At 64.7% G+C, this 55432-nt stretch carries 48 protein-coding genes (1 of these 48 running past the window's edge); 28 read left to right on the top strand and 20 right to left on the bottom strand.

Annotation, left to right across the window (positions count from 1 at the left end; translation table 11 throughout):
* Positions 1-39: the start of a DoxX family protein gene (locus AC0L3C_RS02915; RefSeq protein WP_473277956.1), read on the bottom strand. It extends 414 nt beyond the left edge of the window; the window shows 39 of its 453 coding nt (coding positions 1-39); its start codon is at positions 37-39; its stop codon lies beyond the left edge, outside the window.
* 183 nt (positions 40-222) lie between these two features.
* Positions 223-2532 (bottom strand): NADP-dependent malic enzyme, encoded by a 2310-nt coding sequence (locus tag AC0L3C_RS02920; RefSeq protein ID WP_007609425.1) that lies wholly within the window; start codon positions 2530-2532, stop codon positions 223-225.
* A 245-nt stretch (positions 2533-2777) separates the two neighbouring features.
* On the opposite strand from AC0L3C_RS02920, the gene AC0L3C_RS02925 reads away from it, so the two are divergent.
* Entirely contained in the window at positions 2778-4745 is a 1968-nt protein-coding gene (locus AC0L3C_RS02925; RefSeq protein WP_473407079.1) for a hypothetical protein, read from the top strand.
* Between the two features lie 156 nt (positions 4746-4901).
* Here AC0L3C_RS02925 and aspS read toward each other — a convergent pair whose 3' ends face one another.
* Positions 4902-6674 (bottom strand): aspartate--tRNA ligase, encoded by a 1773-nt coding sequence (aspS, locus tag AC0L3C_RS02930; protein ID WP_473407080.1) that lies wholly within the window; start codon positions 6672-6674, stop codon positions 4902-4904.
* Positions 6675-6868: 194 nt separating this feature from the next.
* Between aspS and AC0L3C_RS02935 the strand changes: the two genes are divergently transcribed.
* The 6 genes from AC0L3C_RS02935 (at position 6869) to rnd (ending at position 14089) form a co-directional block, all read left to right on the top strand.
* Positions 6869-8344, top strand: a complete 1476-nt coding sequence (locus tag AC0L3C_RS02935; protein WP_473257116.1) for a protein adenylyltransferase SelO — start codon at positions 6869-6871, stop codon at positions 8342-8344.
* A 169-nt stretch (positions 8345-8513) separates the two neighbouring features.
* Positions 8514-9365 carry a phosphodiesterase gene (locus AC0L3C_RS02940; protein WP_473407081.1) on the top strand — a complete coding sequence of 284 codons (852 nt, stop codon included), beginning with the start codon at positions 8514-8516 and terminating at the stop codon, positions 9363-9365.
* A gap of 1 nt (position 9366) precedes the next feature.
* A complete protein-coding gene (locus tag AC0L3C_RS02945) occupies positions 9367-10317 on the top strand; it encodes a carbohydrate ABC transporter permease (RefSeq protein ID WP_473407082.1) in 951 nt (316 codons plus the stop codon).
* Complete coding sequence (locus AC0L3C_RS02950; RefSeq protein WP_473257122.1) at positions 10314-11183, top strand: carbohydrate ABC transporter permease; 870 nt, start codon at positions 10314-10316, stop codon at positions 11181-11183. The genes AC0L3C_RS02945 and AC0L3C_RS02950 overlap by 4 nt, the downstream gene beginning before the upstream one ends.
* An 11-nt stretch (positions 11184-11194) precedes the next feature.
* On the top strand, positions 11195-12526 hold the full coding sequence (locus AC0L3C_RS02955) for an ABC transporter substrate-binding protein (protein ID WP_473407083.1): 1332 nt from the start codon (positions 11195-11197) through the stop codon (positions 12524-12526).
* 411 nt (positions 12527-12937) lie between these two features.
* Positions 12938-14089, top strand: coding sequence for a ribonuclease D (rnd, locus tag AC0L3C_RS02960; protein WP_473257126.1), 1152 nt, complete (start codon positions 12938-12940; stop codon positions 14087-14089).
* A 187-nt stretch (positions 14090-14276) separates the two neighbouring features.
* Here the strand turns inward: rnd and AC0L3C_RS02965 are convergent, their stop codons facing one another.
* From AC0L3C_RS02965 to AC0L3C_RS02985, 5 genes are all read right to left on the bottom strand, one after another.
* Positions 14277-15659, bottom strand: coding sequence for an aspartate aminotransferase family protein (locus AC0L3C_RS02965; protein ID WP_473257128.1), 1383 nt, complete (start codon positions 15657-15659; stop codon positions 14277-14279).
* 158 nt (positions 15660-15817) lie between these two features.
* A complete protein-coding gene (locus AC0L3C_RS02970; protein ID WP_473257130.1) occupies positions 15818-15988 on the bottom strand; it encodes a hypothetical protein in 171 nt (56 codons plus the stop codon).
* A gap of 30 nt (positions 15989-16018) precedes the next feature.
* Positions 16019-16582 (bottom strand): isochorismatase family protein, encoded by a 564-nt coding sequence (locus AC0L3C_RS02975; protein ID WP_473257133.1) that lies wholly within the window; start codon positions 16580-16582, stop codon positions 16019-16021.
* Between the two features lie 25 nt (positions 16583-16607).
* Positions 16608-17228 (bottom strand): GNAT family N-acetyltransferase, encoded by a 621-nt coding sequence (locus tag AC0L3C_RS02980; protein ID WP_473257135.1) that lies wholly within the window; start codon positions 17226-17228, stop codon positions 16608-16610.
* A complete protein-coding gene (locus tag AC0L3C_RS02985) occupies positions 17215-17832 on the bottom strand; it encodes a hypothetical protein (RefSeq protein WP_473277949.1) in 618 nt (205 codons plus the stop codon). Before AC0L3C_RS02985 ends, AC0L3C_RS02980 begins: the two co-directional genes overlap by 14 nt.
* A 71-nt stretch (positions 17833-17903) precedes the next feature.
* Between AC0L3C_RS02985 and AC0L3C_RS02990 the strand changes: the two genes are divergently transcribed.
* Complete coding sequence (locus tag AC0L3C_RS02990) at positions 17904-18944, top strand: LysR family transcriptional regulator (protein WP_473277948.1); 1041 nt, start codon at positions 17904-17906, stop codon at positions 18942-18944.
* 79 nt (positions 18945-19023) lie between these two features.
* Here AC0L3C_RS02990 and AC0L3C_RS02995 read toward each other — a convergent pair whose 3' ends face one another.
* Positions 19024-20172 (bottom strand): autotransporter outer membrane beta-barrel domain-containing protein, encoded by a 1149-nt coding sequence (locus tag AC0L3C_RS02995; RefSeq protein WP_473407084.1) that lies wholly within the window; start codon positions 20170-20172, stop codon positions 19024-19026.
* Between the two features lie 378 nt (positions 20173-20550).
* Between AC0L3C_RS02995 and AC0L3C_RS03000 the strand changes: the two genes are divergently transcribed.
* Positions 20551-20757, top strand: a complete 207-nt coding sequence (locus AC0L3C_RS03000; protein ID WP_007591938.1) for a cold-shock protein — start codon at positions 20551-20553, stop codon at positions 20755-20757.
* A 94-nt stretch (positions 20758-20851) separates the two neighbouring features.
* On the opposite strand, the gene purN is transcribed toward AC0L3C_RS03000, so the two are convergent.
* Entirely contained in the window at positions 20852-21505 is a 654-nt protein-coding gene (gene purN / locus AC0L3C_RS03005) for a phosphoribosylglycinamide formyltransferase (RefSeq protein ID WP_473407085.1), read from the bottom strand.
* A 14-nt stretch (positions 21506-21519) separates the two neighbouring features.
* On the bottom strand, positions 21520-22593 hold the full coding sequence (purM, locus tag AC0L3C_RS03010) for a phosphoribosylformylglycinamidine cyclo-ligase (protein ID WP_473257148.1): 1074 nt from the start codon (positions 22591-22593) through the stop codon (positions 21520-21522).
* Between the two features lie 155 nt (positions 22594-22748).
* Between purM and AC0L3C_RS03015 the strand changes: the two genes are divergently transcribed.
* The 4 genes from AC0L3C_RS03015 to ppx all read left to right on the top strand — a co-directional run bounded on the left by AC0L3C_RS03015 (position 22749) and on the right by ppx (position 27901).
* Positions 22749-23291, top strand: a complete 543-nt coding sequence (locus AC0L3C_RS03015) for a CDP-alcohol phosphatidyltransferase family protein (protein WP_027569696.1) — start codon at positions 22749-22751, stop codon at positions 23289-23291.
* 93 nt (positions 23292-23384) lie between these two features.
* Entirely contained in the window at positions 23385-24062 is a 678-nt protein-coding gene (locus AC0L3C_RS03020; RefSeq protein WP_473407086.1) for a P-loop NTPase family protein, read from the top strand.
* A 128-nt stretch (positions 24063-24190) separates the two neighbouring features.
* Positions 24191-26383 (top strand): RNA degradosome polyphosphate kinase, encoded by a 2193-nt coding sequence (locus AC0L3C_RS03025; RefSeq protein ID WP_473257152.1) that lies wholly within the window; start codon positions 24191-24193, stop codon positions 26381-26383.
* 15 nt (positions 26384-26398) lie between these two features.
* Complete coding sequence (ppx, locus tag AC0L3C_RS03030) at positions 26399-27901, top strand: exopolyphosphatase (RefSeq protein ID WP_473277943.1); 1503 nt, start codon at positions 26399-26401, stop codon at positions 27899-27901.
* Positions 27902-27959: 58 nt separating this feature from the next.
* Here ppx and AC0L3C_RS03035 read toward each other — a convergent pair whose 3' ends face one another.
* Positions 27960-28820 carry a TerC family protein gene (locus AC0L3C_RS03035; RefSeq protein ID WP_473257156.1) on the bottom strand — a complete coding sequence of 287 codons (861 nt, stop codon included), beginning with the start codon at positions 28818-28820 and terminating at the stop codon, positions 27960-27962.
* A gap of 44 nt (positions 28821-28864) precedes the next feature.
* Entirely contained in the window at positions 28865-29287 is a 423-nt protein-coding gene (ndk, locus tag AC0L3C_RS03040; RefSeq protein WP_007591953.1) for a nucleoside-diphosphate kinase, read from the bottom strand.
* Positions 29288-29598: 311 nt separating this feature from the next.
* Here ndk and AC0L3C_RS03045 point away from each other — a divergent pair, with 311 nt between their 5' ends.
* The 3 genes from AC0L3C_RS03045 (at position 29599) to AC0L3C_RS03055 (ending at position 32185) form a co-directional block, all read left to right on the top strand.
* Positions 29599-29859 carry a hypothetical protein gene (locus AC0L3C_RS03045; protein ID WP_027517545.1) on the top strand — a complete coding sequence of 87 codons (261 nt, stop codon included), beginning with the start codon at positions 29599-29601 and terminating at the stop codon, positions 29857-29859.
* A 218-nt stretch (positions 29860-30077) separates the two neighbouring features.
* Complete coding sequence (locus AC0L3C_RS03050) at positions 30078-30251, top strand: hypothetical protein (protein WP_473257161.1); 174 nt, start codon at positions 30078-30080, stop codon at positions 30249-30251.
* 71 nt (positions 30252-30322) lie between these two features.
* The gene (locus AC0L3C_RS03055; protein ID WP_473407087.1) at positions 30323-32185 is read left to right on the top strand and encodes an ABC-F family ATP-binding cassette domain-containing protein; all 1863 of its coding nucleotides are present in this window, start codon (positions 30323-30325) and stop codon (positions 32183-32185) included.
* Between the two features lie 154 nt (positions 32186-32339).
* Here AC0L3C_RS03055 and AC0L3C_RS03060 read toward each other — a convergent pair whose 3' ends face one another.
* The 6 genes from AC0L3C_RS03060 to AC0L3C_RS03085 form a co-directional block, all read right to left on the bottom strand.
* The gene (locus AC0L3C_RS03060) at positions 32340-33794 is read right to left on the bottom strand and encodes an HlyD family type I secretion periplasmic adaptor subunit (protein ID WP_473407088.1); all 1455 of its coding nucleotides are present in this window, start codon (positions 33792-33794) and stop codon (positions 32340-32342) included.
* Positions 33781-35913, bottom strand: a complete 2133-nt coding sequence (locus AC0L3C_RS03065) for a type I secretion system permease/ATPase (protein ID WP_473407089.1) — start codon at positions 35911-35913, stop codon at positions 33781-33783. Before AC0L3C_RS03065 ends, AC0L3C_RS03060 begins: the two co-directional genes overlap by 14 nt.
* Before the next feature lie 280 nt (positions 35914-36193).
* Positions 36194-39040 (bottom strand): beta strand repeat-containing protein, encoded by a 2847-nt coding sequence (locus tag AC0L3C_RS03070; RefSeq protein ID WP_473407090.1) that lies wholly within the window; start codon positions 39038-39040, stop codon positions 36194-36196.
* Between the two features lie 419 nt (positions 39041-39459).
* Positions 39460-39954, bottom strand: coding sequence for a hypothetical protein (locus AC0L3C_RS03075; protein WP_473250758.1), 495 nt, complete (start codon positions 39952-39954; stop codon positions 39460-39462).
* 166 nt (positions 39955-40120) lie between these two features.
* Positions 40121-40573 (bottom strand): DNA polymerase III subunit chi, encoded by a 453-nt coding sequence (locus AC0L3C_RS03080; RefSeq protein WP_473407091.1) that lies wholly within the window; start codon positions 40571-40573, stop codon positions 40121-40123.
* 6 nt (positions 40574-40579) lie between these two features.
* Positions 40580-42079 carry a leucyl aminopeptidase gene (locus tag AC0L3C_RS03085; RefSeq protein WP_473407092.1) on the bottom strand — a complete coding sequence of 500 codons (1500 nt, stop codon included), beginning with the start codon at positions 42077-42079 and terminating at the stop codon, positions 40580-40582.
* A gap of 339 nt (positions 42080-42418) precedes the next feature.
* Here AC0L3C_RS03085 and lptF point away from each other — a divergent pair, with 339 nt between their 5' ends.
* From lptF to AC0L3C_RS03135, 10 genes are all read left to right on the top strand, one after another.
* Positions 42419-43588, top strand: a complete 1170-nt coding sequence (gene lptF, locus AC0L3C_RS03090; protein ID WP_007609351.1) for an LPS export ABC transporter permease LptF — start codon at positions 42419-42421, stop codon at positions 43586-43588.
* Positions 43585-44682 carry an LPS export ABC transporter permease LptG gene (gene lptG / locus AC0L3C_RS03095; RefSeq protein WP_027569681.1) on the top strand — a complete coding sequence of 366 codons (1098 nt, stop codon included), beginning with the start codon at positions 43585-43587 and terminating at the stop codon, positions 44680-44682. The genes lptF and lptG overlap by 4 nt, the downstream gene beginning before the upstream one ends.
* The gene (locus AC0L3C_RS03100) at positions 44682-47171 is read left to right on the top strand and encodes an LPS-assembly protein LptD (protein ID WP_473257176.1); all 2490 of its coding nucleotides are present in this window, start codon (positions 44682-44684) and stop codon (positions 47169-47171) included. The genes lptG and AC0L3C_RS03100 overlap by 1 nt, the downstream gene beginning before the upstream one ends.
* 69 nt (positions 47172-47240) lie before the next feature.
* Positions 47241-48167: a peptidylprolyl isomerase gene (locus AC0L3C_RS03105; RefSeq protein WP_473257179.1), complete on the top strand. Its 927-nt coding sequence runs from the start codon at positions 47241-47243 to the stop codon at positions 48165-48167.
* Positions 48167-49183 (top strand): 4-hydroxythreonine-4-phosphate dehydrogenase PdxA, encoded by a 1017-nt coding sequence (gene pdxA, locus AC0L3C_RS03110; RefSeq protein ID WP_473407093.1) that lies wholly within the window; start codon positions 48167-48169, stop codon positions 49181-49183. The genes AC0L3C_RS03105 and pdxA overlap by 1 nt, the downstream gene beginning before the upstream one ends.
* On the top strand, positions 49180-50040 hold the full coding sequence (gene rsmA / locus AC0L3C_RS03115) for a 16S rRNA (adenine(1518)-N(6)/adenine(1519)-N(6))-dimethyltransferase RsmA (RefSeq protein ID WP_473407094.1): 861 nt from the start codon (positions 49180-49182) through the stop codon (positions 50038-50040). Before pdxA ends, rsmA begins: the two co-directional genes overlap by 4 nt.
* Positions 50041-50056: 16 nt before the next feature.
* Complete coding sequence (locus AC0L3C_RS03120; RefSeq protein WP_473407095.1) at positions 50057-51115, top strand: alcohol dehydrogenase; 1059 nt, start codon at positions 50057-50059, stop codon at positions 51113-51115.
* 152 nt (positions 51116-51267) lie between these two features.
* Positions 51268-51429 carry a Flp family type IVb pilin gene (locus tag AC0L3C_RS03125; RefSeq protein ID WP_007609340.1) on the top strand — a complete coding sequence of 54 codons (162 nt, stop codon included), beginning with the start codon at positions 51268-51270 and terminating at the stop codon, positions 51427-51429.
* A gap of 73 nt (positions 51430-51502) precedes the next feature.
* Positions 51503-51739 (top strand): hypothetical protein, encoded by a 237-nt coding sequence (locus tag AC0L3C_RS03130; protein WP_007609339.1) that lies wholly within the window; start codon positions 51503-51505, stop codon positions 51737-51739.
* 367 nt (positions 51740-52106) lie between these two features.
* Complete coding sequence (locus tag AC0L3C_RS03135) at positions 52107-52823, top strand: Crp/Fnr family transcriptional regulator (protein WP_473257187.1); 717 nt, start codon at positions 52107-52109, stop codon at positions 52821-52823.
* Between the two features lie 10 nt (positions 52824-52833).
* Here the strand turns inward: AC0L3C_RS03135 and AC0L3C_RS03140 are convergent, their stop codons facing one another.
* The gene (locus tag AC0L3C_RS03140) at positions 52834-53571 is read right to left on the bottom strand and encodes a Crp/Fnr family transcriptional regulator (RefSeq protein WP_473407096.1); all 738 of its coding nucleotides are present in this window, start codon (positions 53569-53571) and stop codon (positions 52834-52836) included.
* A gap of 171 nt (positions 53572-53742) precedes the next feature.
* On the opposite strand from AC0L3C_RS03140, the gene AC0L3C_RS03145 reads away from it, so the two are divergent.
* Together AC0L3C_RS03145 and AC0L3C_RS03150 are read left to right on the top strand one after the other, a co-directional pair.
* Positions 53743-53982 carry a hypothetical protein gene (locus tag AC0L3C_RS03145; RefSeq protein WP_473257192.1) on the top strand — a complete coding sequence of 80 codons (240 nt, stop codon included), beginning with the start codon at positions 53743-53745 and terminating at the stop codon, positions 53980-53982.
* A 17-nt stretch (positions 53983-53999) separates the two neighbouring features.
* A complete protein-coding gene (locus AC0L3C_RS03150) occupies positions 54000-54701 on the top strand; it encodes a Crp/Fnr family transcriptional regulator (protein WP_473257194.1) in 702 nt (233 codons plus the stop codon).
* Positions 54702-55432: the final 731 nt, after the last annotated feature.

Here is a 55432-nt window from a genome sequence, read left to right on the forward strand (position 1 = left end):
GGCGAACAGGATCCGCCCGAAAGTCACGAACGCTGGCATGATCGGCCTCTTTGCTCAGGCTTTTGAAACCGGATTTTTGCGAAAGCACTGAGGGATTATGGAGAGTCATTCGCCGGTTTACAAACGGGGAAATGGCGAAAGTCGTTTTGAAAGCATTGAAGCGCCGACGCGCGGCAAGTGCGCTCCCTCGCCCCACTGTGGGGCGAGGTGAAGAGCCCGCCCCTACGTAAACAACGTCGGCTGCTGCCGCGACGCGCGCTCCTGCGCTTCCACCACAGCCACTGCGGTCATGTTGAGGATGCCTCGCGCGGTCACCGACGGGGTGAGGATGTGGGCCGGGCGCGCCGGGCCGATCAGGATTGGGCCGACGGGAAGCGCGTCCGCCAGAGACTTGATCATCTGGTAGGCGACGTTGGCGGTGTCGAGGCTTGGCATGATCATGATGTTGGCCTCGCCCTCGAGGTTCGAGTGCGGCAGCACCATTTTGCGCGCGGCGGCCGAGAGCGCGGTGTCGCCCTGCATCTCGCCGTCGGCCTCGAGCTCCGGATGCTTCTCCTTCAGGAGCTGGGTCGCGCGGCGCATCTTGCGCGAGGATTCGGTGTCGTAGCTGCCGAAATCCGAATGCGAGACGAAGGCGATCTTCGGCTTGATGTTGAAGCGTTGGACGTGGACCGCCGCGAGCGAGGCGATCTCGGCGAGCTCTTCGGCGCTCGGATTGGGCCGCACCTGGGTGTCGGCGATGAAGAAGGCGCCCTTGCTCGTGATCAGCAGCGCAAGCGCCGCATAGTCGCTGATCCCCGGCGTGAACCCGACGATCTCGCGGACATGGCGCAGATGGCTCATGTAGCGGCCCTCGACGCCGCAGAGCATGGCGTCCGCCTCTCCGCGCACCACCGCGAGCGCCGCGATGACGGTGTTGTTGGTGCGCACCACCGTGCGCGCCGCATCCGGGGTCACGCCGCGGCGACCGGCGACCTCGACATAGGATTGCACGTAGGAGCGGTAGCGCGGATCGTCCTCGGGATTGACGAGGTCGAAGTCCTTGCCGGCCTTGATCGACAGGCCGAAGCGCTTGATGCGCGCCTCGACCACCGACGGACGTCCGACCAGGATCGGCGTCGCCAGCTTTTCTTCCAGCACCACCTGGGTCGCGCGCAGCACGCGCTCGTCCTCGCCTTCGGCGTAGATCACCCGCACCGGCTGGGTCTTGGCCTTGGCGAACATCGGCTTCATGACGAGGCCGGAGCGGAACGCGAAGCGCTCGAGCAGCGCGGTGTACTCGTCGAAATTGGTGATGGGCCGGGTCGCAACGCCCGATTCCATCGCGGCCTTCGCCACCGCCGGCGCGATGCGCAGGATCAACCTCGGATCAAAAGGACTCGGGATCAGCGAGCCCGGGCCAAACCCTTGCGTCTCGCCGGTATCGAAGCCTTGCGCGACCGCATCGGACGGCGCCTCGCGCGCGAGCTGCGCGATGGCCTCGACGGCGGCGTGCTTCATCTCCTCGTTGATGGCGCTGGCACCGACATCGAGCGCGCCGCGGAAGATGAAGGGAAAGCACAGGACGTTGTTGACTTGGTTCGGAAAATCGGAGCGGCCGGTGCAGATCATGGCGTCGGGACGCACCTTGCGCGCCTCCTCCGGCATGATTTCCGGCGTCGGATTCGCGAGCGCCATGATGAGCGGCTTGTCGCCCATCGCCTTGGCCATCTCGGGCTTGAGCACGCCCGGTGCGGAGAGGCCGATGAAGATGTCGGCGCCGCCGATCACGTCGGCGAGCGTGCGCTTGTCGGTCTTCTGCGCATAGACCGCCTTCCAACGGTCCATCGTGGTGTTGCGGCCTTCGTGAACAAGGCCGTCGATGTCGCAGACCCAGATATTCTTGCGCTGCGCGCCCATCGACACCAGCAGGTTCAGTGTCGCGAGCGCTGCGGCCCCTGCCCCCGATGCCACGATCTTGACGTCCGACAGATTCTTGCCGTTCAGGCGCAGGCCGTTGGTGATCGCGGCGGCGACGATGATCGCGGTGCCGTGCTGGTCGTCGTGGAAGACCGGGATCTTCATGCGCTCCTTGAGCTGCGCCTCGATCTCGAAGCATTCCGGTCCGCGGATGTCCTCGAGATTGATGCCGCCGAAGGTCGGCTCCAGCGCGGCCACCGTCTCGACCACGCGCTCGATGGTGTCGGCAGCGATCTCGATGTCGAACACGTCGATGCCGGCGAATTTCTTGAACAGGACCGCCTTGCCCTCCATCACCGGCTTCGAGGCCAGCGGGCCGATATTGCCGAGGCCGAGCACGGCGGTGCCGTTCGAAACCACGGCGACCAGATTGGAGCGGATCGTCAGCGTCGCCGCTTCCGCCGGGTTCTTGGCGATCTCCATGCAGGCGGCGGCGACGCCGGGAGAATACGCCAGCGCGAGGTCGCGCTGGTTGGCAAGCGGCTTGCTCGCCTGGATCTCGAGCTTTCCGGGGCGCGGCAGACGGTGATAGGCGAGCGCCGCCTGGTGGAGATCATCGGAATAAGACGACATGCGGTGTCTCGCCTCGCGTTACCGGCCTCAAACTACGTTGTCCTGACCGGCCCGCCTTCGGGTGGTATTTCCGGGTCATGGAAACGGGATGAAGCACGCCGGGCGCCCCGGTGGCAACATCCGATTGCGGCCCCATCAACAGGCCGCGCGGTCAAATATCTGATCGCGCTCGCTTTCCCTGGACCGCGCGTTGCTTTGCGAATATGGCAGGTTGCGTCCTGCAACGCGAGCAACTGGAGCTGGGAATGAAGCGAATCCTGATTGGCCTGATCGTCGTGGCCGTGGTCACCGCGGGCGGATGGTTCGGCTTCAGCTTCTACGCAAAGCATCGCGTCACCGCCGAGATCGACGCCGTCTTCGAGCAGATCCGCTCCGGCGGCGGCAAGGCAAGCCACGGCAAGGTGGCGTTCGATCTGACGAGTCGGACGTTGACGATCGAGGATATCGCGGTTGAGCCTACCAACCAGCCACAAGCGCGTGTCAAGATCGCCGTCATCAAGGGCGTGGGCATCCGCCAGGTCGAGGAGACACGCTTCGCGGCCGACAGCATCGATGTCTCGGGCTTCGAGGTCGCGCTCGACGAGGTCGGCCCCGGGAAGCTGAAAGTCTCCTACAAGGTCCCGCAGCTGACCATGCGGGATTACGTCGGTCCCCTTCATGCTCAGAACGCGCCAACGTCAGGCTCCCTGATCGACATGTACCGTTTCGTGCTCGACCAGTACGCAAACGTGACGGCTTCTTCCGTCATAGCGCCGACCCTCGCGGTCGCCTTCGATGCGGGCAAAAGCGCCGGGGGCAGTGGCGAAGTCGCCTATTCGGGTCTCGCGATCCAGAAGCTCGGCCAAGGCAAGATCGCCGCGATCAAGGCGGAGCGCGCCAGTTTCACGATCGACGTGCCGCAGCCGGGCAAGACGGACAAGCTGACCGGCGAGGTGTCCGACATCACCATCAATGATTTCGATTCGACCGCGATCGCCGCCGTGCTCGATCCCCAGAAGGCCAACGACGAAAGCTATCATCGTGTCTACGGGCAGATCTCCAGCGGCACCTATGTCGTTACCTCGACGCTCGGCATCCGGATGCAGGTCGACGGGATCGCCATCACCGACATCGCGGTGCAACCATCGAAATTCCGGCCGGCCGAGATCCTGGCACTGCTGCCGGCGGACAGCTCGGTCCCGCCGACGCCGGCGCAATCGCGCGAGATGATGGAAAAGCTCGCCGGGTTCTATGAGGGCCTTCGCGTCGGCAAGATCGAGATCGGCACCATGTCGATGACGACCCCGCAGGGGACGCCCCGGCTCAGGGCCATCAGATATCAAGAGGGCGAGTTCGCGCTCGAAGGCCTGGATGCGCCGACGCCACAAGGGCAAATCAAAATGGAGCGCTTTGCGCTCAAATCGCTCAGCATCGCGAAACTGATGCGGTGGGCGGCGAGCCTCACCCATCCCGGACAGCCCCCCTCGCCGGCTCAGATGCTGGGCCTGTTCGGCGTGCTCTCGGGCGCGGAGATCAAGGGCGTGTCGGCGCCTTACAAAAACACCAAGAAGCTGGTCACGATCGACACGCTGAGCGTGGACTGGGGGCAGATGATCGGCCCAATCCCGAGCAAGGCGCATGTGGTTGCCAAGATGGTCATGCCCACCGATCCATCCGATCCGAAGCAGCTTACATTGATCCTCAGCGGAATCGACAAGCTCGCGATCGACCTGGATCTCGGCGCGGCGTGGACAGAGTCGTCCAGCAGCTTCGCTCTGACGCCCGCGACGCTCGACATCGGGATCGCAAAAGTGCAATTGCGTGTCGCGCTCAGCAACGTACCACGCGAGGTGTTTTCGACGGATCCCGCCCAGCTGATGGGTCAGGCGGCCCGGATTGAGGCTGTCGCGCTCGAGTTCTCAGTGCGCGACAATGGTTTCGTCGATTCCACGGTGACGCAGAATGCTCGAGGGCGAAATGTCAGCCGCGACGTCGCACGCCAGACACTCGTCGATAGCGTCAAAGCCTACCGAGCAGATATCGCCGCCGCCAATCCGGAGGCAGGCACGGCGGTGGATGCGGTCGCAAGCTTCATCGAAACGCCGGGCCAGACGCTCGTCATCAAGGTAACGCCGCGCGCGAAAGTGCCGCTGATGCAATTGATGCAGCTCTTCAATGCCGACCCGGAGGGCACGCTGGCGCAGTTCAATATCGAGGCGTCGACGGGGCTGTAGTTGGATTCGTGTCCCGGACGCGCTGCAGCGTGTAACGCTACTGCGCAGAGCCGTGATCCAGAAGCCTGCTGCTCGCTTAGACGTGAGCCCCGGCTCAGCAGCGCACCACTGCGTGCTGCGCTGCGTCCGGGGCACGGACATCTTCCCGCGCAAACTTCACTTCTGCGGCAGACTCACCTTCACGTGCAACTCGCGGAGCTGCTTGGGGCTGGGCTCCGACGGTGCGCCCATCAGGAGGTCCATGGCCTGCTGGTTCATCGGGAACAGCGAGATCTCGCGCAGATTGTTGGTGCCGCACAAGAGCATGACGATGCGGTCGACACCGGCGGCCATGCCGCCATGCGGCGGGGCGCCGTACTGGAAGGCGCGGTACATGCCGCCGAAGCGATCGACGACTTCCTGCTCGCCATAGCCGGCGATCTCGAACGCCTTCACCATCGCTTCCGGCACGTGGTTGCGGATTCCGCCCGAGGCGATCTCGAAGCCGTTGCAGGTGATGTCGTACTGGAACGCCTTGATGGTCAGCGGGTCCTGGCCCTTCAAGGCATCGAGACCGCCCTGCGGCATCGAAAACGGGTTGTGCGAGAAGTCGACCTTCTTGTCTTCCTCGTTGTACTCGTACATCGGGAAGTCGACGATCCAGGCGAGTTCGAACCGCTCCTTGTCGGTGAGGTTCAGCTCCTCGCCGACCTTGTTGCGGGCCAAGCCTGAAAACTTCCAGAACTTGTCGGGATCGCCGGCGACGAAGAACGCGGCATCGCCTTCCTTCACGCCGATCTGCGCGCGGATCGCGGCCGTGCGCTCAGCACCGATGTTGTTGGCGAGCGGACCGGCACCTTCGCCGCCCTCCCGCCACATGATGTAGCCAAGGCCCGGCTGTCCCTCGCCCTGCGCCCATGAATTCATGCGGTCGCAGAAGGCGCGCGAGCCGCCGCCCGGCGCCGGGATCGCCCACACCTGGTTCTTGGGGTCCTCCAACATCCGCGCGAACACCTTGAAGCCGGAGCCGCGGAAGTGTTCGGAGACGTCCTGCATCTCGATCGGGTTGCGCAGGTCCGGCTTGTCGGAGCCGTATTTGCGCAAGGCTTCCGCGAACGGAATGCGGCGCCAGCCCTTGGTCACCGGCTTGCCCTTGGCAAACTCCTCGAACACGCCGGTGATGACAGGCTCCATCGCGGCGAAGACGTCTTCCTGCGTGACAAAGCTCATCTCGACGTCGAGCTGGTAGAACTCGCCCGGCAGACGATCTGCGCGCGGGTCCTCGTCGCGGAAGCAGGGCGCGATCTGGAAGTAGCGATCGAAGCCCGACATCATCAGGAGCTGCTTGTACTGCTGCGGCGCCTGCGGCAGCGCATAGAACTTGCCGGGATGAATGCGCGACGGCACCAGGAAGTCGCGCGCGCCCTCCGGCGAGGACGCGGTCAGGATCGGCGTGTTGAACTCGAAGAAGCCCTGCCCCTCCATGCGCCTGCGCATCGACTTGATGATGTCGACGCGCGTCATGATGTTCTGGTGCAGCTTCTCGCGGCGCAGGTCGAGGAAGCGGTACTTCAGGCGGATGTCTTCAGGATATTCCTGGTCGCCGAACACCGGCAGCGGCAGGTCGCCGGCCGGGCCCAGCACCTCGATCTCGCTGACATAGATCTCGATCTTGCCGGTCGGCAGATCGTCATTGTCGGTGCCTTCGGGGCGGCGGCGGACCTTGCCGTCCATCTTGACCACGAATTCCGAACGCAGCTTCTCGGCCTGCGAGAACGCCGGCGAGTCCGGATCGACCACGCACTGGGTCAGGCCGTAATGGTCGCGCAGGTCGATGAACAGCACGCCGCCATGGTCGCGAACGCGATGGACCCAGCCCGAAAGGCGGACCGTCTCGCCGATGTTGCTCTCGCGGAGCGCGCCGCATGTATGTGACCGGTAGCGATGCATAGTCGTCCCAAATTCAATGTCGGAGGATCGAATCGAACCGCCGAAACGGCAGGCCCAACGTTGCGGCAGGGTTTACCCGACGAGGCCGGGGGCGGCAACCAAGGGGACGGCCCGTTTTCGGCTGGAAGTGGCCATTTTTGCCCAATCTGGGCTCAAGCCTTTGCCATCAGGCGTTCCACGCCTATCTTGAGACCATGACAGTCCATTTCCCGTTCCAGAATTCCTATTCGGCGCTGCCGGACAGCTTTTTCGCCCGGGTCGCACCGACGCCGGTGGCGGCCCCCCGGCTGATCAAGCTGAACCGGCCGCTGGCGGTCCAGCTCGGGCTCGATCCTGACGTGCTGGAGACCCCTGAGGGCGCCGAAATCCTGGCGGGCAAGACGGTTCCCGCCGGCGCCGATCCGATCGCCATGGCCTATGCCGGCCACCAGTTCGGACAGTTCGTACCCCAGCTCGGCGACGGACGGGCGGTGCTGCTCGGCGAAGTCATCGACAAGGACGGCATCCGCCGCGACATCCAGCTCAAGGGCTCGGGACCCACCCCGTTCTCCCGCCGCGGCGACGGCCGTGCCGCGCTCGGGCCGGTGCTGCGCGAATATATCGTGAGCGAGGCGATGTTCGCACTGGGCATCCCGACCACGCGCTCACTCGCCGCCGTCGTCACCGGCGAGCACGTCATCCGCGAAACCGCGCTGCCCGGCGCGGTGCTGACCCGCGTCGCCTCGAGCCATATCCGCGTAGGTACCTTCCAGTTCTTCGCCGTCCGCCGCGACACCGACGCGATCCGCCGGCTCGCCGACCATGTCATCGCCAGGCACTATCCGGAGCTGCTCGGCGCCAAGCGGCCCTATCACGCGCTGCTCGGTGGCGTCGTTGCGCGCCAGGCCAATCTGGTCGCACGCTGGCTGCTGGTCGGCTTCATCCACGGCGTGATGAACACCGACAACAGCTCCATCTCCGGCGAGACCATCGATTACGGCCCCTGCGCCTTCATGGACACTTACAATCCGGCGCAGGTGTTTTCCTCGATCGACGAGATGGGCCGCTACGCTTATGCCAACCAGCCGCGCATCGCGCTGTGGAATCTGACCCGGCTGGCGGAATGCCTGTTGCCGCTGTTCTCCGACGATCAGGAAAAGGCGGTGGCCGAGGCCCAGGACATTCTCGCCGCCTTCTCCGACACGTTCAGCGACGCCTATCAGGCAGGCCTGCGCAAGAAGGTCGGCCTGTTCACGGAGCGCGACGGCGACGACGCGCTGATCCAGGACCTGCTGGATGCCATGGCCAAGAACCAGGCCGACTTCACCCTCACCTTCCGCAAGCTTGGTGACGCCGCCGGCGATCCGGCTGCCGACGATGCACGCGCCCAGTTCATGGACCCCGGGGCGTTCGACGAGTGGGCCAGCCGCTGGCGCGAGCGCACGGCGCTTGAGCCGCAGACCGCAGCCGAACGGCAGGCTGTCATGCACGCCGTCAACCCGATGTTCATCCCGCGCAACCACCGCGTCGAGGCCGTGATCCAGGCCGCGGTCAACGATGACAACTACGCGCCATTCGAGGAGCTGGTGAAGGTCTTGGCCAAACCGTTCGAGGACCAGCCGGACTACGCCGCCTACGCCGATCCCCCGCTGCCGGAGCAGCGGGTGCTGCAGACGTTCTGCGGGACGTGATGACAAACTCGGTGCGTAGGGTGGATTAGGCGAAGGCGTAGCGAGCCGAGCTTGTGGACGCCTCGCGCCACCGGAACCGCTGTCATCAAACTGAAACACTCCCACTCTAACGGCCTGTCAGGGTCGTCTTGCCGGAGGCGCCCACCCTCCAACGATCCTGACAAGCGCCATGCCCTTCAAGTTCATCCACATCACCGACACGCATCTCGCGAACCCCGGGCTCAAGCTGTATGGCCTCGATCCGCGCGCCCGACTGAACGCTGCGATTGCCGACGTCAACAAGCATCACGTCGACGCCGCCTTCGCGGTCGTGACCGGCGACCTCACCCATTGGGGCGAGGCTGAATCCTACGCCAATTTCGCCGACGCAATGGCGGCGTTGAAAATTCCCTACATCGCCATGGTCGGCAATCATGACCGCCGCGTCACCTGCCTCGATAGTCTGAAGGCGGCCCCGCGCGATCCGAACGGTTTCGTGCAGGGCACGCGCACCACCGAGCACGGCCTGTTCGTGTTTCTAGACACGCTGGACGAGACCAGCCATGCCGGCGAGATGTGCTCCAGGCGTCTCGGCTGGCTCGCGAGCACGCTCGCGGCCGCGCCGATGGACATGCCATTCGTGGTCTTCATGCATCATCCGCCATTCCCGGTCGGCGTCCACGCCATGGACGAAATCTCGCTGGCACAGAGCGCCGAGTTCGCTGAGGTAATTGCGCCCTACCGGTCGCGCATCCGTCACCTCTTCTTCGGCCACGTGCATCGGCCGATCTTCGGCAGCTACAGCAAGATCCCCTTCTCGACGCTCCGCGGCACCAATCACCAGGTCTGGTTCGAGCTCGACGCTGCCGCGGCCGAGCATCTCGCCAGCCATGAGCCGCCGGCTTACGGCGTGGTGCTGATCGACGGCGAGAACCTGGTCGTGCACAGCCACGACTTCCTCGACACCAGTCTGCGCTTTCCCTTCGAGCCACCGGCGGGAGTGGACGACCGCGACTATGCGCTCAATTTCCCGGCGCGGTGAGATGAGCTTCGCAGAACCCGCGGCTCTCCCGGTCGCGGCCTCGGCGGCGCCGCGCCTGCATGTCCTGAAGCGGTTCTCTCACCGCTTCAAGACCTCGCTGCCGGCCTATCTCCTGCTGCTGCCCTCGCTCGTCTTCCTCGCACTGTTCACCTATGGTGCGATGAGCCGCGTCCTCGTCGACGCGCTGTACCAGCGCGCCACGCCCAGGGCGCCGGTCCGTTTCGTCGGTCTCGACAACATCGCAGCGGTGCTTGCGGACCCCGCCTTCACTGGCGCGGTCGTCAACAATCTCGTCTATGCCGTCGGCACCGCGGTCCCGAGCATTGGCCTCGCGCTGCTGTTCGCGCTGGCGCTGGCGCGCACCAATGCCGTGACCAGCGCGCTGCGCGCCGCGCTGTTTTTGCCGGTGCTGATCCCCATGGTCGCGGCCTCCGCGCTGTTCCTGTTCATCTTCCTGCCCAATGTCGGGCTGCTCGACTATTACATCGGCCGCTTCCTGCCGGTGCTGCCGAACTGGCTAGGCGATTCCGACATCGCGCTTTACGCGATCATGGTCATCACGATCTGGAAGAACGCCGGCTACTACATGCTGTTCTTCCTGGCCGGCCTCCAGGCGGTGCCGGAAGATGTCATGGAAGCCGCCTATCTCGACGGCGCCGGGCCGTACCAGCGGCTGCGCCACATCATCCTGCCCGAGCTCAAGCCCACCTTCCTGTTCGTCACGGTCATCGCCACGCTCAACGCGGTCACGCAGGTCGACCACGTCTTCGTCATGACCAAGGGCGCGCCGTCCAACGCGACCAATCTCGTGCTGTTCTACATCTATCAGCAGGCGGTTGAGCACTACGACATCGGCAAGGCCTCGGCAGCTACACTGCTGACGCTTGCGGCGCTGATGGGCCTCACCGCGCTCTCATTCCGGACGATGGCAAACCGCGAGGGCGGGTCATGAGGCTGTTCGACCGTCTGTTCAGGGACGCCCCACTCGCCACCCGCCGGGAAATCACGCCAAAGCTCGGCTTTGCGCTGACCGTGCTGCTCGCGGTGGTCTGGCTGATCCCGTTCCTGTGGATGGGTGTGGCGACGCTGCGCCCGGCATCCGACGGCATCAACCTCATGGCCGAGCTGATGCCGAGCCTGAAGCCGACGCTCGACAACGTCAGGGACGCCTGGGAAATCGGCGATTTCCCGCGCTACACCCTCAACACCATCATCATCTGCACCGGCATCCTCCTGGTGCAGGTCGTCACGATCACGCTGGCGGGCTTTGCCTTTGCCCGGCTCGACTTCGCGGGCAAGACGCTGATCTTCTATCTGTTCCTGATGCAGCTGATGCTGGTGCCGGTGCTGCTGATCGTGCCCAATTTGAGCCTGGTGGCGCAGCTCGGCCTCTACGACACGCTCACCGGCGTGATGATGCCGTTCTTCGCTTCCGCCTTCGGCACCTTCCTGATGCGGCAAGCGTTTGAGGCTATACCGACCGAGCTGGAAGACGCTGCCCTGATCGACGGCGCCAGCCTGCTCCAGCGCATCCGCCACATCTATGTGCCGCTGTCGATGCCGAGCTTCTCAGCCTTTGCCATCATCTCCGTGACCAGCCATTGGAACGACTTCCTGTGGCCGCTGATGGTGATCAACTCGCCGGACAAGCGGCCGCTCACGGTCGGGCTCTCGGTCTTCACGGCGACCGCGGAAGGAACGCAGGCCTGGGGCACCATCGCCGCCGGCACGCTGATGGTGATCGCACCGCTGCTCATCACCTTCCTGATCTTCCAGAAACGCTTCATCAGCTCTTTCGTCACCTCAGGCATCAAATAGGAGATTTCTCGATGCTGTTTTCCCGCAGGCTCATGCTTGGCCTTGCCATCGCAGGCACTTTGGCAGGCGCCCTCACCTTCCCGGCGCTGGCCGAAGGCCCGACCGAGATCGACCTGTTCTTCCCGGTGCCCGTCGACGGCAAGCTCGCCCGCGACATGAGCACCCTGATAAAGGAATTCAACGAGACCCATCCCGCGATCAAGGCAACCGCGGTCTACACCGGCTCTTATGACGACACGCTGATCAAGACGCGCGCCTCTATCAAGGCCGGCAAGCCGCCGGCTGCGGTGATCATGTCGGCGAACTTTCTGCTCGATATGCAGATCGAGAACGAGCTCACAAACCTCGATCCCTTGATCGCCGCCGACGGCACCACCAAGGAGCAGTTTCTCGGCCAGTTCTTTCCGGCGCTGCAGCGCAACGCGGTGATCAACCGCTCGGTCTACGGCGTGCCATTCCATAATTCGACGCCGCTGCTCTACGTCAACGCCGACAAGGCGAAGGAAGCGGGCCTCGATCCGAACAAGCCGCCGCAGACTTGGGCCGAATTGACCGACTGGGCCAAGAAACTCACCAAGCGCGAGGGTGACAAGGTGACCCAATGGGGCATCGCGATCCCCTGCGCCTACGATTATTGCGGCTGGATGATGGAAACGCTCACCATGAGCAATGGCGGGCGCTACTACAACGAAGAGTTCGGCGGCGAGGTCTATTACGACACGCCCTCGATGCTCGGCGCGCTGACCTGGTGGAACGACCTCGTCACCAAGCACAAGGTTCACGCGCCCGGCGCCACGCCCGGTCCGGCCGTCAGCACCTCCTTCATCTCCGGCAACGCCGCGATGATGATGCTCTCGACGGGCTCGCTCACTTACGTGCGCGACAACGCCAAGTTCGCCTACAAGGTGGCCTTCATCCCGCGCAACGTCCGCAACGCCGTGCCGATCGGCGGCGCCTCGCTGATCGTTCCGGCGGGCCAGGGAGCCGACAAGCAGAAGGCCGCCTGGACGCTGATCAAGTGGATGACCTCGCCCGAGAAGAGCGGCTGGTGGAGCCGCGCCACCGGGTATTTCGCCCCCAACATGGCCGCCTACAAGACGCCGGACATGGTCGAATTCCTGAACAAGAACCCGGACGCCAAGACCGCCGTCGAGCAGCTCGACGTCGCAAAACCGTGGTTTGCGACCTACAAGACCGTGCCGGTGCGCAAGACGCTGGAGGACGAGGTCATGCTGGTCCTCAACGGCAAGAAGCAACCGAAGGAGGCCCTCGCCGCCGCCCAGAAGGCCGCCGACGAGACGCTGAAGCCGTATAACGCGGAGACCTCGCTGAAGCTGCCGTAAGGCCGGATGGAACGTCAAACGAACGTCGGCGCTCCGTCATGCGGGGCGCCGAATTCGTTTTGGACGGCCGCCCCCGTTAACCCCACGTCCACCATCCGGCCCGACCCGCCGCCGGTAACCACGAGAATTAACAGACCCTCAATTCGCCCTAGACAAGTTTAGCAATGTTTCCGAGGGGGTTTGCCGTGGATCTGTTGGTTTTCGAGTTCCTGGGGCTGGCGCTGGTCGCCATGTGCGTGGTCGTGGTGGCACTGCCTTGTGCGCGCAAACCCTCCCGGCGGGTCCGCTACGAATAGGATTCTCGTCGGAAAATGCGATTCCGGCCCAAATGCAAGGCTCGAATTCGCTTCGAGCCCCTTGACATCACAGCGCTTTCGGCAGAACGGCTGATGGACTTGTCATGGGCCGTTCATGGATTTGATTACCACCACCGCTGACCTTGCGGCTGCCTGCAGCCGGCTGGCCAAGCACCCCGTCATTACCGTCGATACCGAGTTCCTGCGCGAGACCACCTATTACCCGCTGCTGTGCGTGGTGCAGATGGCCAGCGCCGAGGAAGCGATCGTCATCGACACCCTGGCCGAGGGAATCGACCTCAAGCCGTTCTTCGAGCTGATGGGCAACGAGGGCGTGTTGAAGGTGTTCCACGCCGCCCGCCAGGACATCGAGATCATCTGGCATCAGGCCAATATCATTCCGCACCCGGTGTTCGACACCCAGGTCGCGGCGATGGTGCTCGGCTACGGCGACAGCATCGCCTACGACGCGCTGGTCGAGAAGGTCACTGGACACCGCCCGGACAAGACTCACCGCTTCACCGACTGGTCGCGCCGGCCGCTGACCAAGGAGCAGATGCACTACGCCGTGTCCGACGTCACGCATTTGCGCGACGTATTCGCAGCCCTCGATGCCGACCTCAAGAAGCGCCGGCGCAGCGAATGGGTCTCGATCGAGATGGAAGTCCTGACTTCGCCGAAGACCTACGACTTCCACCCCGAGCGTGCCTGGGAACGGCTCAAGACGCGGGTGCGCAAGCCCAAGGACCTCGCGGTCCTAATGGAGGTCGCCGCCTGGCGCGAGCAGGAGGCGCAGAGCCGCGACGTGCCGCGCGGCCGCGTGCTGCGCGACGAGGCCGTCAGCGACATCGCGACCCACGCGCCGAATACGATCGAGAAGCTCGCGAACCTGCGCTCGGTGCCGAAGGGTTTTGAGAAATCCAAATGGGGCGCCGACATCGTCGCCGCCGTGGAGCGCGGGCTGGCGCGGGATCACGCGACGCTGCCGAAGCTGGAAAAGCCGCGCAACAATAACAATGGCGCCGCGATCGTCGAGCTGTTGAAGGTGCTGCTGCGCATGACCGCGGAGCGCCATGCGGTCGCCAGCAAGGTGATTGCGACCGTCGACGACCTCGAGGAGATCGCGGCCGACGACGAGGCCGACGTGCCGGCGCTACGCGGCTGGCGCCGCGAGCTGTTCGGCGAGGCCGCCCTGAAACTGAAGCGCGGCGAGCTGGCGCTGGCGGTCGAGAAAGGCCGCGTGATCGGGGTTCAGCGGGCGGAATAGGCCCGATGCCTCCTTGTCGTCCCGGCGAAGGCCGGGACCCATTACCCAGGGAGCAGTTTGGCGAAGACTCGTCGTTCGGGACTGCTACCACCCTTCTCGATAGATCACGCGGTATGGGTCCTGGCCTTCGCCAGGACGACACCGGGGGTGTGATAGAGCGCTCCGCTCACGCGTAAAGCGACGCCCCCTACGCCGGTGTCAGCTTCGCCACTTCGCCCTTCATGTCGTCCAGCACACCTGAAATCGCCGCGACCAGCTCGTCGATCTGGGCCTTGGTGACGATCAACGGCGGGCAGATGGCGATGGCGTCGAGCATGTTGCGCGAGATCACGCCGCGCTCCTGCAGCATGCGGCTTGCCATGCCGCCGACGGCGCCCGGTGTTGCCGCTGCGGTCTTGCGCGCCTTGTCCAGCACCAGTTCGATCGCAGCGATCATGCCGACACCGCGGACCTCGCCGACCAGCGGATGGCCGGTGAGTTCACGCAGCTTGCCTTGCATGTAGCCACCGAGCTCGGCGGCATGCGCCACCAGGCCCCGCTCCTCGATGATTTTCAAGTTCTCCAGCGCAATCGCCGAGCCGACCGGATGGCCGCCCGCGGTGAAGCCGTGGCCGAGCACGCCGATCTTGTTGCTCTCATCGGCGATCGGCTCGAACATGCGATCGTTCATCATGATGGCCGATAGGGGGAAATAGCTCGAGGTGATCTGCTTGGAGACCACGATCGCGTCGGGCTTGATGCCGTAGGTTTCGCAGCCGAACATCTTGCCGGTGCGGCCGAAGCCGCAGATGACCTCGTCGGCGACCAACAAGATGTCGTACTTGTTCAGCACCTTCTGGATCTTGTCCCAATAGGTCGCCGGCGGCACGATGACACCGCCCGCGCCCATCACCGGCTCACCGAAGAAGGCTGCGATCGTGTCCGGCCCCTCCTTCTGGATCAGCGCGTCGAGTTCCTCGGCCCGCCGGGTCGCGAACGCCTCCTCACTCTCGCCCGGCGCGCCGTCCTTGTAGAAATGCGGCGAGCCCGTGTGCAGGATGTTCGGGAGCGGCAGGTCGAAAGAGCGGTGGTTGTTCGGCAGCCCGGTGAGGCTGGCGGACGCAATGGTGACGCCGTGATAGGCGCGCATCCGGCTGATCACCTTCTTGCGCTGTGGCTGGCCGAGCGCATTGGAGCGATAGGCAATCAACTTCAGAACGGTGTCGTTGGCCTCCGAGCCGGAGTTGGTGAAGAACACCTTGCTCATCGTAACAGGCGCGAGCGCGACCAGCTTCTCGGCAAGATCGATCGAAGGCCCGTGCGATTTGGCGGAGAACGTGTGATAGAATGGCAGCGCCTGCATCTGCTTGTGCGCGGCGTCGACCAGCCGCTTCTCGTTGAAGCCGAGCCCCACGCTCCATAGGCCTGCCATCGCCTCGAAATAGCGCTTCCCCGACGCGTCGAACACGTAAGGGCCCTCGCCGCGTTCGATCACCAGGGGACCGGCCTCCTGATGGGCGCGCGCGTTGGTGTAGGGATGGAGCTGGTAGGCCACATCCCGGGCCTCTTGCGAATTGGGCAACATGGACATTTGCGGGCATCCTTGAAAGCGTCACGTCGCCGGCGCGGCCAGCGTCATCACTCGATGATCCAGTTCCTTGGCTATTGCCACAGCGCAGAACTTGCAACGTCAATTCGTCGGCAGCAAGCGCTCAGCAGCGTTGCACAAAGCCGCACATCGGGCCGCTGTCACGCCGCGCCCTCGTCATTCCCATCGTTATCGGCAGCAGCGGCTTCCCGCACCTCCACCAGCGCCATCGAGAGCAGATACACCGTCGTGGGAAGACCAAGACGGCGCGCCGCCTCGGCGGCACGCGACAGGTCGCTTGCCAGCTCCTCGAGCTGATCTCCCCGTGACAATGTCCCACTCCGTCCGTCGATCGCGGCCGCCTACACCGCAACGGCGCCGCTGGTTCTGATCAGTTCGGCGCTGGACTGGATTGTAGCAAAATTTCCGATCACATTCACTACCGCATGCTTGTAGGCGGCAGCATCGGCAGTCCCCGGCTGCCGGCAAGCGACCGCGTCGGCCACCACCTGGAAGCGATGGCTGCGATGAAACCCGTCGACAGCGGTGGCCAGGACAGTTTCGTCCAGGGAAAAGCCCGCGAGCACGCAACGGACATTGCGGATATTGGACATGTAGTCCACAAAACGCGCCGAACTGTAGGCCGACGGCAGCGGGTGCTCGAAAGTCATTTCTCCCGGCCGCGGCTTCGCCTCCGCGATCCAATCGGTCAGCCTGGATGCCGGATTGAACCAGGCCGCCTGCGCGATGCGCTTCAGATGCATCACCGGCCAGAGATTGTCGCGCCACAGCGTCAGCAGTTCCACGCAGCGCGCCGTGGCGGCATCGCCGTCGAGGATGACGTGACGACGTCCGGGGGTCAGATATTCGACCTGGAGATCCGCGCAGACCAGGATCGGCGGATCGTCGGTGATGGAAACCAGCATGGTTTTGCGCGCAGCTGCACCAGTTTCAACGGCTAGCGAGCGCGACGTCCCGCAGCGGCGACGTCACGGCCCGTCCTGCCGAGGCGTCGAGCACGCCCGGCCGGTCCCAATCGCCCTCGGGGCGGATGATCACGTACGGATCGCTGTCCAGCGTAATGGCATCCGGGCCCGGCTCGATCTCCAGCAGCATTTCCGTGTAGGAGAAGTCGGAGAAAGTGATCTTGCGATTGTGGCCAAGCGGCTTGGCGCCGAAATGGGCCCAGAAATCGACCAGCCGGTCCTGCGCCTGGCCGTAGATCTTGCGAAAGCCCTTGCGCTTCACATAATCGACGCTCGCCTGTACCAGCTTGAACGAGACCCGCGACCGCCGATATTGGTGCCGCACCGCAAGCCGTTCCACCTTGGCGAAGTCGCCGAAGAACCGCACCCGCAGACAGCCCGCAGGCTCGTTGCCGACATAGCCGATGAAATGCGCGGCGACCATGTCGTTGCCGTCGAACTCCTCATCGAACGGGCAATCCTGCTCGGCGAGATAGACGGCTGAGCGGATCGAGGTGACCAGCATGAGATCGCTGAGATCGCGCGCGAGGCGAATGGTGATGGCGCGGGAATCGGGCTTCGCGAGAGGAATCCTAGTACCATGCATCTGCAAAACTCCTTGCTTGGATGATCGCGCCCGGCATGCGCATCGGCTGCCGATGCCATGGCCGCTCGTAGCACCAGAGGTCGGGCTGGAAGCTTGGAACAGGCTCGAATCCTGTCGCCTTCATGATATCGCGGCCGGCCACGGTTGACGGCTGCGCATAGCAATCCGCGTTGCGAAACCTTAGCTGTCTAAGATGAGCCGCGGCCTTGCCGAGACCAGCGACGCCGCGCCCCGTCGCCGCGATCGCCCAGATGTAGATAGCGGAAACGTCTTCCTTCGCGGACGCGAGATGGCGCGTCTCCGGCGCGGTGAGGCAGATCTCGTCGAGCAGCAGCGCATCATGCCCGCGATCGTTGAGAAACAGGAAGGCCATGCCGCCGACAAGGTTGCCCTTCCGGCTGAAAGTCAGGATGCTCTCGGGGTCGAAGGCGAAATATTTTGCAAGCTCGGCCGCCCCGATCCGAACGCCCGGCACCAGCCGGTGCGCCAACTGCGACAGCGCGGCGATTTCGGAAAGTTGGGCGCGACGGACGTCGACATCCGGACTGAGCGGCAGCGCGTCGAAATCATGCCTTGCGGCAAACGAGCCCCTTTCCATACCCATATCACCCCTCTATCGTTCGCGGCTTTCGTGCCCCGCTATGACCAAGAGCTTAGCGGCTGGGGATCAGGCGTATGCAGCAGTTATTGCACCGGGGTGCTGCGATGATGCAGCACCGTGAAGAAGCCCTGGATATGTCCTGGGACGATTTGAAACTATTTTTAGCTTGCGCAAAATATAAAAGTTTCCGCAACGCCGCCGAGGAGCTCGGGCTCACCTCCACCACCCTGATGCGCAGGATCGACCGGCTCGAAGAGAGCATCGACTGCAAGCTATTCCTGCGCGACCAGAGCGGGCTCACACTCAGTGACGAAGGCAGCGCGATGATCGCCGACGTCGCGCATATGGAGCGTCATGCCTTCAACGTGTTCCGGCGTGCCTCGCGATCGTCGAATGACATGTCAGGCACCGTGCGCGTCGCGGTGACGGAAGGCCCCGGCAATTTCTGGATCCTGCCGCGACTGATCGACTTCCAGAAGACTTATCGCAAGATCACCGTCGACCTGCGCTGCGCGATGGAACAGGCCGACGTCGCGAGGCTCGAATCCGATATTGCGATCCAGCTCGAGCCGCCGACCAATCCCGATCTGATCGTCGCCAAGCTCGGCCGGCTGCACATCTATCCCTTCGTCTCCAAGGAGTACGAAAACCTCTACGGCGTGCCCGCGAGCTTGGCCGAGCTGAAGAACCACCGCATCATCAAGCAGAGCGCCCCGCAGGTCGACGACGGCGCTTACGCCCGCGTGCTCGGACTTAAGTCCCTGGAGGGCATTGTCGGGATCAAGACCAATTCCTCGGTCGGCGTGCTCTATGCGGTGGAGCGCGGCGCCGGCATCGGGTTCCTGCCGACAGTCTCGATCGCGCTCGGTGCCCCGCTCGTTGCCGTCGATCTCGGCGTCAGCCACCACGCCGATCTCTGGCTCACCTACCACAAGGAGTTCCGCGCCTCCGAGCGCCACAAGATCGTGGTCGATTGGCTGAAGAAAATCTTCGACCCCAAGATCCATCCCTGCTTCCGCGACGAGTTCATCCACCCGAACGCGCTGGCCCCGATGATGACGGCCGCGCGCGAGGGTTTTGGATTGACGGGATATGTCGCGGCAATGCCGACCTAAAGCCTGAGCATGATCTTTTCGGAAAACCGCTTCACAGTTTTCCGGATCCTGCTTTGGGCGGACGTGGGCAGGCTTCGCCTCACCACCGATGTTCGAAGCCGACCGTGCCCTGATGCGACGTCAGCTCGTTGCGGAACTTGCCGTCGTAATTGACGTAGAGCCGCGCCGTGTTGGTCAGGCTGAGCGAGGCCGAGGCGCCGGCATCCATGCCGTAGCGGCTCTCGCCGATACCGGGCACGACGATGCTCTGGGTCCCGAGGCTGACCTGCACTGATCCCAGGTTCTGATGGAAATTGTCGACGAACTTGCCATAGGCGGACAGGTCCAGGATCTTCTGGTCGAAGATAAAGTAGCGCCCGACCTCGGCTCCGATCATGACGCGCCCGCGCGAGAGCGCCGTCGAGCCGACATTGAGTGGATCGAGGCCGCCAACCTCCTGGAACGCGACGCTGGTGGCGCGGACATATTCCAGTGCGCCTTTGGGCACGATGCGCATCTGGTCCTTGGTCCAGTAATAGCTGATCTCGGTCAGCGCACCGTCGACTGCGGCACGATAACCTGCGGTCGCAAGTCCCAGGCCGGTATCCCGGCTGGAGCGGACCTTGCCGAAGCCGTGCACCAAAGCGAACGCCCAGGTCCAGGGACCCTTGTCGACCGAGCCGCTGAAGCCGAGTTGCGTCAGGTCCAGCGTCGCGGATTCAAGTGCGAGCGGCACGTCGATGTCGGTGTGGCTCTGGTCGACGGAGAAGCCGAGATTGACACCCGGCGCGAGCCGCGCGCCAAAGCCTGCGACACCGCCAAACGTCTTGCGTTTGTCGCCGACAAAGTCTCCTTGCGCATCTGTCCGGACCGAGATGCCGTAGCCCTCGAACCAGGTGCGGTAGCGCGGATCTTCCGTGCTCGCCGATGCGCCGCCGCCGCCGGGATTGGTCCGAAACGCCCGGTTGACGCCGCCAGACGCCTGGTTGCCGAGCCGCTCCAGGAAATTCGAGCCGAGATTGAGCGCGCTGTTGCCGGCCGACTGGTCGTGATTGGTCGCTGTCGGCATCGGAATCGGCGTCGGTGACGGCGTGGGTGTCGGGGTCGGCGTGGGCGTCGGACTTTGCGCAAAGCCTGATGTTGTCGACAGCACCATGATGAGAGCAAACGCCACGGCAGCCGCGATCCAGCGGACGCGGTTCAGCCTGATCGCCTGCCGTGTCTCTGAGGGCTGCGAAATGCAGCACATGGCGACAAATCCCGAAGCAAAGGGCGGCGCGCAAAAATGCAACAGGAGCGGCGCACGCGTGCCGCGATTTGTGCCGAACTGTTACTGAGGGTCAACCGGCTGGCGCGTCCAGGCAAAGGCATTGCTTCCGATTGTGGTTCCGCGGCCACAGGTCGCAAATTGCGGTCGAGTACTCCGGTCGGGCTCTTGAAATTCGCGCGCGGCTTGCTAACGGGCGATTTTCATGTTGCAATATCGGACACAATCGGAATTGGCCGCTCGACTGTGCGTTTCGCGACATTGAGACTCAAGACTCGAACAGACTACCGGAAGCCCGTTTGTGGCGTGGCACGCGAAAAGCGGCCGCGTCGTTTTTGTATCTAGCGGAGGAGACTGAGGATGCCGCAAAAGGGCACCGTCAAATGGTTCAACCCGACCAAGGGCTATGGGTTCATCAAGCCGAACGGCAGTGACAAGGACGTCTTCGTCCACATCTCCGCCGTCGAGCGCGCCGGACTCTCGACCCTCAATGAAAATCAGGTGGTTGAATACGACCTCGTGGAGAACCGCGGCAAGGCATCCGCGGAGAACCTCAAGGTTTCCTGATTTCTCTCGCGGTCTGCGCAAGAGATCATGACGTTGCCCCCGGCTCTGCCGGGGGTTTTTGTTTGGGATGGGAAGTTCCGAGTGCGACGGCGCTTCACCGCACCAACGGCGCAACCAGAAAATTCTCCGACGGCCCGCTGCCCGCGGTCTTGCAGACATCGCCCTCGATCCGGACCTTGCCGGTCGCGAGCAGGCTCAGTGCTGCGGGATAGATGCGGTGCTCGACTTCGAGGATACGCTCCGACAGCGTGGCCGCGGTATCGTGATCGCTCACAGGCACCGCGCCCTGCATCACGATCGGGCCGGCGTCGGTCTCGGGGATCACGAAGTGCACTGTCGCGCCGGACAGCTTGACGCCGGCGCGCAACGCCTGGCCGTGCGGGTCGAGACCGGGGAAGGACGGCAGGAGCGAGGGATGGATGTTGAGCATCCGCCCGTACCACGCCTTGGTGAATTCGGCCGTGAACAGGCGCATGAAGCCGCCGAGGCAAATCAGCTCGATGCCGTGCTGATCGAGCGCTGCTTGCAGCACCTTCTCGAATCCGGCGCGGTCCTTGCCGAACGGCTTGCTTTCGATCACCAGCGTCTTCACGCCGCTCGCTTTGGCCCTTTCCAGCCCCTGCGCATCGGCCTTGTTCGAGATGACGAGCGAAATCTCCGCCGGAAAATCCGGCGCGGCCGCGCCCTTGATCAGCGCAGCCATGTTGGAGCCACGGCCGGAAATCAGGATGGCGACGCGGCGTTTCATCACAGCGCCGGTCACTACAGCGCCATATCGAGATGGCCGTTATAGACGACGCGGTGCTCGCCCTCGGCCGGGATCACAGTGCCGAGCTGTGCCACGGTCTCGCCGGCATCGGCGAAGACCTCGACGACCTCTTCGACCTTGTCCGGCTCGACGATCGCGATCATGCCGATCCCGCAATTGAAGGTCCGCAGCATTTCGAGCTCGGCGATGCCGGCCTGCGCGGCCAGCCATTTGAACACCGGCAGCACCGGCAGGCGCGCCAGATCGATACCGACTCCGAGATGCTTCGGCAGCACGCGCGGAATGTTGTCGGTGAAGCCGCCGCCGGTGATGTGGGCGAGCCCCTTCACCGCGCCGGTCTCGCGGATCGCGCGCAGGCAGGATTTGACGTAGAGACGTGTCGGCGTCAGCAGCGCGCCGCCGAGCGTCATGACGGGCGCAAACGGCGCCTGCGCTCCGAAGCCGAGGCCGGATTGTTCCACGATCTTGCGCACCAGCGAGAAACCGTTGGAGTGCACGCCCGACGAGGCGAGCCCGATCACGGCATCGCCGGCGGCGATGTCCTTGCGCGGCAAGAGCGTGCCCCGCTCCGCGGCGCCGACGGCAAAGCCACCGAGGTCGTAGTCGCCGTCCTTGTAGAGGCCGGGCATCTCGGCCGTCTCGCCGCCGATCAGGGCGCAGCCGGATTCGCGGCAGCCTTCGGCGACACCGGCGACGATCGACGCGGTCGCCTCCGGATCGAGCTTGCCGCAGGCAAAATAGTCCAGAAAGAACAGCGGCTCGGCGCCCTGCACCACGAGGTCGTTGACACTCATGGCGACGAGGTCGATGCCGATCCCGCCATGCAGGCCGGTCTCGATCGCGATCTTGACTTTGGTGCCGACGCCATCGGTCGCGGCCACCAGGATGGGATCCTTGAAACCGGCCGCCTTGAGATCGAACAGGCCGCCGAATCCGCCGATTTCGGCGTCGGCGCCGGGACGTGCGGTTGCGCGCACCATCGGCTTGATCAGGTCGACCAAGCGGTTGCCCGCGTCGATATCGACGCCTGAATCGGCGTAAGTGAGGCCGTTTTTGCGGTCGGTCATGCCCGATTTCCAGTGGGTTTGCGGCTGGTTACGTCGAATTCCGGGGACGCGCAATGGCTCGCATGGCGCGCCCCCGTATACTATGTAGAGATATCAACCGGTTCAGCCTCCAAAGGGCCGAATTCGAGGTCAGGCCGGGTGCCGGGAAGCGCCGTGTGAGTATACCGAACATCATTACTTTGGGCCGCATCATGCTGGTCCCGATCATCGTCTGGGCCATCGTGTCGAGCCAAATGGAGGTGGCGTTCGCCGTCTTCCTGATCGCCGGTATCAGCGACGCGGTCGACGGCTTCCTTGCCAAGCGCTTCAACATGACGAGCGAGCTCGGCGCTTTGCTCGACCCGCTCGCCGACAAGGCGCTGCTGGTCTCGATCTACATGGCGCTGGGCATCTGGGGCGCGATTCCGCGCTGGATCGTCATCCTGGTGGTCTCGCGCGACATCATGATCGTCGCTGCCGTGATCATATCGTGGCTGTTCGACCGGCCTGTGGAGATGAAGCCCTCGAAGGTATCCAAGCTCAACACTGTGGCCCAGGTGGCGTTCGCGGCGCTGGTGCTGGCCGCCCTCGCCTTCGGCTTCAAAGCCGGTCCTTATGATATCATCCTGATGGGCCTCGTCACGGTCTTCACGCTTTCCTCCGTGTCGCTCTATCTTGTCGAGTGGTTGCGGCACATGAGCACGATCGAGGCCAAATGAGTTGGGAAGCGGCCCCGCAAAAGGCCAACTCCCGCTCGATCAAGTCGCATCTCTTCAAACGAAGCCGGCACGCCGGCACGGAGCAAAGCAAGCGTGCCAGGCCGCGTTCATCCCCGACAGTTGGCGTTTTCGCTTCCGCATGCGGAGAGCCTGAGCCGGGACAATTTCCTTGAGGGCCCCGTCAACGCCGCCGGTCTTGCCCTCATCGACGCCTGGCCGGAATGGCCGAACCGGATCATGTGGCTGGCCGGCCCGGAAGGAAGCGGCAAGAGCCATCTCGCCGCGATCTGGGCCGAGGCTTCAGGCGCCCGCTCGACCACGGCCAATGGGCTGACCGCCGAGGCCGTCCCGGCTGCGCTCGCCACTGGCGCGCTGGTGGTCGAGGATCCCAAGGCCGGGCAATTCGACGAGCGCTCCCTGTTCCATCTGATGAATCTGGCCCGCGAGGACGGCGCCTACGTCCTCTTCACCGGACGCGAGGCGCCCGCTTCTCTCGAGATCGAACTCGCCGACCTGCGCTCGCGGCTCCGTGCCGTCCCCGTTGTCTCGCTGCTGCCGCCTGACGACCAGCTCTTCCGCGGCCTGATCGTCAAATTCTGCACCGACCGCCAGCTCGCGGTGGACGAGAGCGTGGTCAGCTACCTCGCCACTCGCCTGGAGCGGTCCTCGGCCGCCGCCCGACGGGCTGTGGACCTGCTGGACAGCGAGGCCCTGCGCCTCGGCCGCCCCGTCACAAGGGCGCTGGCGGCCGAGCTGCTCCGGGATGTCTGACCAAGGCGGCTTGACGCGGCCGGGCGGCGGAACATCAATGTCATCGAAACGTCATCGCTCTAACACATGCTCCCGCGGGTTTTGCGCGTAAGTCGCAAATTGGGGCGAACTGGATGGACCGACTTCTGATGGATTCTGCGCAAGCTATTGAAGTTAAAGAGAAAGCCCCGGAAGCCGAGGGCCCGCCTGCGATCGCATCGAACCCTGAGCGGTTCATCAATCGCGAGCTCTCCTGGCTGCACTTCAACCGCCGCGTCCTGGAGGAATCGGTCAATCCCAGCCATCCCATGCTGGAGCGGGTGCGATTCCTGTCGATTTCAGCGAACAACCTCGACGAGTTCTTCATGGTCCGCGTCGCCGGCATCAAGGCCCAGGTGCGCGAGGGCATTGCCGAGCGCAGCCCCGACGGTCTGACGCCGTCCGAGCAGCTCGCGCTGATCAACCGAACCGTCTCGCAGCTCGCCTCCGACCAGCAGGCAATCTGGCGCGACCTGCGCGGCACGCTCGCCGACGAGGGCATCGTGCTGGTCGAGGGCAAGGAAGTCACCAAGGCGGAACGAACCTGGGTCGAGGACTACTTCCTCAGCAACGTGTTCCCGCTGCTGACACCGCTTGCGATCGACCCGGCCCACCCCTTCCCGTTCATTCCGAGCCTCGGCTTCACCATCGCGCTCCAGCTCACGCGCGCCGCCGATGGCAAGCAGATGAACGCGCTGATCCGCATGCCCGGCAAGATCGACCGCTTCATCCGCCTGCCGGCCGAGGGCAAGGTGGTTCGGCTGATCTCGCTGGAGCAGGCCACCGCGCTGTTCATCAACCGCCTGTTCCCCGGCTACAATCTGCACGGCCAGGGCGCCTTCCGTGTCATCCGCGACTCCGAACTCGAAATCGAGGAAGAGGCCGAGGATCTCGTCCGCCTGTTCGAGACTGCGCTGAAGCGCCGCCGCCGCGGCTCGGTGATCCGGCTCGAGATCGATGCCAAGATGCCGGAGCAGTTGCGCAGCTTCGTACAGCACGCGCTGTCGACCGCCGACGACGAGGTGTTCCTGGTCGATGGCGTGCTCGCCATGAACGAGCTCTCGCAGCTCACCCGCCTCGACCGGCCCGATCTGGAATTCACCCCTTACGTGCCGCGCCATCCCGAGCGCGTGCGCGAGCAAGGCGGCGACATCTTCGCTGCGATCCGGCAGAAGGATCTCGTCGTCCATCACCCCTATGAATCCTTCGACGTGGTGGTGCAGTTCCTCCAGCAGGCGACGCGCGACCCCGACGTCGTCGCCATCAAGCAGACGCTCTACCGCACCTCCAGCAACTCGCCGATCGTGCGCGCGCTCGTGGAAGCCGCCGAAGCCGGCAAATCCGTGACCGCGCTGATCGAGCTGAAGGCGCGCTTCGACGAGGAGGCCAACATCCGCTGGGCGCGCGACCTCGAACGCGCCGGCGTGCAGGTCGTCTACGGCTTCCTCGAACTGAAGACGCACGCAAAGCTGTCGATGGTGGTGCGGCGCGAGGGCGGCAGCCTCACAACCTACGTCCATACCGGCACCGGCAATTACCACCCGGTGACCGCGCGCATCTACACCGACCTCTCCTACTTCACCTCGGATCCAACCATCGGCCGCGACGCTGCCCGCGTGTTCAACTTCATCACCGGCTATGCCGCGCCGAGCGACCTGGAAAAGATGGCGGTGTCGCCGCTGACCTTGCGCAAGCGCATCATCGAGCACATCCAGGGCGAGACCGCGCATGCACGGCACGGGCGGCCCGGTGCGGTCTGGATGAAAATGAACGCGCTGGTCGACCCCGACATCATCGATGCGCTCTACGAGGCTTCACAGGCCGGCGTGCAGGTCGAGCTCGTGGTGCGCGGCATCTGCTGCCTACGGCCCGGCATTCCCGGCCTGTCGGAGAACATCCGCGTCAAGTCGATCATCGGACGATTCCTCGAACACGGCCGAATTTACTGCTTCGGCATGGGCCAGGGCCTGCCGAGCGCGAAAGCGGCTGTGTATATCTCCTCGGCTGACATGATGCCGCGCAACCTCGACCGCCGCGTCGAGGTGCTGTGTCCGCTGCAAAATCCCACGGTGCATCAGCAGGTTCTCGAACAGATCATGGTCGCGAATCTCAAGGACAATGAACAGAGCTGGCAATTGTTGCCGGACGGGTCCTCAACGCGTATGAAGACCGCGAAGGGCGAGGAGCCTTTCAACGTCCACAACTACTTCATGACAAATCCGAGTCTGTCTGGCCGTGGTAAGTCGCTCAAGGAATCCTCGCCGCGCCGCCTCACGCGCCGTAATGAACGTCATCAATCCTGATCCGGGATCGTCGACGTGAAGCGGCCGCGCAAGCGCGGCTCGAGCGTCGCGGTCATCGACATCGGCTCCAACTCGGTCCGGCTCGTCGTCTACGAGGGGCTGACGCGGAGCCTCATTCCCATCTTCAACGAGAAGACGCTGTGCGGTCTCGGGCGCGAGGTGCAGAGCACGGGACTGCTTGCGCCCGACGCCGTCGACAAGGCGCTGACCTCGCTCAAGCGCTTCCGTGCGCTGTGCCGAGTGATGCAGGTCGGACGGGTGTTTGCGATTGCGACCGCCGCCTGCCGCGACGCCTCCAACGGCCCCGACTTCATCGCCAAAGCCGAGCGCATCTGCGCGGTGAAGATCGAGATCCTGTCGGGCCCGCGCGAGGCGCGGCTGTCGGCGCTCGGCGTGATCTCCGGCATCCACCATCCCGACGGCATCGTCGGCGATCTCGGCGGCGGCTCGCTCGAACTGATCGACGTGCGCAAAAACACCGTGCGCAGCGGCGTGACGCTGCCGCTCGGCGGCCTCGCGCTGCAGGACCTCGCGCATAAATCCCTGAAACGCGCCGACCGCATCGTGCGCGAAGCGCTCGACGGGGTGCCGCAGCTCACCGCGGGCCGCGGCCGCAGCTTCTACGCCGTCGGCGGCACCTGGCGCGCGCTTGCGCGCATCCACATCATCCAGAGCGGCTATCCGCTCCAGGTGATGCACGGCTATTCGATTTCGGCGGCCGAGGCGCTCGATTTTTCCCGCCGCCTGCGCCGGCTTGCGGCCGCCGGCATGCTCGCCGACATCGAGATCGTCGCCGATGCCCGGCGCCCGCTCCTCACCTATGCCGCACTGGTGCTCGAGCACATCATTCGGGTGGCGAAGCCGAAGACCATCGTGTTCTCGACCTTCGGCGTACGCGAGGGCCTGCTGCACGAGAAGCTGCCGGAGTCCGAACGCAACAAGGACGGACTGATCTGCGCGGCCGAGGAGCTGAACCAGCTGCTGTCGCGTTCGGCCAAGCACGCGCGCGAGCTGATCGCCTGGACCGACCGCCTCGCGCGCGTGGTGAAGTTGCGCGAGACCGAGGAGGACCGCCGTCTGCGCCATGCCGCGTGCCTGCTGTCCGACATCGGCTGGCGCGTGCATCCCGATCATCGCGGCGAGCAGACGCTGAGCCTCGTCGTCAACGGCAATTTCGGCGCAATCACCCACACCGAGCGCGCCTTCGTCGGCCTGTCCGTGTTCTATCGCTATGCGGGCCTCAGCGAGGAGAACCAGCCGCCGGTCGCCATGCAGGAGCTGCTGACGCCGGCGCAGCTCGAACGCGCCCGCCTGCTGGGCGCGGCCTTCCGCGTCGCGCATCTGATCTCGGCGGCACGTCCGGGCGTCTTGCCCGCGACGCATTTCCGCAGCATGGGCCGCAAGCTGTTGCTGGTGTTCGAGCACCGCCTCGGCGATCTCGTCGCGGATCGCGTCGGCAGCCGCTTCCGCGCGCTCGCCCGCCTGATCAACCGCGCCGGCTCGATCGTCCGGCGCTAGCGCATGCTCCGGAAAGCGTGAAGCGCTTTTCCGAAAACATCATGCTCAAAAGGTAAGTCTACTCCGCCGAGGCCTTGGCGTGGCGCTCGGAGGACTCCAGCGCGGCCGCGCTCATGCTGCGCCGGCGCCAGATGGAGCCGCCGACCAGAACGACGACGACGCCGAGAGCTGCGCAGAGATATTCGCCGCCTCCGCCGCCATGGGCGAATTGCGGCGGGATGCGGAAGGCGCCGAGCATGTTGTCCAGCGACGCGCCGAACGGACCGTCAAACAGCGTGTGCAGCCTCGGCGCGATGCCGGGATCGGTCGCAATCACCTCGCCCGCGATCCAGCCGAGCAGTGCCGCGCCGGCCCACACCAGAACCGGCAGCTTCGCGAGCAGCGCCATGATCAGCGCCGCGCCGGCGACGATCAAGGGCACGCTGATGGCAAGGCCGAGCACCAGCAAGGGCGCGCTGCCATTGGCGGCCGCGGCCACCGCAATGACGTTGTCCAGGCTCATGACGATGTCGGCGACGACGACGATCTGCACGGCCTGCCACAGATGCGAAGCCGACTCGACGCCGTCCTCGTCCTCCTGCTCCGGCACCAGCAGCTTTGCCGCAATCACGATCAGCGCAAGACCACCGACCAGCTTGAGGTACGGCAGCTCCATCAGGCTCGCGACGATGCCCGTGAAGATGATCCGCAGCAGCACCGCGGCGCCGGCACCGAGGATCATGCCCCACAGCCGATGCCGCGGCTTGAGGCCGCGGCAGGCGAGCGCAATCACCAGCGCATTGTCGCCGGACAAGAGGATGTTGATCCAGATGATCTTGCCGACCGCGACCCAGAAGGTCGGTTCGGCCATCTCAACGCGGAACTGGGTGAAGAATGCCCCGATCGTAGCGGGATCGAAGATCTGCCAGAGCCAGTTCACACTACGTCCTTTCGCCGCGTCTCGTTACCTGATCGGCTGACGGATCAGCCGACGATCTCGTTGCCCGAGAAGAACTGCGCGATCTCGATCGCGGCGGTCTCCGGCGCATCCGAACCGTGCGCGGAGTTCTCGCCGATCGACTTTGCGTAGAGCTTGCGGATGGTGCCGTCAGCCGCCTTGGACGGATCGGTCGCGCCCATCACGTCGCGATACTTGGAGACGGCACCCTCGCCTTCCAGCACCTGGACCACCACGGGGCCAGACGTCATGAAGTCCACGAGCTCACCGAAGAAGGGGCGCGCCTTGTGGACCGCATAGAAGGTCTCGGCCTGTTCCTTGGTCATGCGGATGCGCTTCTGCGCGACGATGCGCAGGCCCGCCTTCTCGATCACGGCGTTAACCGCCCCGGTAAGGTTACGCGCGGTGGCGTCGGGCTTAATGATCGAGAAGGTGCGTTCGATGGCCATGATGTTGTCCTTGAAGAGAAAACGGTGGTTCGGAGTTGCCGGGCTTATATCGGCGCCTTCGCCATACGGCAAGCGACCGCCAAAACCGGCTCGCGGGCGCTTCGCCGCAGGCCCGGGGGTTCGAATGCCAATATGGATTACGACGATTTCACCCAGATGAACCCAATCTGAAGGCCGCGTCAGGGTTTGGTTCAGCCTCGCCCGGATAATCTCAGGTCCATCGAAACCAAAGCCTCCTCGCGAGGCGGACCGTTTCGGCGGCCTTTCCATCGACGCGATAGCCCCGCGCCGACAGATTTGAGGAGATCACCATGTTGAGGAAACTTTCGCTCGCCGCCGTCGCCGCGGTCGCGCTTGGTGCCGCGCTGGCGCCGACCTCCGCGTCCGCTCATTGGCATGGCGGCGGCGGCTGGCACGGCGGCGGTGGCTGGCACCACGGCCACGGCTGGGGTGGACCGCGCTTTTATGCCCGCGGCCCCGTCGTCTCCTACGGCTATGGCGGCTGCTATGTGCGCCGGCTGGTCCCGACCCCCTGGGGACCCCGCTGGCGGATGATCAACCGCTGCTACTGAGCCCGACAGCACCTTTCCAAAGGTACCTGAGCCCCCAAGGTACCTTCCAAGCGAAGCCCCGGCGTCCCCCAGCGCCGGGGCTTTGTATTCGGAGCGGGATATCAAACGGCTTCACACAATTTTTGCTAGAAGGCCGCGCAATCGCCGCGAGCGGCGAAACCATTTGGGGGCCAAGGACTTGGTACCGTGTCGCTTCTTTGAGAACACGGAACCCTGCGATGCCTGCCCTTTTCGCCGATGACAGCGAACAAATCGACCGGCGCACCAGCCGCTCGATCCGCGATGCGGTGGGCGAACGGCTTCAGCAGAGCCTGCGGCCCGAAGCCAGGCTGCCGACGCACCTCGAGCAACTCCTCAATGAGCTGAAGCAGCGCGAGCGCGAATCGCACTGAGTCGACGAGCACCGGCTTGCAGACACGGAAAAACGGGTTGCGTTTGATCGCGGGTGCGGTGACAACGCCGCATGCTCTCCATCACCGATCTCTCGATCCGCCTCGCCGGACGCCTTCTGATTGACCAGAGTTCCGTGCAGATCACGCCCGGATCCCGCGTTGGCATGGTCGGTCGCAACGGCACCGGCAAATCGACCCTGTTCAAGGTGATCCGCGGCGAGCTCGCCGCCGAGCACGGCACGGTGACCCTGCCGCCCCGCTGGCGCGTCGGCAGCCTCGCGCAGGAAGCGCCGAACGGCCCCGAGAGCCTGATTTCGGTCGTGCTCAAAGCCGACCTCGAACGCGACGCGCTGCTCACCGAGGCCGAGAGCGCGACCGATCCACACCGGATCGCCGAGATCCAGACCCGGCTGGTCGACATCGACGCGCATTCGGCGCCGAGCCGCGCCGCCGCGATCCTCTCCGGCCTCGGCTTCTCGGCCACCGACCAGCTCCGCCCCTGCGCCGAATTCTCCGGCGGCTGGCGCATGCGTGTCGCGCTCGCCGCGACGCTGTTCGCCGCTCCCGACCTGTTGCTGCTCGACGAGCCCACCAACTATCTCGACCTCGAAGGCACGCTGTGGCTGGAGGATCACCTCGCGCATTATCCGCGCACCGTGATCGTGATCAGCCATGACCGCGACCTGCTGGAAAGCTCGGTCGACCAGATCCTGCATCTGGATCGCAGCAAGCTCACGCTTTACAAAGGCACCTACTCCTCCTTCGAGGAGCAGCGCGCCATGCGCGAGATGCTCGACGCCAAAGCGGTCAAGCGCCAGGAAGCCGAACGCGCCCGCTTGCAGGCCTTCGTCGACCGCTTCAAGGCCAAGGCCTCGAAAGCCCGACAGGCGCAGTCCCGTGTGAAAATGCTGGAGCGGCTGAAGCCGATCACGGCGCTGGTCACCCAGGACGTACGCGAGATCAGCTTTCCCGCGCCGGAGAAAATCCTGTCGCCGCCGATCATCGCCGCCGACAACGTCGTGGTCGGCTACGATCCGAACACGCCCGTACTTAACCGCGTCACCTTGCGCGTCGACAATGACGACCGCATCGCGCTGCTTGGTTCCAACGGCAACGGCAAGTCGACGCTGGTGAAACTGCTCGCGGGCCGCCTCGCGCCGTTCTCGGGCAAGGTGACCCGCGCCGACAAGCTCTCGATTGCCTATTTCGCCCAGCACCAGCTCGACGAATTGAACGAGGATGCCTCGACCTACGACCACGTCCGCAAGCTGATGGGCGAGGCGCCCGAAGCGAAAGTACGCGCCCGCGCCGGCGCCATCGGCTTTTCCGGCAAGGCGGCCGACACCAAGGTCGGAAAATTGTCCGGCGGCGAGAAGGCGCGGCTCCTGCTGGGACTTGCGACCTTCTTCGGCCCCAACATGATCATCCTGGACGAGCCGACCAACCATCTCGACATCGACAGCCGCGCCGCGCTCGCAGAAGCCATCAACGAATTCCCCGGCGCCGTCATCATGGTTTCGCACGACCGCTATCTGATCGAGTCCTGCGCCGATCAACTCTGGATCGTCGCCGACCGCACCGTGACCAATTACGACGGCGACCTCGACGAATATCGCCGTCTGGTGCTGTCCGCGCGCAATGGCGAGCCCGTCCCGCGCGAGCGCAACGCGGCGAGCGAGAAGCCGCAGCGTCCGAGATCGGACAATCGCGGCTCGCTGAAAAAACGCATCGCGGAAGCCGAAACCGAGATCGCCCGCGTCAGCGCGATCATCAGCAAGATCGACACTGCGCTGGCCCTGCCCGACATCTTCAGCCGCGACCCCAAGCAGGCCGCGCAACTGTCGAAAGCGCGCGCCAATGCGGCCGACGCGCTGGCGCGCGCCGAGGAGCAGTGGCTCGAGGCGAGCACGCAGTTCGACGAGGCGGCGGGTTGACGCCCCTACAAGGGCCGACATTAAAATCCGAAAAACAACCCCATGCACAGTACCGGTATTTTGCTACCCGGTAATTAGTCGTTGAATAACCTGTTCTTTGCCGCACCGACCGAGCCGGCCCGCATGGCGAAGCTTCGTCGGCATTATGCGGGAACTAGCGCTCCCGCATGATCTCGTGCCGGTAGCGCTGCAGCGGCGATAGCAGGTAGCTCAGGATGGTGCGCGAACCGGTCCTGATCTCGACGGTCACCGCCATTCCCGGCGACAGGTTGACGAGGCGGTCGTCCACCTGCATCTGGCTGCGATCGAGCGAGATGCGGGCGCTGTAGCTCAACTCCTGCCCGCTGGGCTCGCTGCTGTCGCGTTGCGTCCCAAGCGCACGGTCGCTCCCGCGCTCCTGAGGCCGGTCGCGAATGATGGCGTCCTGCGAGACGCTCAGGACCCGGCCTGCGAGAAGCCCGTAGCGGGTGAAATTGAAAGTGTCGATCTTGATGGCGGCGCCCTGCCCGACCTCGACAAATCCGATATCGCGGTTGGAGATCATCGCCTCGATCTCGAGCCGCGTATCGGTCGGCACGATCACCAGCAGCGACTGTGCGGGCGTGACCACGCCGCCCACAGTGTGGACCGCGAGCTGCTGCACGACGCCGTCGACCGGCGACGTCAGTTGCTGAAGCCTCGTCCTCTGCTGCGCCTTGATCAGATCGCGTGCGACGCCATTGGCTTTCTGTTCGCTCTTGGCAAGCTCGTCGGAGAGACTTTTCCTGTACTCGGCCAAGGCCTGAATGCGGGTCTCCCGGATCGCGGCGACGGCCGAATCGGCCTCCTTCAAGCGGCTGCTCTGGACGCGAAGCTCCTCTTGTTGCTCGATCTGGAGCTGGAGGGTCTCATAGTAGGTCAGCTTCGAGCCGATCTCCTTCTCCATCAGCGTCTTGCGAATCTCGACACGCTGCTGGGTGACCGGCAGCAACGCATCAAGCTTGTGAATCGTCGCCGCAATGGTCTGATGTTCGGCCTCCTTCTGCGCTTCCTGACGTGCCAGCGCCGCGAGCTTGGCCCTGTTCTCGCTGACCTGATTGGCGAGGAGCTGCCGTTGCGTCGCGACCAGCATGGGATCGGCGTCCTCTGGTACGACAAGATCGACGGACACATCTTCGCTGCCCGCCAATGCGGCGCGGAGGCGCGCGACGTTGAGCCGCTCGGCCATGAGATCGTCGTGCAGACGATCGCGCTCCGCGGCGTTCACGGTCGGATCGAGCTCGATCAGCAGGTCGCCCGATTTGACCGATTGCCCGTCCTGCACGTGAATGGCGCGCACCACGCCGGTCTCGAACGGCTGGACCACCTTGCTTCGCCCGCTCGACACGACCTTGCCGGTTGCGGACGCCACGATGTCGATCGTGCCCCAGGCCGACCAGGCCAGCGCCGCGCAGACGAGAAGCATCAGGGCCATTGCGATGGCGCGGCCGATCGGCGACGGCGGGGTTTCCGTGATTTCCAGCGCCGCCGGCAGGAAGGCGACTTCCTCGGCGCGCCGACCCTTTCCATTCCGGAACGGGATCACGGTCTGCTCCGGCCGCGGGGCCGGCACAGTGCTAGCCGACCTCATAAATGCCTCCCTGGAGACGATGCAGGGCGGCGTAGCGGCCGCCGGTCTTGATCAGCGCATCATGCGTGCCGTCCTCGACCAGACGGCCGCGTTCCAGGGTGAAGATGCGATCGGCGCCGCGGACGGTGGACAGACGGTGCGCGATGATCAGGACCGTGCGGCCTTTCGCGATCTCCTTCATGTTGTCATGGATGATCCGCTCGCTCTCATAGTCGAGCGCACTGGTGGCTTCGTCGAAGATCAGGATCCGGGGATTGCCCACCAGCGCGCGGGCGATCGCAATGCGCTGGCGCTGCCCGCCCGAGAGCGTCGAGCCGCGCTCGCCGACCACCGTATCGTAGCCCTCGGGGAGCTCCAGAATGAAATCATTCGCGCCCGCCAGCTTCGCCGCGTCTATGATGCGGTCTATGGGCAGGCTCGGATCAGCCAGCGCGATGTTGTCGCGCACCGACCGGTTGAACAGCATGTTGTCCTGGAGCACGATTCCGATCTGCCGACGGAGCCCCGCCGGGTCGGTCGTCATCAGATCCATTCCGTCGACCAGCACGCGGCCGCCTTGCGGAACGTAGAGCCGCTGCACCAGCTTGGCGAAGGTGCTTTTGCCCGAGCCGGACGATCCGACGATGCCGACGGTTTGTCCGGCTGGAATGTCAAATGAGACATCGTGCAGGATCTCCGGCCCATCGAGCCGGTAGCGGAAAGAGACGTGCTCGAAGCGGATGTTGCCCCGGATCGGCGGCAGCCCCGCGCGGGCGGCGGAGTAAGCCGGCTCCGCCGCGCTGTTGAGGATGTCGCCGAGCCGCGCGATCGACAGTCGCGCCTGATGAAAATCCTGCCAGACCTGCGCGAGCCGCAGCACCGGGGCCGACACCCGCCCCGCGAAGATGTTGAAGGCCACGAGCTCGCCGACGGTCAAGGCGTCACCGATCACCAGTCTGGCGCCGACATAGAGAATGGCGGCGGTGACGACCTTGCTGACGAGCTGCACCAGCTGGCTTGCCGTGTTGCCGAGGCTGGTGACACCGAAGCTTGCGGAAACATAGCCGGCGAGCTGCTCTTCCCAGCGACGCTGCATCTGCGGCTCGACCGCCATCGCCTTCAGCGTTTCGATGCCGCTGACGCTCTCGACCAGGAAGGCCTGGTTCTCCGCGCCGCGGCGGAATTTCTCGTCCAGCCTGCGGCGAAACAGCGGCGTCGCCACGGCCGAGATCGCGATGTAGAACGGGAACGACGCCAGCACGATGAAGCTCATCTGCGCCGAATAGGCGAACATCACCGCGAGGAACACCGAGGTGAAGACCAGGTCGATGAGAAGCGTCAGCGACGAGCTGGTGATGAAATTGCGGATGTTCTCGAGCTCACGAACCCGCGCCACGGAATCGCCGACGCGCCTGGCCTGAAACCACGCCATCGGCAGCGCCAGAAGATGGTGGAACAGGCGTGCCCCGAGCTCGACGTCGATCCGGTTGGTCGTGTGCGCAAACAGGTAATTGCGCAGGATCCCGAGCACGGTGTCGAACAGGGAGACGACGACGAGGCCGATGACGAGGACGTCGAGCGTGGACAGTGAGCGGTGCACCAGAACCTTGTCGATCACGACCTGGAAGAACAGCGGCGAGACCAGCGCAAAAAGCTGGAGGAAGAACGAAGCCGCCAGCACCTCGCTCAGCAGCCGCCGGTATTTGCCGATCGCGCCGATGAACCAGGTGATATCGAAGTGCCGACCGAGGTCGGACAGGCCGGCGCGCCGGACCATCAGGATCAAGCCGCCGTCCCAGATCGCGCACAGCTCGTCGCGATCCATCAGCACCGGGCGCTGTGCCTCCGGGGACTGCACCAGCACCTTGTCGGCGGAGGCCTTTGCGATGACCATGAAGCCGCCGTCCCGCAGCATCGCGATCGCAGGCAGCGGGGTGTCTGACAGACGGCTCCACTGCGTTCGATAGGTTCGCGCTTTAAGCCCGAGAGACCTGGCGCAGCGGACGATATCCGCTGCGCCGAAGCTTGCCGCGCCCAGCCGGTGCCTGAGCTGCTCGCGATCGGCCGCAACACCCTGCAGATGCAGCAGCGTCAGCAACGCATCGAGCCCCGTATCGGTGGAGACCGCGTTCGTCGTCATGAGCGTTCTCCGGTCCGATGCAGCGAGAACGCAATGGCGTGAAGTCGAATCGAGCTTGGCCAGCAACAGCGCTCCATCCGTTCCCTCCCCCCTTGCGGGGGAGGGAAAGGGAGGGGGGTACCCCACGGGGATTGTTTCCGTCGTTCGGTCGCTATCACCGCATCTTCAACCATCGGCACCTTTTCCTGGGCTACCCCTCTCCCTAACCCTCCCCCACAAGGGGGGAGGGAACGCACCTCCGTCGGGGCGCTAGTGAGGCTCATCCCATCAGGCCTGATTGTCAGGCGTGCTGCGGCGGTGCGAGCACCTGGCTCTGCGCCGCGTGCGGATCGGGCAGCGGCATCTCGCCGTTCCCCTCACCTGCCGGGACGAAGCTGGCCGCCATGGCCTGGTTGAGCAGCATCGCGGCCGCGAACGCTCCGCCCTGGATGACGACGTTGTTGCCGGTGCCGCCGTCCAGGATGTCGAGGCCGCCGCCGCCGATCAGCACGTCATCACCGGCACCGCCCGCCAGCGTGTCGTTGCCGGGACTACCGATCAGCACGTCGTCGCCGTTGCCGCCATTGGCAACGAGCTGGATGCCGCCGTGCAAGCCGGAAGCCGTGATGACGTCGTCGCCATCGAGACCGTTGATGACGATCCTGTCGCCCGCGCCGGCATCGGTGATGTTGATGTCCTGGCCAAGCCCCGACACCGTGATGATGCCGTCGTGCTCGGTCACCGTGATGACGTCGTTGCCGCCTGTTGCGTTGATGGTCACGGTATCCGCGGCGCCGTCATTGGCGCCGAGATCGAGGTCGACCTGACTCACGCCGGTGCCGGAGAGGTCGCCGACCGTAATGTTGTCGGCACCGCCGAGGGCATTGAAGTCGACATGTTCGACCTCGTTCAGGTCCATCGCAATGGCGGCAACATCCCGCGTGAACAGCACCCGGCCGCCATTGGCCGAGATGTTGATGGTCTCGCTGATATTGGCGCCGTTGAATGCCAGCGTGTCGGTGCCCTTGCCGCCTTCGACGGTGTCGCTGCCGTCGCCGGGATTCCAGACGAAAGTGTCGTCGCCCGCACCGAGATTGGCGAAATCGTTGCCGCGTCCGCCGTTCACAATGTCATTGCCGGCACTGCCGGTGATGGTGTCGTTGCCGTCGCCGCCGTTGATGTTCAGGCTGAACGACTGTCCCGCCTTGATGGAAGACGCATTGATGACGTCATTGCCTTGTCCGCCGTTGATGCCGAGCACATCACCGGCGTCCGCGTGCGCAATCGTCACCTGCGCAGCAAGGCCGTTGACCACGATCGATCCGCCGGAGGTCACGACCGATATGTTGTCGTCACCGGTCGTGCCGTTCACGGTCACGCGGTCCGCCGCTCCATCGCCGCTCTGGCTGCCGGGGCCGGCACTGAGATCGACGGCAACCTGCGCGATTCCTGTTCCGGCCAGATCGTTGACGGTGATGTTGTCGGCGCCGCCTGCTGCCGCGATCTGCACGTGCTCGATGCCGTCGAGGTCCATGACGATAGCGCCGACGTCACGGGTGAGAAGCGCACGGGTTCCGTTCGCGGAGATCGACATGTCCTCGGCCACATTGGCGCCGTTGAACACCAGCGTATCGGTTCCCGTGCCGCCTTCGACAACGTCGCTGCCGTCACCGGGATTCCACGTGAAGATGTCGTCGCCCGCGCCGAGAAGCGCGACGTCATTGCCGCGGCCGCCGGTGACCTTGTCGTTGCCGTCGCCGCCGATCAGGGTGTCGGCTCCCTGGCTGCCGGTGATGGTGTCGTTGCCCGCACCGCCGTCGATGGTCAGCCCGATCACCGCGCCGAGCGTGGATGCATCGATCACGTCGTTGCCGCCGAGCGCCTGCACGACCAGCCGGTCGTTGCCCGCCTCTGCATTTGCGATCGTCACGAGCTCCGGCAGCCCCGTGACCGTGAGCGTGGTGCCCGTGGCTGTGACCTCGATGTGCTGATTGCCGTTGCTGCCGTTAACTGTCACCGTATCAGCTGCGCCGTCGCCTTGCGTCCCTCCCGGAACGGCTCCGAGATCGACCAGCACCTGCTTGACGCCGGTCCCGGTGAGGTCGCCGACGGTGATGTTGTCCGCCCCGCCCCGCGCATCGAATTCGATCTGCTCTACGCTGTTGAGATCCATCGTGATGTTGGCAACATCGCGGGTGAAGCGCACCCGGCCGCCATTGGCCGAGATGTCGATGGTCTCGTTGATGTTGGCGCCATTGAAAAGCAGCTTGTCGCTGCCCGATCCGCCTTCGACCGTGTCGCTGCCGTCACCGGGATTCCAGATGAAAGTGTCGTCGCCAGTCCCGAGCTGGGCGACGTCGTTGCCGCGTCCGCCATTGACGGTGTCGTCGCCGCTGCCGCCGATGATGAGGTCGTTGCCGTCGCCGCCGATGATCCTGTCGTTGCCGGCGCCGCCATCGAGCGTCAGCGAGATCAAGGTGCCGAGCCCGTTGCCCGCGGTGATGACATCGTCGCCGCCGCCACCGTGCAAGACCAGATTTTCCGTCGTGCCGATGTCCAGCGAGAACGGCGCCGCGCCCGTCCCGTCGAGCCGCACACGGGTGCCGTTCGCCGTGATCGTGAACGTCTCGGCGCCGTTGCTTCCGTTGACCTGAGCCGTATCGTTGCCCTCACCACCCTCGAACAGGTTGGTGCCGCCGCCCGGATTCCAAATCATGACATCGTCGCCGGCCTCACCGAACAGCTGATTGTCGCCGCTACCGCCGTCGAGGACATCGTTACCGGCTCCGCCGAACAGCAGATCATTGCCGCCGCCGCCCTTGATCAAATCGTTGCCGGCTTGGCCAAACAGAAGGTCAGCCCCCGAGCCGCCCGTGATCCTGTCGTTGCCGTCACCGCCGAAGATGTGCACCGCGGGCATCGGACCGTGGCATTCGTCGACGGTGATGGTGTCGTCACCGCCTTGACCGAAGATGTCGATCGCGGTGGTGTTGTCGACGGTGGGTTCGCCACCAACCGTTTTCACGTGCCCGTTATTGACCAGGATGCGGCCGGACTTGTCGCGACTTATCGCGAGGCCGTTATTCGCGCTGTCGCCGAAAATGGTGAGTTGCCCCGTAACGGGGGAAAACACAGAGGTAATGGACATCCAAATGATCCTTCCGACCTAGCCCCTCCCTTCGATGCGTAGCAGCCGCGCACATGACATTCTTGAACCGTTGCTTGAGACGCGCGTGATTATTCTGGAGATTTCCTCCAGTTTTGCTTCGGGGCAGTTTTCGAAAGCGGATGAAGGCTCGCTCATCACGGATCGCGCGTAACGCCCCCGTGATTTTCAACGCGCGCGGAAGAACGCGGCTCGAGGCAATGAAGGCGCTTTGGGCGAAGGTCGGCATCCGCGATGTCGAAACTCGCGAACAAGATCGCCGGCGAGCGCGAACGGAGAGATCACGGTTCACGCCCGCCCATCGCAATTAATGGATGCAAAATCGCTTGACGATGGGGGCAAGCGTGCGCGGCCGATCGCAGCGACAGCTGCAACCAGCATCAGGGCAAAAGGCCAACCCGTTACGCCGCCGACTTCTTCTTCGGCTTCGGCTTGGTCGCCTTCGGCATGACCGGCGCTTCCGGCGTGCCCTCGATCGAGGACAGGCGGCCGGCCGTGAAGGTGTAGATGCCGGCGCGCGGACCGGTCGTCCACGTCACGACCGCAACGCGCCTGCCGGCGGCGTCACCGGAGAGGTTGACGCTCGAGGGCGCGCCAATGCCGCGCACCACGTCGCATTCGGTGTGGCCGAGCGCGACGGTGCCGCCCATCGGAGCCGGCGCGGTCGTCGACGCATTCGCATCGGCCGGCCCGGGCGGCGGCGCCATGCCGGCACAAGCACCGTCCGCGCTGACCAGATCCTCGGCCCCAACCGGCTTGTCGGGGGTCAGCGGCGGCGACTCAATCGAGATGCTTTTGATGAACAGGCGGCTGGGCGTGTTGAACCACTGGGCATCCCTGGACAACAGATCGGTCCCGCCCGAACAGCCCGCGACCAGCGGGGCTACGGCCGCCAACGCAATTATGAGCGAGCTGGGAAGCTTTTGATGTCGCACGATGAACTAAATTCCCCGAGTGAAGGATCGGCCCTAAGCAATTGTAGCAACACCACTTTGCGGCACGAAGGTGACAAAAGCCATCATCACCCGAAAAGTGCAAATTATCATTAATTGCGAGCGACCGCTAATTCCGCTTCTGCCACCGGCCCCGCTCGTCGGCCTGCCAATAGGTGACATCAAATCCCCGCGCCTTGCAATCCGTCCAGGCGCTGCGGGCGAACGCAAGCGCGTCCGGATCGTCGCCATCGAACAGCAGCACCATGCGCTCATAGCCCTGCGCGTCCTGCGGCAACGCGGCATTGTCGACGAGGAAGCGGACATTGGCACCGTTCGGATTGTCCTCCTCGACCGCCAGCACGATCGGCTGATCGGCCGCGTCGCTGACCCGCCATGTCGCGTGCGGCAGGAAGGAATCGTCGCGATAGGTCCACAAATGGGCGTCGAGCGCATCGGCGCGCTCCGGTGAATTCGCCTGCACCACGACGCGCCAGCCGCGCTCGAGCGATTTCTCGAGAAGCGGCGGCAACACGTTCTCCACCGTCATGTTTTGCAGATGGTAGAACAGGACTTCAGTCATCTCGGGTCATTTGCGCTCGTAGTGGTCGGCGACCAGACGGTCGAGCAAACGGACGCCATAGCCGCTTCCCCAGCTGTGGTTGATCTCGGTCTTCGGCGCGCCCATGGCGGTCCCGGCGATGTCGAGATGCGCCCAGGGCGTGCCGTCCACGAAGCGCTGGAGGAACTGCGCCGCGGTGATCGAGCCGCCATGGCGTCCGCCGGTGTTCTTCATGTCGGCGAACTGGGAATCGATCAGCTTGTCGTATTCAGGACCAAGCGGCAGGCGCCAGACCTTCTCGCCGCTCTCGATGCCGGCCGCCAGCAGCCGCCCGGCAAGCTCGTCATTGTTGGAGAACATGCCGGCATGCTCGGTGCCGAGCGCGACCACGATGGCGCCGGTCAACGTCGCCAGATCCACCATGAATTTCGGCTTGGTTTTCCTGGCGACGTACCAGAGCACGTCGGCAAGCACCAGGCGGCCTTCCGCGTCGGTGTTGATGATCTCGATGGTCTGACCCGACATCGAGGTGACGATGTCGCCCGGGCGCTGCGCGTTGCCGTCCGGCATGTTCTCGACGAGGCCGATGGCGCCGACGACGTTGACCTTGGCCTTGCGTGCCGCGAGCGCATGCATCAGGCCGACGACGCAGGCAGCGCCCCCCATGTCACCCTTCATGTCCTCCATGCTGCCGGCCGGCTTGATCGAAATGCCGCCGGTGTCGAAGCAGACGCCCTTTCCGACGAAGGCAACCGGCGCCTCACCCTTCTTGCCGCCGTCCCAACGCATGATCACGGTGCGGCTTGGCCGCGCCGAGCCCTGGCCGACGCCGAGCAGCGCCCCCATGCCGAGCTTGTCCATCGCTTTGACGTCGAGCACCTCGATCTTGACGCCGAGCTTGCGGAGCAGGCCCGCGCGGCGCGCGAACTCCTCGGGAAAAAGAACGTTCGGCGGCTCGTTGACGAGGTCGCGCGCAATGATCACGCCGTCGACGATCGCAGCGGCCGATGCAAACGCCTTCTTCGCGGCGACGACATCGCCGACCGCAAGCGAAACGTCGGCGCGCGAGCCGCCCTCCTCTCCATCCTTCTTCTTGGTCTTGTAGCGGTCGAACTTGTAGGTGCGCAGCCGCAGGCCCGAGGCGATCGCGACCGCCTGCTCGCTCGTCATGGCGCCATTGGGCAGTTCCGCCATGATGGTCATGGCCGCCGCCCCGGCCGGAAGCTTGCTTGCCGCCACGCCGCCGAATTTGAGGAAGTCGTTAGCCTTCAGGCCGGTCGCCTTGCCGGCGCCGATCACGATCAGGCGGGTGGCCTTCACGCCCTCCGGCGCAAGGATGTCGAGCGCCGCGCCGCTTTTGCCCTTGAAGGCGGCGGCGGCCGCCGCCCGCTTCACGAGTTCGGTGGCCCCGCCGAGCGCCTTGGCAGTCGCCGGGCCGAGCTTCAGAGTGTCGTCGCAGAACACGACCATGATGCCACGGACGGCGGCAGACAAGGAAACGAAGCCGACCTTGATGGCATCGGACATGAGTAACTCCTCAAAAACATTGCGCTTTTTACCGATCGGCGGTCCCGGCCACGGGCCGGAGCTGAACGGCGATTCACTGAGCGTGCCGCACTATGGGCCACCGGCCCGGCAGATGCCAAGCACCCCCGTGGCCGAGGGGCCACAACGAGGGAAATATTAACCATATATTGAGGGTGCCACGGGGCAGCCATTTTGTTGACGGATCAAAGGGATGGTACTGAGAGAGTAAGCCGGCGGATGAGATGGCTGGCCGACCTTGGGGATCCCCTTGCGGGGATTGGTTGGACAGCCGGAATTCCGGCCGGAATTGGGGACTTGGTGGGATTCGTGCGGTAGCGCATGGGGTCAATCGATAGGTATATCTTCCGCACGACGCTCGCGTCGTTTGCGCTGGTCCTGGTCAGCCTCACGGGCGTGATCTGGATTACGCAGGCGTTGCGCGGCATCGACCTGATGACGAGCCAGGGTCAGACCATCCTGACCTTCCTCGGCATCACCAGCCTCGTCGTGCCCGCGCTGGTCCTGATCATCTCGCCGATCGCGCTGATGATCGCGATCTCGCACACCCTGAACAAGCTCGCGACCGATTCCGAGATCATCGTGATGAATGCCGCCGGCTTCTCGCCGTTCCGGCTGTTCTATCCGTTCTTCTACGCCACCTGCGTGGTGGCGCTGCTGGTCGCCTTCATCGCGGCCTATCTCGCTCCCGACGGCATGCGGCGGATCAAGCAGTGGGACGCCGAAATCACCGCCGACGTGCTCACCAACATCCTGCAGCCCGGCCGCTTCGCCCAGCTCGACAAGAACCTGACGATCCGGATTCGCGAACGCCAGCCCGGCGGCATCCTCGCCGGCATCTTCATCGACGACCGCCGCGATCCGAACGAGCGGGTCTCGATCGTCGCCGAGCATGGCGAAGTCGTGAAGAACGACAACGGATCGTTCCTGGTGCTGGAGACCGGCAATCTCCAGCGCTTCGAGGCCGGCAAGCGCGATCCCGCGCTGGTGGCGTTCGGCCGCTACGGCTTCGACATGTCGAAGTTCTCGGGCCAGGGCCGCGACGTCACCCTCGGAATCCGCGAGCGTTATCTCTGGGAGCTGCTCTCGCCGTCCGAGGACGATCCCGTCTACAAGCAGATTCCCGGCCAGTTCCGCTCGGCCCTGCATGACAGCCTGCTGGCGCCGATCTATCCCTTCGCCTTTGCCGTGCTGACCTTCGCGTTTCTGGGTGCGCCTCGCACCACGCGCCAGAGCCGCAACTTCTCGATCGGCTCATCGATTCTCGCCGTGTTCGGCCTGCGCATGGCCGGCTTTGCCTGCTCGGTGATGGCGGTGAAATCGCCGGGCGCGGTGCTGGTCCAATATGCGATGGTCATTGGTGCCATCGGCATCGGGCTGGCGATCATCATTGGCGGCCTCGTGGTCGAACCGCCGCCGCGCCTCATGGAGGCCATCAACAGGTCGAACGCACGCATCGCGCGGCTGTTCGGACGGCCGGCCACCGCATGAGCATGCTCACCAACACACTCGGGCGCTATTTCGCCGGCCGTTTCGTGGTCGCGGCGCTCGGCGTGTTCGCCAGCATTTTCCTGCTGCTGGTGCTGGTCGATTACATCGAGATGGTGCGCAAGACCTCAGGGCTCGCATCCGCCTCCGCGGTCATGGTGGCCGAGACCTCGCTGTTCCGGGTGCCGCAGCTCCTGGAGAAGCTGACGCCGTTCTGCATGCTGATCGGCGCCATGACCTGCTATCTCGCCCTCTCCCGCCGGCTCGAGCTCGTGGTCGCGCGCGCCGCCGGTGTCTCCGCATGGCAATTCATCTCGCCAGCGCTCGGCAGCGCGCTCCTGATCGGCGTGATCGCCACCGTCGCCTACAATCCGATGTCGGCCAATCTGCGCGAGCTGTCCAAGCGCATGGAAGCCGAGCTGTTCGGCTCGGCGCCCGGCGGCGGAATTCAGGACGCCTCCGGCTTCTGGCTCAATCAGGTCACCAATGACGGCCAGACCATCATCAACGCGGCGCGGAGCGAACAGCAGGGCGTCCGGCTCACGGGGCTCACGCTGTTCCGGTTTGACACAGAGCAGCACTTCAAGGAACGAGTCGAGGCGCGCGAGGCGACGCTCGAGGCCGGCCGTTGGCTGTTCAAGGGCGTTCGCCGCTTCTCGCTGGATTCGCCGCCGGTCGATCAGGCCAGCCTGGAGATTCCGACGACGCTGACCGAGGCGCAGGTCCGCAACAGCTTTTCCACACCCGAGACTGTGTCCTTTTGGCAACTACCGAGCTACATCCGCTCGTCCGAAAGCTCGGGCTTCGCGACAGCCGGATACCGACTCCAGTATCAGAAGCTTCTGGCGCAGCCGTTTTTGCTTGCGGCCATGGTGATGCTCGCGGCCTCCGTGTCGTTGCGCTTCTTCCGGATGGGCGGCGTGCAGAAGATGGTTTTGAGTGGCGTGGGCGCAGGCTTTCTGCTCTACGTTCTGTCGAAAGTGACTGAAGATTTGAGCAAGGCTGAGTTGATGCATCCGATCGCTGCGGCGTGGTTGCCCGTGGTGGTGGGCGGCCTCACCGGCTTTTTGGCCTTGCTGTATCAGGAGGACGGATAGTGACGGCCGTCCACCGAGGGCCCGTGTCTCGTTTGACGCGGCGCACATTGGTGCGCGCGAACGGGTGTGGCTTGTCCGTTCGCAGGTTCCTGCTTGCTGTCGCCGCCGTGGCATCGCTCGGCGGCCTGATGGACGTCGCCGCCGTGGCGCCGGCCTCCGCCCAGAGCTTCACCTACAATCCGTTGCCGCCGCGTGCGAAGCCACCGAAGGCCGTCAACGACAACCAGATGCTGGTTCAGGCGACCGAGGTCGACTACGACTACAACAATTCGCGCGTCTCCGCGGTCGGTAACGTCCAGCTGTTCTACAACGGCACCAGCGTCGAAGCCGACAAGGTCATCTACGACCAGAAGACCAAGCGGCTCCATGCCGAAGGCAACATCCGCATGACGGATGCCGACGGCAAGATCACCTATGCGGAGATCCTGGACCTTTCCGACGACTACCGTGACGGTTTCGTCGATTCGCTGCGCGTCGACACGGCCGACCAGACCCGCATGGCGGCGAGCCGCTCCGATCGCTCCAGCGGCAACTACACGGTGTTCGAGAACGGCGTCTACACGGCCTGCGCGCCGTGCAAGGACGATCCGAAGAAGCCGCCGCTATGGCAGGTCAAGGGTGCGCGCATCATCCACGACCAGCAGGAGAAGATGCTGTATTTCGAGACAGCGCAGCTCGAGTTCTTCGGCGTGCCGATCGCTTATATGCCCTATTTCTCGACGCCCGACCCGACGGTGAAGCGCAAGACCGGCTTCCTGATGCCGGGCTTCACGTCGAACACGCCGTTCGGCTACGGCGTCGAGGTTCCGTTCTACTGGGCGATCGCGCCCGACATGGACGCGACCTTCAACCCGCGCATCACGTCCAAGCAGGGCGTGCTGTTCCAGGCCGAATTCCGCCAGCGCCTGATGGACGGCGCCTATCAGATCCGCGTCTACGGCATCGACCAGCTCGATCGGAGCGCGCTCGCCGGCCAGCCCGGCGACAAGCAGTTCCGCGGCGCCGTCGACACCAAGGGTCAGTTCGCGCTGAACGACAAATGGGTCTGGGGTTGGGACGGCGTCCTGATGTCCGACTACTATTTCTTCTCGGACTATCGATTGTCGCAATATCGCGATCCGCTGGGCTCGTTCCTGTATCTGCCGACGGATGCACTCTCGCAACTTTACCTGACCGGTGTCGGCAATCGCAGCTTCTTCGACGCGCGCACGATGTACTGGCTGAGTTACTCGGGCAACCAGAGCCAGGTGCCGGTTGTCTATCCCGTGATCGACTATTCGAACGTGCTGAACTATCCGGTGTTCGGCGGCGAGTTCAGCTACAAGACCAATTTCGTGAACCTGTCGCGTGACACCGCGGTGTTCGACCCGATCACGACGCTCGCCAACACCAATAGCCTGTGCACGACGGCGTCGGCCGATCCGCTCGCGCGCACGCCGTCGCAGTGCCTGCTGCGCGGCTTCCCGGGCACCTACACCCGCCTGACGGCCGAAGCGCAGTGGCGCAAGTCCTTCACCGATCCGTTCGGTGAAATCTGGACCCCGTTCGCCATTCTCCGGGCCGATGCGATCAACTCCTCGGTCTCCAACCAGCCGGGCGTGTCGAACTATCTTCCTGTCGGCGACACCCAGGCGTTCCGCCTGATGCCGACCGTGGGCCTCGAATACCGCTACCCCTTCATCAACGTTCAGCCCTGGGGTTCGACCACCATCGAGCCGATCGCGCAGATCATCATTCGGCCGAACGAGACCTATGCCGGCAAGCTCCCGAACGAGGACGCGCAGAGCATGGTGTTCGACGCCTCGAACCTGTTCAGCGTCGACAAGTTCTCCGGCTACGACCGCGTCGAGGGCGGCGGCCGCGCCAATGTCGGCGTGCAGTCCACCACACAGTTCGACAAGGGTGGCGCCGTCAAGGTGCTGTTCGGCCAGTCCTACCAGCTGTTCGGCATGAACTCCTTCGCGGTCCAGGACTCCATCAACACCGGCGTGGATTCCGGCCTGCAAAGGCCGCGCTCCGACTATGTGGCGAGCGCCGCCTATTCGCCCAACAGCACCTATACGTTCAGCGTTCGCTCGCGCATGGACGAGCAGACCTGGAATATCCAGCGCTTCGAGGCGGAAGGCCGCGCCAACTTCAACCGATGGTCCGTCAGCATGCTGTACGGCAATTACGCGGCGCAGCCGGAACTCGGCTATCTGACCCGCCGCGAGGGCATCCTGACGTCGGGCTCGATCAAGGTCGCGGCCAATTGGGTGGTCACGGGCTCGGCGCGCTGGGACCTGGAGGCCAACAAGATCAACCAGTATGTGCTCGGTGCCGGCTACGTCGACGATTGTTTTGTGCTCGGCTTGAACTATGTAACTGGGTATAGCTATTCCGCAGGCTCGGCGCCGCCCGTGCTGAATCATGCGATCATGTTCCAGATCGGCCTGCGCACGCTGGCGAACACAGCGACCACCAGCAGTTCCGGCGGCGGACTCCAGTGAACGGTTTGAAAGTGCCGGCCGCGTGTTCCCGATCGCAGGTTCACCGCGGCTGACATGCGAGCGACAAATATGACGATCCCATTGCCTGTCTTCCGCCTCTTCCTCGTCCTCACCGCCCTGCTCCTGGTCGGCACGCCGTCGCGTGCGCAGAACATCGTCGTGATGGTCAACGGCGATCCCATCACCGACTTCGACATCGAGCAGCGCTCCAAGCTCGACCAGCTGACGACGCAGAAGACACCGGCCCGTCAGGAGGTCATCAACGAGCTGATCGACGACCGGGTGAAGATGAAGGAAGGCAAGAAATACGGTGTCGACCCCGGCGTCTCCGACATCAACCAGTCCTACGAGGGCATGGCGCAGCGCATGCGCATCTCGCCGGACCAGCTCACCAAGTCGCTCGAGGTCAAGGGCGTCCGCCCCGAAACCCTGAAGAGCCGCATGAAGGCCGAGATGGTCTGGACCAGCCTTGTGCGCGGCCGCTTCAAGGAGAAGCTGTTGGTCGGTGAGAAGGACGTCGCGCAGGCCGTGCAGGCCCAGACCGGCGACAAGCTGCAGATCGAGGGCACCGAATACAAGATGCAGCCGATCGTGCTGATCGTGCCGCGCGGCTCGTCGCAGGCGTTCCTGGAGACGCGGCATAAGGAAGCCGAGCAATATCGCGCGCGTGTCGGAAGCTGCGAAGAAGCCAATTCGTTGTTCCGCTCGACGCCGAACGCCACCATACGCGACACCGTCACCAAGACCACCGCGGAATTGCCCGAGGCGCTGCGCAAGGTCCTCGACGACACGCCGATCGGCCACCTGACCGCGCCCGAGATGACCAAGGCCGGCATCGAGATGGTGGTGCTGTGTTCGCGCAAGCCGACCATGATCGACACGCCGAAGAAGCGCGAGGTCCGCGAGAAGATGTATCAGGAGAAGTACGAGAAGACCCAGAAGACCTATCTCGAGGAGCTCCGCAAGGCGGCGATGATCGAGTATCGCAACCGCTGATGGCCCAGCAGCCTGCCAAGCCCCTCGCCCTGACGCTGGGAGAGCCTGCCGGCATCGGCCCCGACATCACCATCGCAGCCTGGCTGAAGCGCCGCGAACTGGACCTGCCCGCCTTCTATCTGCTCGGCGATGAGGCGCTGATCGCCCGCCGCGTCAAGGCGCTCGGCGCCGACGTCACGATCGCCTCCGTGAGCGCCGGCGAGGCCGGGGCCGCCTTCCCCGAGGCTCTGCCCGTGGTTGCGACCGGCGAGCCCGCGAGCGCCGAGCCCGGCAAGCCCGACGCATCGAGCGCGCCGGCCGCCCTCGCCTCGATCCGCCAGGCGGTCACTGATGTCCGCGAGGGCCGCGCCGGCGCCGTCGTCACCAATCCGATCGCCAAGAGCGTGCTCTATCGCGCCGGCTTCCGCCATCCCGGCCATACCGAATTCCTCGCCGAGCTCGCCGCGGAGGACGGCCGCGTGCCGCAGCCGGTGATGATGCTGTGGTCGCCGCGGCTCGCCGTGGTGCCCGTGACCATCCATGTCTCCTTGCGCGATGCGCTGGCCCAGCTCACCAGCGAGCTGATCGTCTCGACCGTGCGCATCGTCGCGACCGAACTCAAATCGCGCTTCGGCTGCGCCAATCCGCGCATCGCGATTTCCGGCCTCAATCCGCATGCGGGCGAGGACGGCTCGCTCGGCCACGAGGAGCAGACCGTGATCGCGCCGGCGATCAAGACGTTGCGCAACGACGGCATCGAGGCGAAGGGACCGCTCCCCGCCGACACAATGTTTCACGAAGCCGCGCGAAACAGCTATGACTGCGCCGTCTGCATGTACCACGACCAGGCGCTGATCCCGATCAAGACGGTGGCCTTCGACGACGCGGTCAACGTCACGCTCGGCCTGCCCCTCATCCGCACCTCGCCCGACCACGGCACCGCCTTCGACATCGCCGGCACCGGCAAGGCCAATCCGGCAAGCCTGATCGCCGCGTTGAGGCTTGCGAGCCGGATGGCGGCTGCGAAAACCCGATGAGCGCGATCGACGACCTCCCGCCGCTTCGCGAGGTCATTCGCCAGCACGCTTTGTCGGCGCGCAAATCGCTCGGCCAGAACTTCCTCCTCGACCTCAATCTCACCGCGCGCATCGCGCGTGCGGCGGCTCCGCTCGAGGACTCCACCATCATCGAGATCGGCCCCGGCCCGGGCGGGCTGACGCGCGCCTTGCTCGCGCTCGGCGCCAGACGCGTCATCGCCATCGAGCACGACGAGCGCGCGATCCCTGCCTTGCAGGAAATTTCCGCGCGCTATCCCGGCCGTCTCGAAATCGTGCATGGCGACGCCATGAGCTTCGACCCGCGCCCGCTGCTATCGGGCGAAACAGCAAAGATCGTCGCGAACCTGCCCTACAATATCGCGACCCACCTCCTCGTCGGCTGGCTCACCACCGAACCCTGGCCGCCCTGGTACGACATGATGGTCCTGATGTTCCAGCGCGAGGTCGGCGAGCGCATCGTGGCGCGCGAGGACGAGGAGGCCTTCGGCCGGCTCGGCGTGCTCGCCAACTGGCGCTGCGAGACCAAGATCCTGTTCGACATCGCGCCGTCCGCCTTCGTGCCGCCGCCGAAGGTTACGTCTTCCGTTGTGCGACTGATCCCGCGCGAAAACCCTCTCGCCTGCGATCGCAAGCTGCTCGAACAGGTCGCCGCCGCCGCCTTCGGCCAGCGCCGCAAGATGCTGCGGCAAAGCCTGAAGTCGCTGGGCGCCGATCCCGCGCGGCTCGCCGCAGCTGCGGGCGTCGATGCGACGCGGCGCGCCGAGACCGTTCCGATTTCCGGCTTTGTTGCCATGGCCCGTGAATTGGCCAATATACGCAGCGAAACAGAGAGATAATTTCGGAGGAAGAAATATGGCGTTGATGCGTCGGCAGTCCCTCGTCAAGTTCGATGCGCCGCTGTGCGAGACCATCGTCGACACGCCGAAGCCGCAAGGACGCGAGGTGCTGGTGCGGATCGAGCGCTGCGGCCTCTGCCACTCCGATCTGCACATCCAGGACGGCTACGCCGATCTCGGCGGCGGCAAGAAGCTCGATACCACGCGCGGCATGACGCTGCCCTTCACGCTCGGCCACGAGATCGCAGGCGTGGTCGACGAAGTCGGCCCCGACGTGTTCGCCGGTCTCGTCGGCAGCAAGAAAGCGGTGTTTCCGTGGATCGGTTGCGGCCAGTGTCGCGACTGCGCCAATGGCGATGAGAACCTCTGCGCCAGGCAGCGCTTTCTCGGCGTCTCCATGGACGGCGGCTTCGCCACCCACGTGCTGGTGCCCGACGCGAAATATCTGCTCGACTACGATCCCCTGCCCGTCAACCAGGCCGCGACGCTGATGTGCTCCGGCGTCACCGCCTATGGCGCGCTCAAGCGCCTGGTCGACCGGCCGCGCCAGCGCAACCTCCTGCTGATCGGTCTCGGCGGCGTTGGCATGATGGGCCTCTCCTTCGCGGCGGCCATGTTCAAGCAGCCGATCACGGTCGCCGATCTCAGCGGTGCGGCGCGCGAGACCGCGCTCAAGAACGGCGCGGCGGTGGCCTACGATCCGGCCGAGCCCGACGTGATCAAGCGCATCCTCAAGGAAACTGATGGCGGCTTCGACGAGATCGTCGATTTCGCGGGCAACGAGAAGTCCATGGCTTTCGCGGTCGCTGTCGCCGCGCGCGGCGGCAAGATCGTGGTCTCCGGCCTGATGGGCGGCCAGTTCACGTTGCCGATGGTGCAATGGGTCTACAAGCGCATGACCATCGAGGGCTTCATGGTCGGCACGCTCACCGAGGCTCACGAGCTGATGGCGCTCGCCCGAGCCGGCAAGATCAAGCCGACGCCGATGCGCGAGGAGCCGATGGGCGACGTCCAGACATGGATCGACGAGCTTCGCGCCGGCAAGGTCGTCGGCCGCATCGTGCTCAAGAACTAGAATGCGCGAGCAGAACGAGGCGGCTGGCTCGGTATCTCTCCGCCGGCTGCGATTAACGCGAAATTGACGCAAGCCGGTGTTCCAAATTGGGGAACCCGCTCTGTGCGGATTATGGTCCTCGCCGGTTCTCTTTTTGGAATCCCGACAAGACCATGCAGACCATTCGCCGCTTCCTCGCCGACGAGTCCGGCGCCACAGCGATCGAGTACGGCCTGATCGCCGCAGGCATCGCGCTCGCGATCATCGCCGTCGTCAACAATCTCGGCGCGACGCTGAACAAGAAGTTCACATCGATCAGCAGCTCGCTGAAGTAACGCGGGCACGCGCGCTAATTCACGGCATTCGTCTGTCGCGCGGAACGGCAACGGCCGCGCCGCGTTGGCAGCCATGTCCATTCGCTGCACCGTCGAGAACGCATTCTTCATCGCCTGGAGCTTCCTGGAGCAGAGCGGAGAGCTCGGCTCTCCGGACGAGACGGCGAACGTCCTGCTCGACGCCATTGAGGCCCAGCTCAGGACCGGTGAACGCCGGCAACTGATGCTCGCCAACAGGGCGATCGATGCCTATCGCGCTCACGCGGAGAAAAGCCGGCCCGCGCACGATTGCGAAGCACGCTTCGGGTAATGAACTTCGGGTGATGAACATCCTGGCCGCCCTCGCGCTCGCCGGCCCGGCGGCATTTGAGATATGGGCCGGCGGTCCGTCGGGCAGAGTGCACGGGCTGCGGCGCTCCGCGACGAGGATGCTACGCCGGTCCGCGCCCCTGCTGTGTGCACTCCTGCACAGAGCTCGTAAGGTTGAAGGCCGCTCGTTTCGGCTGCGCCATTTGCCTCGCGGGCCATGCGCCTCGGCAAAACTTTCCGGAATTCCGCAAGCCGGAGGCCACTTTTTCAACGGCTGAGAAACGCCTTGTGTGCACTTTGGAACCGTCGGCTCCGTCACGGAAACGTAGGGTTCTGGCCGGTGCCGATTCCCGGCCAGAGCAAGACATGTGACCGGTCGGCCCCAGAACGATCTTCTCCAGCAGCTCAGCCACTCCGATTTCGAACTGCTCGCGCCGCATCTCCAGCCGCTCGAACTCGAGGCGGGCCACATCCTGTATCACGCCGGCGACGAGGTCGCGGCGGTGCATTTTCCCTGCCGCTCCACGCTCGTGTCGTTCGCCGTGCCGGTCGAGGACGATCGCGAGGTCGAAAGCCTGCTCGTCGGGCGCGAGGGCGCGGTGGGCATTGCCGCCGGCCGCAGCGCCTCGCTGGCCTATTCGCGCATCGTCGTGAAGCTGGGCGGCACCCTGATGCGGCTGCCGCTACGGGGGCTCGAGCAGGCCCAGCAGAGGTCGGTCACGCTCCAGCAGGTCTTCTCGCGCTACGCCGACTGCCGGCTCGCACAGCTGCTCCAGACCGCGGCCTGCAACGCCGCACATTCGATCGAGCAGCGCGCCGCCAAGTGGATCATCTCCGCGCAGGAGCATGTCGGCGGCCCCGAGGTCCCCCTCACCCACGAGCAGCTCGCCGGCATGCTCGGCGTCTCCCGCAGCTATGCCAGCCGCGTCATCCAGATGTTCAAGGCCAGACGGATCCTCGCGACACGCCGTGGCGCCATCCTGATCCTGGATGCGCCGGCGCTCGAATCGAGAGCCTGCTCCTGCAACGACTGGGTGAAGAAGCATTTTGACGAGGTGATGGGACGCACGGCCGCGGACGGTTAGCTTTAAGGTCTCACGCATGCGGCGGCGATTGGCGCTTCAAGTGCAGATAGGTCGGACTGAAGCCTCCGAGCCGCTGCAGTTCGCGCCATTTCAGGACGATCAGCTCGCCGTCGCGCATGTCCATGGTCCCGCTCCGCCTGAGGTCGGCGAGCGTCCGGTTCACCGTCGCGATCGCCATGCCCAGCGTCTCGCCGAGCTGTGCGAGGCTGAGCGGCAGGCGGCAGCGATTGCCGCGAACGAGTTGCGCGGCCCGCGCGCGATAGAACAGCTCGCAGAACAGGTGTGCCATGCGCGTGTGCATCGGCCGGGCGCTGTTGTTGGTGATGGCCTCGCGAAAGATCGCGGCATCGAGCAGGGTCTCGCGCCAGACCGAGAGCGCGAAGGTCGGCCGCCGACGGAACGCGTTGAGCAATTCGCGATGCGGGATGAAGGCCACCGAGGCGGGCCCGAGGGCGCAGAGGCCATGGTCCATCTGGTCGATGAACAAGCCCTGGGAATCCGGCAGGTCGCCGGACAAATGGAACGCGAGATATTGCCGCCGGCCGCTGTCGAGCAGATGGTAGCGCGCGATCATGCCGGAGACGACCAGCGCCGAATGCTCGGGTTCGTCACCCTGACGGATGAAATCCTCGTTCGGCGCGAACTCGCGCTGCACAAAGGTCAGCCCACGAATTTCGGCGACATCTTCCTGTGCGAGCGCGGTGTGCTCGCCCAGGTTCCGGATCAGCACGTCATGGGCTTTTTCCATGTGTACGCTCCATGCGCCCCGCCAAAAATGCTGCCGGTTCGATCAAATGATACATCGGGCCCGCATACAGCGGACTAGAACGCGAGTCGGAAGCACAGGTTGCTACCGGTCTGCGACATTGCTGGGTCGCGACTCCCCGTCCCTCGATCGCGGACTGCGCCCGCCATTCGCATGAGCCCTACGACGATCCTGAAACGCATTCGCCACCTGTTCGCATCGGATTCGGGCGAGCACCTGGACAGTATCCGCGCTGCCTTCCTGCATGGAAGGTTGAAGGAGCCGGCGCGGCCGATGTCGGATCAGGAGCTTGCGCGCGCCATCCGCGAGTTCCAGGCGGTTCCCGTGTCCGATTGGACCATCGCAAAACTCTCCCAACGCCTGCTCGAGCCGGCGATGCCGCGTGACGACTGAAACACCTCCTCCTCTCCATGCCGCACCCGAAGTTCATCGCACATCTCCAGGCGATTGAAGGCCTCTCCGAAGACGAACGCCGCCAGATCGCGGGTCTGCCGTCCACGTTGCGCCAGGTCTCCGACGGCGAGATCCTGCTGCGCCAGGGTGAAGATGCCTCTCGTTGCGTTTTCGTCGTCAGCGGCTTCCTCTACCAGGCCCGCATCGTCGGCGATCGCAGCCAGATCCTCGCCTTCCACGTTCCCGGCGACATGCCGTGCCTGCACACGCTGCTGGTCTCGCCGATGGATGCGGACCTCGTCGGTCTTGGCCCCACCATCGTCGGCTACGTCGCACACAGCCAACTCAAGCAGCTGCTCGACGGCTCCATTCACCTGACCCGTGCGTTCTGGCGCGAGACGCTGATCGATGCGGCGATCTCGCGACAATGGATTGCGCGCCTCGGCGCACAGGCGGCGCTGCCAAAGGTGGCGCATCTGATCTGCGAGCTCGCCGCAAGGCTGGAGGTCGTGGGCCTCGTCAAGAGCGGTCGTTTCCAGATGCCGATGACGCAGCGGCATGTCGCCGATGCGTGCGGACTGTCGATCGTCCACGTCAATCGCACCATCCAGGAGCTGAGAGGGCGCCGATTGATTGCTTGGGAGGGAAGCGAGATCGAGCTATTGCAACCCGACGAGCTCCGCGCGCTCGCGGATTTCACGCCGGATTATCTGACGTAAGCGGAGCGGGCAACTCGGGGGACGCGCCGGCGCTCCAACGAGCAGCCTGCGTCCGGGACACGAGATGGAAGGATAGCGCACGCTGTGTCCACGGAGTCATTGCGAGCGCAGCGAAGCAATCCAGACTGCCGCCGCAGAAAGATTCTGATTGCTTCGCTGCGCTCGCAATCACGAGGAGGCCCCGGGCTTGCCCCAAGTCCTCTCGCCGCAAGAGGCCTGCACCCGCGAGGCGTCGGGCAAAACACCTCGTCAAGCCCGCCGCAGAAAAACATTTCACTTTTCCGAATTTCGGATTTGTGGCATACACGCGCCATCCTGGCCCTGCCAAAGGGGCGTTCGCGACCGTCACGACATGCGGGCCGGGTGGCGATGGACGCGGCAGCGACGGCGCGGGCGGCGTGATGACAGGGCGGGCAACCGTGAGTCCTCACTCGACGCGTACGACACGGCGCTGGAGAGCGGGCTCGTCGATCATCGGGGGTGAGCACACGCAAGCCCTCGACGATTTTGGCGGGACCGTCCGCGGACGGAGAAGTCGTGTGGTCCTGACGCCCGGGGTCTGTGCGTCAAGCCTCGCGGTGATGTGGCGGCCCAACCGGGCGCGCGCATCAGCGATCGGCGGGGCGACGGGGGCAATAGTGCATCGCTCCCCGAGGAGCAACTGTGTTGAAGTAGCCCGGCGATCGGCCGGCCTCAAGGCTGGCGCTTGCGCGCCACCGCCTCCGGCGGCT

Source organism: Bradyrhizobium sp. WSM4872 (assembly GCF_055811715.1).

Excerpts from the sequence above, each read along its gene's own strand:
- AC0L3C_RS02920 (WP_007609425.1), bottom strand. The coding sequence starts at position 2,532 with ATGTCGTCTTATTCCGATGATCTCCACCAGGCGGCGCTCGCCTATCAC.
- AC0L3C_RS02925 (WP_473407079.1), top strand. The coding sequence starts at position 2,778 with ATGAAGCGAATCCTGATTGGCCTGATCGTCGTGGCCGTGGTCACCGCG.
- aspS (WP_473407080.1), bottom strand. The coding sequence starts at position 6,674 with ATGCATCGCTACCGGTCACATACATGCGGCGCGCTCCGCGAGAGCAAC.
- AC0L3C_RS02935 (WP_473257116.1), top strand. The coding sequence starts at position 6,869 with ATGACAGTCCATTTCCCGTTCCAGAATTCCTATTCGGCGCTGCCGGAC.
- AC0L3C_RS02940 (WP_473407081.1), top strand. The coding sequence starts at position 8,514 with ATGCCCTTCAAGTTCATCCACATCACCGACACGCATCTCGCGAACCCC.
- AC0L3C_RS02945 (WP_473407082.1), top strand. The coding sequence starts at position 9,367 with ATGAGCTTCGCAGAACCCGCGGCTCTCCCGGTCGCGGCCTCGGCGGCG.
- AC0L3C_RS02950 (WP_473257122.1), top strand. The coding sequence starts at position 10,314 with ATGAGGCTGTTCGACCGTCTGTTCAGGGACGCCCCACTCGCCACCCGC.
- AC0L3C_RS02955 (WP_473407083.1), top strand. The coding sequence starts at position 11,195 with ATGCTGTTTTCCCGCAGGCTCATGCTTGGCCTTGCCATCGCAGGCACT.
- rnd (WP_473257126.1), top strand. The coding sequence starts at position 12,938 with ATGGATTTGATTACCACCACCGCTGACCTTGCGGCTGCCTGCAGCCGG.
- AC0L3C_RS02965 (WP_473257128.1), bottom strand. The coding sequence starts at position 15,659 with ATGTCCATGTTGCCCAATTCGCAAGAGGCCCGGGATGTGGCCTACCAG.
- AC0L3C_RS02975 (WP_473257133.1), bottom strand. The coding sequence starts at position 16,582 with ATGCTGGTTTCCATCACCGACGATCCGCCGATCCTGGTCTGCGCGGAT.
- AC0L3C_RS02980 (WP_473257135.1), bottom strand. The coding sequence starts at position 17,228 with ATGCATGGTACTAGGATTCCTCTCGCGAAGCCCGATTCCCGCGCCATC.
- AC0L3C_RS02985 (WP_473277949.1), bottom strand. The coding sequence starts at position 17,832 with ATGGGTATGGAAAGGGGCTCGTTTGCCGCAAGGCATGATTTCGACGCG.
- AC0L3C_RS02990 (WP_473277948.1), top strand. The coding sequence starts at position 17,904 with ATGCAGCAGTTATTGCACCGGGGTGCTGCGATGATGCAGCACCGTGAA.
- AC0L3C_RS02995 (WP_473407084.1), bottom strand. The coding sequence starts at position 20,172 with ATGTGCTGCATTTCGCAGCCCTCAGAGACACGGCAGGCGATCAGGCTG.
- AC0L3C_RS03000 (WP_007591938.1), top strand. The coding sequence starts at position 20,551 with ATGCCGCAAAAGGGCACCGTCAAATGGTTCAACCCGACCAAGGGCTAT.
- purN (WP_473407085.1), bottom strand. The coding sequence starts at position 21,505 with ATGAAACGCCGCGTCGCCATCCTGATTTCCGGCCGTGGCTCCAACATG.
- purM (WP_473257148.1), bottom strand. The coding sequence starts at position 22,593 with ATGACCGACCGCAAAAACGGCCTCACTTACGCCGATTCAGGCGTCGAT.
- AC0L3C_RS03025 (WP_473257152.1), top strand. The coding sequence starts at position 24,191 with ATGGATTCTGCGCAAGCTATTGAAGTTAAAGAGAAAGCCCCGGAAGCC.
- ndk (WP_007591953.1), bottom strand. The coding sequence starts at position 29,287 with ATGGCCATCGAACGCACCTTCTCGATCATTAAGCCCGACGCCACCGCG.
- AC0L3C_RS03045 (WP_027517545.1), top strand. The coding sequence starts at position 29,599 with ATGTTGAGGAAACTTTCGCTCGCCGCCGTCGCCGCGGTCGCGCTTGGT.
- AC0L3C_RS03050 (WP_473257161.1), top strand. The coding sequence starts at position 30,078 with ATGCCTGCCCTTTTCGCCGATGACAGCGAACAAATCGACCGGCGCACC.
- AC0L3C_RS03055 (WP_473407087.1), top strand. The coding sequence starts at position 30,323 with ATGCTCTCCATCACCGATCTCTCGATCCGCCTCGCCGGACGCCTTCTG.
- AC0L3C_RS03060 (WP_473407088.1), bottom strand. The coding sequence starts at position 33,794 with ATGAGGTCGGCTAGCACTGTGCCGGCCCCGCGGCCGGAGCAGACCGTG.
- AC0L3C_RS03065 (WP_473407089.1), bottom strand. The coding sequence starts at position 35,913 with ATGACGACGAACGCGGTCTCCACCGATACGGGGCTCGATGCGTTGCTG.
- AC0L3C_RS03070 (WP_473407090.1), bottom strand. The coding sequence starts at position 39,040 with ATGTCCATTACCTCTGTGTTTTCCCCCGTTACGGGGCAACTCACCATT.
- AC0L3C_RS03080 (WP_473407091.1), bottom strand. The coding sequence starts at position 40,573 with ATGACTGAAGTCCTGTTCTACCATCTGCAAAACATGACGGTGGAGAAC.
- AC0L3C_RS03085 (WP_473407092.1), bottom strand. The coding sequence starts at position 42,079 with ATGTCCGATGCCATCAAGGTCGGCTTCGTTTCCTTGTCTGCCGCCGTC.
- lptF (WP_007609351.1), top strand. The coding sequence starts at position 42,419 with ATGGGGTCAATCGATAGGTATATCTTCCGCACGACGCTCGCGTCGTTT.
- lptG (WP_027569681.1), top strand. The coding sequence starts at position 43,585 with ATGAGCATGCTCACCAACACACTCGGGCGCTATTTCGCCGGCCGTTTC.
- AC0L3C_RS03105 (WP_473257179.1), top strand. The coding sequence starts at position 47,241 with ATGACGATCCCATTGCCTGTCTTCCGCCTCTTCCTCGTCCTCACCGCC.
- pdxA (WP_473407093.1), top strand. The coding sequence starts at position 48,167 with ATGGCCCAGCAGCCTGCCAAGCCCCTCGCCCTGACGCTGGGAGAGCCT.
- rsmA (WP_473407094.1), top strand. The coding sequence starts at position 49,180 with ATGAGCGCGATCGACGACCTCCCGCCGCTTCGCGAGGTCATTCGCCAG.
- AC0L3C_RS03120 (WP_473407095.1), top strand. The coding sequence starts at position 50,057 with ATGGCGTTGATGCGTCGGCAGTCCCTCGTCAAGTTCGATGCGCCGCTG.
- AC0L3C_RS03125 (WP_007609340.1), top strand. The coding sequence starts at position 51,268 with ATGCAGACCATTCGCCGCTTCCTCGCCGACGAGTCCGGCGCCACAGCG.
- AC0L3C_RS03130 (WP_007609339.1), top strand. The coding sequence starts at position 51,503 with ATGTCCATTCGCTGCACCGTCGAGAACGCATTCTTCATCGCCTGGAGC.
- AC0L3C_RS03140 (WP_473407096.1), bottom strand. The coding sequence starts at position 53,571 with ATGGAAAAAGCCCATGACGTGCTGATCCGGAACCTGGGCGAGCACACC.
- AC0L3C_RS03145 (WP_473257192.1), top strand. The coding sequence starts at position 53,743 with ATGAGCCCTACGACGATCCTGAAACGCATTCGCCACCTGTTCGCATCG.
- AC0L3C_RS03150 (WP_473257194.1), top strand. The coding sequence starts at position 54,000 with ATGCCGCACCCGAAGTTCATCGCACATCTCCAGGCGATTGAAGGCCTC.